We start from the raw sequence: 57,291 nt of genomic DNA, 5'->3' as shown, positions 1-57,291 counted from the left end.
GAGGCGGCCACCCTCACCACCGGCGCGCTGGTGGCGTACCTGCTCTACATCGACCTCTTCTTCGCCCCCGTCCAGCAGCTCTCCCAGGTCTTCGACGGCTACCAGCAGGCCACCGTCTCGTTGCGGCGGATCCAGGAGCTGCTGCGCGAGCCCACCACCACCCCGCGCCCCGCCGACCCCCGCCCGGTGTCCGCGCTGCGCGGCGAGATCGCCTTCGAGGACGTGCGCTTCCAGTACGGGACGGCCGAGGAGCGCGGCGAGAAGGGCGACGCGCTGGCCGGGATCACCCTGCGGATCCCCGCCGGGCAGACCGTCGCCTTCGTCGGCGAGACCGGCGCCGGGAAGTCCACGCTGGTCAAGATGGTGGCCCGGTTCTACGACCCGACCTCCGGCCGGGTCACCGCCGACGGCACGGACCTGCGGGAGCTGGACCTGACGGCGTACCGCCACCGCCTCGGCGTCGTCCCCCAGGAGTCGTACCTCTTCCCGGGGACGGTCCGCGACGCCATCGCCTACGGGCGGCCCGACGCGAGCGACGCGGAGGTCGAGGCCGCCGCCCGCGCGGTCGGCGCGCACGACATGATCGCCACGCTCGACGGCGGCTACCTGCACGCCGTCACCGAGCGGGGCCGCAACCTCTCCGCCGGCCAGCGCCAGCTGATCGCCCTGGCCCGGGCCGAACTGGTCGACCCGGACGTGCTGCTGCTCGACGAGGCGACGGCCGCCCTGGACCTGGCCACCGAGGCGCAGGTCAACCGGGCGACGGACCGGCTCGCGGGCAAGCGCACCACCCTGGTGGTGGCGCACCGCCTGACGACCGCCGCCCGGGCGGACCGGGTCGTGGTCATGGACCGCGGCCGGGTCGTGGAGGACGGCAGCCACGCCGAGCTGCTGGCGCGCGGCGGGCGCTACGCCGGCCTGTGGCGCACCTTCGTCGGCGAGGACGAGCGCGCGGCGGCCTGACGACCGGCGCGGCGGCCGGTCGCGGGGGCGCCCCGGGGGATCAGAGCTCGCCGAAGAGCAGGTTCCCCGGGGCGTCCTCGTCGTCACCGGTGTAGTACTCGCGCACCGCGTCCAGGAGCTCGTCCACCGACAGGAAGCCGTCGTGGTTCCTGTCGATCCGCGCGAAGAGGGCCTCGGCCGCCGCAGGCTCCAGCCGGGTGTCGAAGGCGGTCTGCGCCGTGTGGAACTCCTCCAGGCTGATGCGGCCGTCGCCGTTGGTGTCGACGACGGTGAGCAGGGCCTGCGCCATCGGCCGGAAGGAGCGGTCGTAGGCCGCGCCGCCGTCCTTGTAGAGGCGGGTCATGCCCAGGGAGTACTCCTCGGGCGTGACCTTGCCGTCCCGGTCCAGGTCCAGCTCGGTGAACAGCTCGTGCCAGAAGCCGACGAGCCCGTCGATGGCCGCGAGGGCCTTCGGGGAGTCCTTCGGCTCGCCGAGGGCCGCCAGGAGGCGGGCGCCGAGCGCGATGATGTCGTGCTCGTCGATGACACCGCTGTTGTCGGCGTCCAAGTGCGCGAAGGCGCGCTCCAGCTTGCGGTCGAGCAGGTCGTTCGTCATGGCGGATGCCTTTCCCGGCGATGGGTGGAGCGGCTACGTTGTGGGGTCGTTCGATCGCCTAGCGTAATGTCACCGTTGATCGCGAACTCCCGTTGTGCGGCTGGGAAGTTGCCGATGCACTCGTACGAGCTATGGCCGACCGCCGGGTCCGGCGCGCGGCCCCGCCGTGCAACCTTCCGGGGGCTCCGGGCGTCGTACGTCCGTGCGTGTTACGTACGACCGATCGGGGGGTCAGCATGGGGCGGTACGGCGGGATCAGGGGGAGGCGGGGGCGGGGCCGGGGGCGGACCGTGCGCCTCGCCGTGCTCGCGGCGGTGATCTGGCCGGCCGTCGGACTCGTCGGCCAAGGGCCCCTCGGGCCGCCCGCCGCCCAGGCGGCGACCGGCGGCTGCGCCGGACGGCTCGTCAAGGTGCTGCCGTTCTCCACCGGTGAGGTGCGGGTCTACAAGACGCGCACCCAGGTCTGCGCGACGGCGGTGGCCGAGCGGCCCGGGGAGCGGCGCCCGATGTCGGTGAGCGTCCAGCCGCGTGGCGGAATCGCCGTGGGCGATGCGGGGCAATTCACCCGCTACGCGGGCCCCGTCACCGTCGGCGCGATCAACCGGTGTGTGTATGTAAGGGGCGGCGTGGCGTCCGGATCCGTGGAGTCCGGCTGGATCCTGTGCTGACGGCGCGTCCCAACTGGGTCTGGTCAGCCATGTGTTGACCCGGCTAGGTTCACGTGCGACCGCAGTGAACTGAAGGGGAGGGTGAATGCGCAAGACGCTTGGCCGGCTGCTGCCGCTCACGGTGGTGATCGCCACCATGGGCACAGTCGGCTTCACGGCTCAGACGGCCACCGCCGCGGAGCCGGGCGCGGCTTCGGCCACCACCGGGCAGACCGCCGCCGCGGACATCAAGGACCGCGTCCTCGCCATACCGGGCATGAGCCTGATCGAGGAGAAGCCGTACCCCGGCTACCGGTTCTTCGTATTGAACTACGAGCAGCCGATCGACCACCGGCAGCCGTGGAAGGGCACCTTCAAGCAGCGCATCACCCTGCTGCACAAGGACGTCTCGCGGCCCACCGTGTTCTTCACCTCGGGCTACAACGTCAACACCAGCCCGCGCCGCTCGGAGCCGACGACCATCATCGACGGCAACCAGGTGTCCATGGAGTATCGATTCTTCAACCCGTCGCGCCCCGACCCGGCCGACTGGTCCAAGCTGGACATCTGGCAGGCCGCCAGCGACCAGCACCGCATCCACACCGCCCTGAAGAAGATCTACTCCAAGAACTGGATCTCCACCGGCGCCAGCAAGGGCGGCATGACGGCGACCTACTACGAGCGCTTCTACCCCAACGACATGGACGGCGTCGTCGCGTACGTCGCCCCCAACGACGTCGTCAACAAGGAGGACTCGGCCTACGACCGGTTCTTCGCCAAGGTCGGCACCAAGGAGTGCCGCGACCGGCTGAACGCCGTGCAGCGCGAGGCGCTCGTGCGCCGCGAGCCGCTTGAGGCCAAGTACGCCGCCGCGGCCGCCGAGAACGGCTGGACGTTCAACACCGTCGGCAACCTCGACAAGGCCTACGAGGCCGTCGTCCTGGACTACGTCTGGGCGTTCTGGCAGTACAGCCTGCTGTCCGACTGCGCCGCAATCCCGGACGCCAAGACCGCCACCGACCAGCAGATCTGGGACACGGTCGACGGGATCTCCGGCTTCTCGGCCTACTCCGACCAGGGCCTGGAGACGTACACCCCGTACTACTACCAGGCGGGCACGCAGCTCGGTTCGCCCGACATCAAGCAGCCCCACCTGGCGGGCCTGAGCCGCTACGGCTACCAGCCGCCGCGCAACTTCGTGCCCCGCGACATCCCGATGACCTTCCGGCCGGCGGCCATGGCGGACGTCGACACCTGGGTGCGCAACAACGCCGAGCGGATGCTCTTCGTCTACGGGCAGAACGACCCGTGGGGCGCGGAGCCGTTCCGCCTCGGTTACACGACGCGCGACAGCTACGTGATGACCGCGCCGGGCGCCAACCACGGGGCGAACGTCTCCAAGCTCCAGGAGGGCGAGAAGACCCTCGCCACCGCGCGGATCCTCCAGTGGGCCGGCGTCGCGCCCGCGCTCAACCCGCTCGGCACGCCGAAGGCGCAGCCGCTGGCCGCACCGGACGCGCAGCTCGACCAGCGCGACCTGGAGCGCGAGCCGCAGCTGCGGCCGTAGCGCCCGGGGCGACGGCGCCGCCGGCCTGCCCGGTCGGCGGCGCCGTGCGCCAGGGTCTGTCGTCGAACTCCTGTCGTCGCCCGGCGGGCAGGCGGGAGTTTGACGACAGGCCCTACGGGGTCGGCGCCCCGTACGAGAGCCCGTGGCCCAGCGGGTAGCGGCCCGGCACCGGTACGGGCAGGCGGCCCGTAGGCCGCCGCGCCCCGGTGAGGACCCGGGCCGCCGCCCGCATCTCCACGTCCGTCCAGGTGTACGTGGCCAGTTCCGCCGCGCACGCCGGGAGCCGGGCCGGGTCGTAGGGGTTGCGGACGGCCACCAGCACCACCGGCACGCCCGTCGCGACCAGGTCCGCCACCAGCGTCCGCTGCGGGCTGTCGCCCTCGGGCACGTTGTACGTGCACACGAGCACCGCCGCGTGCCCCGGCGCCGCCGCGACCGCCCGGGCCGGCGGGAGGGCCGTCGCCCGGCAGCCCAGGGCGGTGAGCTCGCGGGCCAGGACCGTCGTGGGGGGACCGGTGGTACCCGACGGGGAGGCCGGATCCGTGCCGGTGACCAGCAGCCGGGGCGCCTTCGTCGCGTCCAGCGGGAGCAGGGCGCGCGGGTTGGCCAGCAGGGTGGTGCCGGCTGCGGCGATCTCGTCGGCGGCGCTCAGGTGCCCGGCCGCGCCGACCTGCGAGGCGACCTCCTCCGGCGAGGTGTAGGGGTCGTCGAACAGACCCCGCCGGGCCTTCAGTTCGAGGATGCGCAGGACCGATGCGGCGATCCGCTCCCGCGTCAGCTCGCCCGACTCCACCGCCGCGAGCACCGACCGCCGGGCGAGTGCGAGGTCCGGGGCGTTCAGGAGTTGGTCGCAGCCCGCCTTGACGGCCAGGACCGGGATCCGGTCGTCCCCGTACTTCTCGCGCACCCCGGCCATGTCGAGGGCGTCGGTGACCACCACGCCCCGGAAACCCAGGCGTTCGCGCAGGATGCCGGTGACGATCGGCCGGGAGAGGGTCGCGGGATCCCCCGAGGGGTCGAGCGCGGGGAAGACGATGTGCGCCGTCATCACGGCGTCCACGCCCGCCTCCACCGCCGCGCGGAAGGGCGGCTCGTCCAGCTCCTCCCACTGCTCCCGGGTGTGTCGCATCACCGGCAGGCCGACGTGGCTGTCGGTCTCGGTGTCGCCGTGGCCCGGGAAGTGCTTCGCCGTCGCCGCCACGCCCGCCGCCTGGTAGCCCCGCACCTGGGCGGCGGCCAGCTCCGCGACCGCGCGCGGGTCCGAGCCGAAGGACCGTACGCCGATCACCGGATTGGCCGGATTCACGTTGACGTCGGCCACCGGGGCGTAGTCCTGCCGCACGCCGAGCGCCGCGAGCTCGATCCCCGCGACGCGGGCCGCCCGGCGGGCGTCGGCGACGGAACCGCCCGCGCCCAGCGCCATCGCCCCCGGCAGCAGGGTCGCGGGGCGCCCGATCCGGGCCACCGCACCGTGCTCCTGGTCCACGGAGAGCAACAGCGGGACGCCGGCGCCCGAATCGGCAGCCGCCCGCTGGAGACCGTCCGACAGGGCGGCGATCTGCTCCGGGGCGCGGGTGTTGTGGGCCCAGGTGAAGTAGACGACCCCGCCGAGGTGGTGACGGGCGACCACCTCGGCCGCCGTGCGCACCCCGAAGTGCTTCCGGTTCAGCTCGGCGTCCTCGGGATCGGGATCGGTCGCGGAATGCCCGTAGACCCGGGACACGAACAGCTGCCCCACCTGCTCGTCCAGGCTCATCGAGGCGACCAGTCGCCGCAGCCGCGCCCGGTCCGGGTACCCGCCCGGCGGCCGGTCGGCGGAGCGGGGGTCGTCCGGGGCCGCGCCCCGGCGCGGATCCACGGAGGCGGAGGCGGCGGCGCCGGCGGCGGTCACGGCGGCCGCTGCGGCGGCGGCGAGGAGGGCCCGGCGGGAGGCGTGGTAGGGCACCCGCCGGACCCTACTGCGGGGCGGGGCCCGCCGGGTGGGGGACACTCGGATCCTGCTCCGGACGGGGGCCGGTATCGGCCACGGCCGGCCAGTGCTCCCGCAGGGCCCGGACCGTCTCCGTGATGGCGGGGCGGCGGGCCGCGCCCGTCCGCCACAGGGCGTACAACCGCCGTACGGGGCCCGGCTCCAGGCGGACGGCCACCGCTCCCGGCGGCAGCGCGCCCGTCCCCAGCCGGGGCACGACCGCGACCCCGAGTCCGGCCGCGACCAGCGCGACGAGGGTGTGGTTCTCCTCGGCCATGTGCGCGATGTCCGGCTCGAACCCGGCCGTGCGCAGGGTCCGCACCAACCAGTCGTGGCAGACCCGGCCGGGCGGCTGGCACACCCAGCGCTGGCCCCCCAGGTCCGAGCGCCGCACCGCGCGCCGGGCGGCGAAGGGGTGCCCGGCCGGGACCACCAGGTCGCACCGGTCGTCCCCGATCAACGCCTGCTCCATGCCCTCGGGGGCGGGCAGCGGCGCGATGTCCCAGTCGTGGGCCACAGCCAGGTCGGTGACGCCCCGGGCCACCAGGTCCACCGACAGGTGGGGGTCGACCTCCGTCAGCCGTACGTCGAGCGCGGGGTGCCGGCGGGCCAGGTCGGCCAGCACCGCCGGCAGCAGCCCCCGGGCGGCCGAGGCGAAGGCGGCCACCGTGAGCCGCCCCTCGGGCTGCCCGCGCCGCTCCTCCAGGGTGGTCTCGGCCCGCTCGACGATCGCCAGCAGCTCCCGCGCGGTGTCGGCGAGCCCCCGGGCCTCGTCGGTCAGCGCGACCCCGCGCCCGCGCCGTTCCAGCAGCGTCGTACGGGTCTCCCGCTCCAGTTTGGCGATCTGCTGCGAGACCCCGGAGGGGGTGTAACCGAGGGCGGCCGCCGCGCCCGCGATGGAGCCGTGGACGGAGACGGCGTACAGGGCGCGCAGCCGGGACAGGTCGAGCATGCGCCCATCGTAGGCCGGGGTCCGCCGACGGGATCCGTAAGCATCTCTTCATCCATCCCGGAAGAGATCCGCGCTGGTGCTACATGGTCGAGGCGTCGATGCTCGGAGCATGCGTCCCGTACACACCGCGCTCGCCGTGCTCGTCGCCGCCGTCTGGGGTTTCAACTTCGTCGTCATCGAGATCGGTCTCGACCACTTCCCGCCGCTGCTGCTGTCCGCCCTGCGCTTCCTCGTCGCCGCCCTGCCCGCCGTGTTCTTCGTCGGCCGCCCCAAGGTGGCCTGGAAGTGGATCCTGGGGGTCGGCGCCGCCCTCGGCATCGCCAAGTTCGGGCTGCTGTTCACCGGCATGGCCGCCGGGATGCCGGCCGGCCTGTCCTCCCTGGTCCTCCAGGTCCAGGCCGTCTTCACCGCCGTCCTCGCCGCCCTGCTGCTGCGCGAACGGCCGGGCCGGGTCCGGCTGCTGGGCATGGCCGTGGCGCTGGCCGGGATCGCGGTGGCCGCCGTCGACCGGGGCCTCTCCGGGCCCGTCACCGGCTTCGTGCTGGTGGTCGCGGCCGCCGCCTGCTGGGGCGTGTCCAACGTCCTGACCCGCAAGGCCGCCCCGCCCGACGCCCTGAACTTCATGGTGTGGGTGTGCACGGTCCCGGTCCTGCCCCTCTTCGGGCTGTCCCTGCTGCTGGAGGGGCCCGAACGGGACCTCGCCGCGCTGCGCGCCCTGGACTGGTCCGGGGTCGCCGTCATCGCCTACGTCGCCTGGGTGTCCACCGTCTTCGGCTTCGGCGCCTGGGGGTACCTGCTGCGCCGCTACCCGGCCTCCGCGGTGGCCCCGTTCTCGCTGCTGGTGCCGGTCTTCGGGATGTCCTCGGCCGCGCTCGTGCTCGGCGAGGGGGTGAGCGGGGCGCGGTGGGTGGCGGCCGTGCTGCTCGTGGGCGGGGTGGCGCTGACCTCGTGGGCCCCGGCCCGAACCGCCGCCGCCGGTGCGCCCGCGGGATCCGGCGCCTCCGACGTGTCCGGTGCCCCGGTCGCCCCCGGGGTCAGGCCGGGGAGTCCGGCTGGAGCGGGAGCCGCCAGTCCTGGCCCGTCAGGCTCACCCCGTACGAGCGGTGCGGGCGCTGCGCGATCAGCGTGAACCCGGCTCGCAGGTAGAGGGCACGGGCCTCGACGAGGACGTCGTTGGTCCACAGCACCAGATCGCGGTAGCCCACCGAGCGGGCGAAGGCGATCACGGTGTCGACCAGCAGCGTGCCGACGCCGCGGCCCCGGCCGGCCGGGTCGACGAGCAGGAGCCGCAGCCGGGCGGTCCCGGGGGTGCCGTCCTCGCGCACGCACATCACGGACCCGACGGGCCTGCCGTCGAGTTCGGCGATCCACACCCGCTCCACGTGGGGGTCGTGGTCCTGGGCCCAGTCCCCGACGATCCGGGCCACCAGCCCCTCGAAGTCGGCGTTCCACCCGTACTCGGAGGCGTACAGCGCCCCGTGGCGCTGCACGATCCACCCCAGGTCACCGGGGAGGGGGTCCCGCAGCCGCACGTCCTCAGCCATGGGGTCACTGTAGGGGGCCCGCCGGCCGGGCGGGCCCCCGAACGGGCTACTTCCCGCCGCCGCCGAGGATCTGGCCGAGCAGGTCGCCGAGGCCGCCGGCGCCCGTACCGCCGGCGCCCGGTGCCGCGCCCGGCCCGCCGGTGGCGCCGCTCGCGGTGGGGGAGCCGCCCGCGGCGCCCTTGCCGGCGGAGGCGCGCTTGGCGAGGACGGCCAGCACTACCGGGATGACCATCTCGATGACGCGGGCGACGGTCGGGGCGGGGATGCCCGTCTTCTTCGACACGGCGTTGGCGACGGGCCTGCTCACCTTGGCGAGCACCCCGGCCATCATGCCGCTGCCGAGCATGCCGCCCAGGCCGCCCAGGGTGGCCACGCCCTGGAGCGGGGCGTCGGTCGCCGCCACCTCCGCGAAGGCCTGGCGCACCTCCGCGCCGTCGTCGTCGTCCGCGTCGGCCTTCTGCCGGAGGTCGCCCGTCATGGCCCCGACGGTCTCGGTGACCGCCTCGCGGGCGCCGCCCGCGTCGGTGCCGAGGAGACCGGCGATCTCGTTCAGCCTGTCGTCGCCGAGTTCGCCCAGGACCTCGTCCTCGAAGGAAGATTCGCTCATGCCGGAAACGCTACTTGTGCGGCGATTTCGCGGCATCTCGTGCCACGCCGGGAGGGCCGTTGGGTAATGGGAAAGTAAAGTTCCGGATGTGCGTGCAACCCTCCGGGCGGGTGGCGGGTCAAAGGTTGCGTCGGGACTTCCGGGAGGGGATCCGGGGGGATCGGGAAGTCCGACAGTGGGAGGGGTAACCGTGAGGGGGCCCGGCCGTGAGGCCGGGCCCCCTTCGGTTCGTCCGGGCCCGGCCCGGTCGGCGGGCCGCCGATCCCGGTGGTCCGTGCCGGTCGTCGGTGCCGGTCGTCCGTCCCGGTTGTCCACAGACCCGGTGCCGTGTCGGCGGCGGACGGTAGCTTCGTGCCATGACAACCAGCGGGGCGGTGCAACCGGCAGTGGTCGAAGGGGTGCTGGAGCGCATCACCTACGCCAACGAGGAGAGCGGGTACACGGTCGCCCGCGTCGACACCGGCCGGGGCGCGGGCGACCTGCTGACCGTGGTCGGCGCCCTGCTCGGCGCCCAGCCCGGCGAATCCCTGCGCATGGAGGGCCGCTGGGGCTCCCACCCCCAGTACGGCAGGCAGTTCAGCGTGGACAACTACTCCACCCTGCTGCCCGCCACCATCCAGGGTATCCGCCGCTACCTCGGCTCCGGCCTCATCAAGGGCATCGGCCCCCGGATCGCCGACCGGATCGTCGAGCACTTCGGCCTCGACACCCTCGACGTCATCGAGACCGAACCGAAGCGGCTGATCGAGGTGCCGGGGCTCGGACCCAAGCGCTCGAAGCTGATCGGCGCCGCCTGGATCGAACAGAAGGCCATCAAGGAGGTCATGGTCTTCCTCCAGGGCGTCGGCGTCTCCACCTCCATCGCCGTGCGCATCTACAAGAAGTACGGCGACGCCTCCATCTCCGTCGTCAGGAACCAGCCCTACCGCCTCGCGGCCGACGTCTGGGGCATCGGATTCCTCACGGCCGACCGCATCGCCCAGTCCGTCGGGATCCCGCACGACAGCCCCGAGCGGGTCAAGGCCGGCCTCCAGTACGCCCTGTCCCAATCCACCGACCAGGGCCACTGCTTCCTGCCCGAGGAGCGGCTCATCGCCGACGGGGTCAAGCTCCTGGCGGTGGACACCGGGCTCGTCATCGACTGCCTCGCCGAACTCGCCGCCGACCCGGAGGGCGTCGTCCGGGAATCGGTGCCCGACCCCCAGGGCGGCCCGGACCCGCTCACCGCCGTGTACCTGGTGCCCTTCCACCGGGCGGAGTTGTCCCTGGTCGGGCAGGTCCGCCGGCTCCTGAACACGGAGGAGGACCGGATGCCCGGCTTCCGGGACGTCGACTGGGACAAGGCCCTCGGCTGGCTGGCCGGACGTACGGGGGCCACGCTCGCGCCCGAGCAGCGCGAGGCCGTCCGCCTCGCCCTCACCCGGCGGGTGGCCGTCCTCACGGGCGGGCCCGGCTGCGGCAAGTCCTTCACCGTCCGCTCCATCGTGGAGCTGGCCCGCGCCAAGCGGGCCAAGGTGGTGCTCGCCGCCCCCACCGGCCGCGCGGCGAAGCGCCTGTCCGAGCTGACCGGCGCCGAGGCCTCCACCGTGCACCGCCTGTTGGAGCTCAAGCCCGGCGGGGACGCGGCGTACGACCGAGACCGGCCCCTCGACGCGGACCTGGTGGTGGTCGACGAGGCGTCGATGCTGGACCTGCTGCTGGCGAACAAGCTGGTCAAGGCCGTGGCCCCCGGGGCGCACCTGCTGCTCGTCGGCGATGTGGACCAGCTGCCGTCGGTGGGCGCCGGGGAGGTGCTGCGGGACCTGCTGGCCGAGGGCGGTCCGGTGCCGGCCGTCCGGCTGACCCGGATCTTCCGCCAGGCGCAGCAGTCGGGCGTGGTCACCAACGCGCACCGCATCAACACCGGGCTGACACCCCTGACGGACGGCCTGCCGGACTTCTTCCTCTTCCCCGAGGAGGACACCGAGGCGGCCGGGGCGCTCGCCGTGGACGTGGCCGCCCGTCGGATTCCGGCCAGATTCGGCCTCGACCCGCGCCGCGACATCCAGGTGCTCGCCCCCATGCACGGGGGCCACGCCGGCGCGGGGAACCTCAACGGGCTGCTGCAACAGGCCATCACCCCCGCCCGGCCGAACCTGCCGGAGAAGCGGTTCGGCGGCCGGGTCTTCCGGGTGGGCGACAAGGTCACCCAGATCCGGAACAACTACGAGAAGGGGGCGAGCGGGGTCTTCAACGGCACCGTCGGCGTCGTCACCGGGCTCGACCTGGAGGAACAGCGGCTGACGGTGCGTACGGAGGAGGACGAGGACATCGCCTACGAGTTCTCCGAGCTCGACGAGCTGGCCCACGCGTACGCCGTCACCATCCACCGTTCCCAGGGGAGTGAATATCCGGCCGTCGTGATCCCGGTCACGACCAGCGCTTGGAGGATGCTCCAACGAAACCTGCTCTACACGGCCGTGACCAGGGCGAAGAAATTGGTCGTGCTGGTCGGATCGAGAAAAGCGCTCGGTCAGGCAGTGCGTACCGTTTCCGCAGGCAGGAGGTACACGGCGGTCGCCCCGAGGTTGTCCGGTCGCATACCGGTGGGAAACATCACCTAGATGATCGATCATTTGGGGTTCCCGCCACCGTGCGGAGGGGGCAGGATGAGCAGGTTGACGGCACTCAGTGCCGTCAAAAAGACCAAAGGCCGACCCCGAGTGCACTCTCCTGCGCCAAATGGGGGAAGGTAGAGGCAGTCAGGGCACCTCGAAGAAGAGGCACTACGTCGGTGAGGGATGACGTGAGCGACAACTCTGTAGTACTCCGGTACGCGGACGGTGAATACACCTACCCGGTGGTCGAAAGCACCGTCGGTGACCAGGGCTTCGACATCTCGAAGCTTCGGGCCCAGACCGGGCTCGTCACCTTGGACAGCGGCTACGGCAACACCGCCGCGTACAAGTCCGCGATTACCTACCTCGACGGCGAGCAGGGCATCCTGCGCTACCGCGGTTACCCGATCGAGCAGCTGGCGGAGCGCTCGACCTTCATCGAGGTCGCCTACCTGCTGATCAACGGTGAGCTGCCGACCGTCGACCAGCTCGCGTCCTTCCGCAACGAGATCACCCAGCACACGCTGCTGCACGAGGACGTCAAGCGGTTCTACGACGGCTTCCCGCGCGACGCGCACCCGATGGCCATGCTGTCCTCCGTGGTCAGCGCGCTGTCGACCTTCTACCAGGACAGCCACAACCCGTTCGACGAGAAGCAGCGCCACCTCTCGACGATCCGCCTGCTGGCCAAGCTCCCGACGATCGCGGCGTACGCGTACAAGAAGTCCGTCGGTCACCCGGTGGTCTACCCGCGCAACGACCTCGGCTACGTCGAGAACTTCCTGCGCATGACCTTCTCGGTGCCGGCGCAGGAGTACGACCTGGACCCGGTCGTGGTCTCGGCCCTCGACAAGCTGCTGATCCTGCACGCGGACCACGAGCAGAACTGTTCGACCTCCACCGTGCGTCTGGTCGGCTCCTCGCAGGCGAACATGTTCGCCTCGATCTCCGCCGGCATCTCGGCCCTGTGGGGCCCGCTGCACGGTGGCGCCAACCAGTCCGTCCTGGAGATGCTGGAAGGCATCAAGAACGACGGCGGCGACGTCGACGCCTTCATCCGCAAGGTGAAGAACAAGGAAGACGGCGTCCGCCTCATGGGCTTCGGGCACCGCGTCTACAAGAGCTTCGACCCCCGGGCGAAGATCATCAAGGCGGCGGCCCACGACGTCCTCTCGGCGCTCGGCAAGAGCGACGAGCTGCTGGACATCGCGCTCAAGCTGGAGGAGCACGCGCTGGCCGACGAGTACTTCGTCGAGCGCAACCTCTACCCGAACGTGGACTTCTACACCGGTCTGATCTACCGGGCCATGGGCTTCCCGACCGAGATGTTCACCGTGCTCTTCGCGCTCGGCCGCCTTCCCGGCTGGATCGCCCAGTGGCACGAGATGATCAAGGAGCCCGGCTCCCGCATCGGCCGTCCGCGCCAGATCTACACCGGCGAGGTCCTGCGCGACTTCGTCCCCGTCGAGGCCCGCTGACCGCTCGCCTCGCGGCCGGTCGCCCCGTACGGAAAAGCGCCCCGCCGTCGATCCCCCCACGGGTCGACGGTCGGGGCGCTTCCCTTTCCCCGGCGCCGGATTCCCCCCACGGGACCCGAGCCGGGGCGTCGGTGTGCTGCCGGGACCCGTTCGGATCGGGAGGGCCGCTCAAGGCTTCCCGAGGTCACGTGTCCCGGCCGGCGGATGCCGGGGACGTCCCCCAAGACCTCCCGAAACATCCACGGGACGTTTCTGGCATCGCCCTATTAGATCCATGACGACCCCGGATGGTTACGTAGTCATCACTGTGATCTGCGTCTCCAGTGAAGAACGTGTGGAGGATCCGGGGAGGCGCGCCACTATCGGAACGAGCGCAACCGCAGGCTGTTCGTCACCACGAAGACCGACGAGAAGGCCATCGCGGCGCCCGCGATCATGGGGTTGAGCAGGCCCGCCGCGGCCAGCGGCAGGGCCGCCAGGTTGTATCCGAAGGCCCAGAACAGGTTGCCCTTGATGGTGGCCAGGGTGCGCCGGGAGAGCCGGATCGCGTCGGCCGCGACCCGCAGGTCACCCCGTACGAGGGTCAGGTCGCCGGCCTCGATGGCCGCGTCGGTGCCGGTGCCCATGGCCAGGCCCAGGTCGGCCTGGGCCAGCGCGGCGGCGTCGTTGACCCCGTCGCCGACCATGGCGACGGTGCGGCCCTCGGCCTGGAGTCGGCGGACCACGTCCACCTTGTCCTCGGGGAGGACCTCGGCGATGACCTCGTCGATGCCCACCTCGCGGGCCACCGTCTCGGCCACGGCCCGGTTGTCACCCGTCAGCAGTACCGGCGTCAGGCCGAGTTCGCGCAGCCGTGCGACGGCCTCGGCGCTGGTCTCCTTGACGGCGTCGGCCACCGTCAGCACCCCGCGGGCCCGTCCGTCCCAGGCGACGAGCACGGCCGTGGCCCCGGCGGCCTCGGCGGCGGCCTTGGCCTCGACGAGCGCGGCGGGCAGGGCGATCTCCCAGTCGGCCAGCAGCCGTTCGCGGCCCACCAGGACCGCGTGTCCCTCGACCACGCCCTGGACTCCGAGTCCGGCGAGGTTCTCGAACGACTCGGGGACGGGCAGTTCCCCGGCGGCCTCGGTCGCCCCGGTCGCGACGGCCCGGGCGATGGGGTGCTCGGAGGCGTGCTCCAGGGCGCCGGCCAGGCGCAGCAGTTCCCTCTCGTCCACGCCCTCGGCGGTGTGCGCGCCCGACAGGGTCATCCGGCCGGTGGTGACGGTGCCGGTCTTGTCCAGGACGACGGTGTCCACGCGGCGGGTGGACTCCAGCACCTCGGGCCCCTTGATCAGGATGCCGAGCTGCGCGCCCCGGCCGGTGCCGACCATCAGCGCGGTCGGCGTGGCCAGGCCCAGGGCGCAGGGGCAGGCGATGATCAGGACGGCCACGGCGGCGGTGAAGGCGGCGGTGGGGTCCTCGGTGACGAGCAGCCAGGTGACCCAGGTGCCGAGCGCGAGCAGCAGCACGATCGGGACGAAGATCCCGGAGATCCGGTCGGCGAGGCGCTGGACCTCGGCCTTGCCGTTCTGCGCGTCCTCGACCATCCGGGCCATGCGGGCGAGTTGCGTGTCGGCGCCGACCCGGCCGGCCTCGACGACCAGGCGTCCGGAGGTGTTGACGGTGGCGCCGGTGACGGGGTCCCCGACGGAGACCTCGACCGGGACGGACTCGCCGGTCAGCATGGAGGCGTCCACGGCGGAGCCGCCCTCGACGACGGTGCCGTCGGTGGCGATCTTCTCCCCGGGGCGGACGACGAACCGGTCGCCGACGGCGAGCGCGGAGACGGGGATCCGCACCTCCTTGCCGTCGCGCAGGACGGCGACGTCCTTGGCGCCCAGTTCCAGCAGGGCCTTCAGGGCCGCCCCGGCCTTCCGCTTCGAGCGGGCCTCCAGGTAGCGGCCGAGCAGGATGAAGGTGACGACGCCCGCCGCGACCTCCAGGTAGATGGCGGAGGAGCCGTCCGTGCGGCTGATGGTGAGGTCGAAGCCGTGGCGCATGCCGGGCATGCCCGCGTGGCCGAAGAACAGGGCCCACAGGGACCAGGCGAAGGCGGCCAGCGTGCCCACGGAGACCAGCGTGTCCATGGTCGCGGCGCCGTGTCGGGCGTTGGTCCAGGCGGCCTTGTGGAAGGGGAGGGCGCCCCAGACCACGACGGGGGCCGCCAGCGTCAGCGAGAGCCACTGCCAGTTGTCGAACTGGAGGGCGGGGACCATCGCGAGCAGGACGACGGGCAGGGACAGGGCGGCGGACACCAGCAGGCGCTCCCGCGCCGCCGCGAGCACGGGATCGCGCCCGGCCTCGGGCCCGGCGCCGGACGTGTCCGGGTCCGCCGGGGCGGCGGCCTCCGGCCGCGGGGGCGGCGGCTCCTCGGCGGTGTAGCCGGTCTTCACGACGGTCGCGATCAGGTCGGCCACCCGGACGTCGCCGCCGTAGGAGACCTGGGCCTTCTCGGTGGCGTAGTTCACCGTCGCGGTGACCCCGTCCATCCGGTTGAGCTTCTTCTCGATGCGGGCCGCGCAGGAGGCGCAGGTCATCCCGCCGATCGAGAGTTCGACCGCCGCTATGGGTCCGTCGTGCACGGTGCTTGTGCTGGTCATGTTCCGGCTCCAGGGGGAGGGCCGGGTCGTACGGGAACCGGTATCAGCCGGCCGGTACGACCCGGCGGGGTGCTGCGGAGAGGAGGGGCTGCTCAGACCTGGCCGACCAGCTCGTACCCGGCCTCGTCCACGGCGGCGCGGACGTCGGCCTCGGTGAGCGGCGCGGCCGAGACCACGGTGACCTCGCCGGTGGCGGCGACGGCCTTGACCGAGGCCACGCCGGGCAGGGCGGTCAGCTCGGCGGTCACGGCGCCTTCGCAGTGCCCACAGGTCATCCCCGTCACCTTGTACACGGCGGTGGTCTGGGTGTCCGTCTCGGCGGTCATGTCGTTCTCCTTCATCGGGGGTTCCTCTTCTCCGCAGACTATACCCCTAGGGGGTATCTATGCGAGCTTCCGCGCCGACATTTCGCGTCCGCCCCACTGGACTGGCCGTTATGTCGGAAGTGTAAGTAAATGGCGCGTATGGATCACCCGGTCACCCTCGTCCTGATCATGACCGCCGCCGTCCTCGCCCCGCTGCTCGCCTACGGGGCCTCGCGCTGGATCTCGGTGCCGCTGGTGATCTTCGAGATCCTGCTGGGCATCCTGATCGGCCCCGACGTGCTCGGATGGGCGCACTCCTCCGAGGTCGTCGACGTCCTCAGCCAACTCGGCCTCGCCATGCTGATCTTCCTGGCCGGCTACGAGATCCGCTTCGACCGGGTCGGGGGCGACACCCTCAAGCGCGCCGCGTGGTCCTGGCTGATCGCCCTCGTCCTCGGCCTCACCGTCGGCGTGTTGCTCGCCCACGGCGGCGGCTTCGAGAAGGGCGTGTACGTCGGCACCGCCCTCACCAGCACCGCGCTGGGCACGATCCTGCCCGTGCTGCGCGACTCCGGAGACCTCAAGAGCCGCTTCGGCACGGTGATGATGGCCGTCGGCTCCGTCGGCGAGTTCGGCCCGATCATCGCCATGGCGCTGCTGCTCAGCGGCCGGGCGCCGGCCCGCTCGGCCGCGCTGCTGGTGGCCTTCGGCCTGATCACGGCGGGGGCGGTGTACTGGGCCATGCGGCCCAAGCCGCCCTGGTTCGCCCGGGTCATCGCCAAGACCCTGCACAGCAGCGCCCAGTTCGCCGTACGGCTCGTGGTGCTCATGCTGGTGGCGATGCTCGGCCTCGCCCAGGCGATGGGCCTGGACGTGCTGCTCGGGGCCTTCGCGGCCGGCCTGATCACCCGACTGGTGCTCAACGGGGCGGCGCCCGAGAGCAGCGAGCTGGTGCTCTCGAAGGTGGAGGCCATGGGCTTCGGCTTCCTCGTCCCGCTGTTCTTCGTGGTCACCGGGATCGAGTTCGACCTCGACGCCCTGCTGGCGGGAGGCCGGGTGCTGCTGTTGCTGCCGGTCTTCCTGCTGCTGTTCCTGCTGGTGAGGGGCCTGCCCATCTGGCTCCTCGCCCCGCGCGACCTGGCGCGGGGCGAGCGGGGCGCGCTGACGCTCTGCGGTGCGACGGCGCTGCCGCTGGTCGTGGCCATCACCACGCTCGGGGTGGACGCCGGGACGGTGGAGCCGGGGGAGGCGGCGGCGCTGGTCGGCGCGGGCATGATCTCGGTGCTGGTGTTCCCGCTGGTGGCCCTGCGGCTGCTGGGGCGCACCCGGGCGGACGCGGCCGGGTCGGTGGAGGCCGAGTCCTGGTGAGGGGGCCCATCGGGCGGTGCCCCCGGCGGGGCGGGTGCCGCGGGGGGTGCCGGTGGTGCCGGTGGTGTCGGTGGTGGGGGTCGGGGCGGGGCCGCAGGGGCCCCGCCGTCGGCGTACGCGTCACTCCTCGCGGCGGCCCCGGTTGCCGGGGCGGCGGGCCACCCAGGTCCGGATCGTGTCGGCGTACCAGTACGGCTTGCCGCCCTCCACGTGGTCCGGAGCGGGCAGCAGCCCGTGCTTGCGGTAGGAGCGCACCGTGTCCGGCTGCACCCGGATGTGGGCGGCGATCTCCTTGTACGACCACAGCTGTCGGTCGCTCATCCACGACACCTCCTGGTCCACGCCGCCGGGCCGGCCGGGAGGCCGTCGGGGGGAGCCGGCGCATGGACACTGACGATCACTCGGGTTGTGCCCGGAGAACGACGCTCGGTGACAGTGGGGGAGGGGCTGTCGACCGCCTGTGACGGAAAGCCCGCGTAACGCGGACATGCGTGACACGAGGGCGACTCCTGTGACGGATGCGGCACAGGAGTCCACCAGGGCGCCAGGCCACGAAGCGGCCGGGTGGCGGGGGTGGTGGGGGTGGCCGGGCGGCCGGGCCACCCCCTCGGTCAGCCCCCGTACAACTCCGGCCGCGCCACCGCCCGCACCTCGGTCCGTACGCCGTCGCGCGCCGCCGCCAGGCCCGCCCGCGACACGGCCGCCGCCGCGTAGCCGTCCCAGGCGTCCGGCCCCGCCACCCCGCCGCGGGCCGCCGCGGCCACCCACCGCCGCAGCTGACGGTCGTAGGCGTCCGCGAACCGCGTCGTGAAGTCCTGGGTGATCTCCCCGTAGCGCCGCCCGGCGGAGCGCACCTCCACGCCCCCGCCGCCGTCCCCGATCCGCGCGGTGCCCGACTCGCCGACCGCCTCGCACGTCACCTCGTAGCCGAACCCGCAGTTCACGAAGATCTCCACGTCCACGATCACCCCGCCGGCGGTCTCCAGCAGCACCAGACGCGGATCGCCCAACCCCTCGGGCGCCACCGCGGAGGACCGCGGCGCCAGCACGGTCACCGCAGTGATCTCCTCGCCCAGCAGCCACCGGGCGGCGTCCACCTCGTGCACCACGGAATCGCTGATCAACATGTCGCCGGTGAAGAACGCCGGCGAGGAGGCGTTGCGGTGCCGGCAGTGCAGGAACAGGGGGCGACCGAGGGCGCCCGCGTCGAGCACCGCCTTCAGCCGCTCGTACTCCGCGTCGAACCGCCGCATGAAACCGACCTGCACCAGCCGTCGACCCAGCCGGCGCTCCGCCTCCAGGATCCGCAGCGCCCCCTCCGGATCCGGGGTCAGCGGCTTCTCGCACAACACCGGCAGCTCCCGGCGCAGGGCGTGCGCGATCGCCTCCTCGTGCGCGGGGCCGGGTGAGGCGATCAGTACGGCGTCCACCCCGGGCGCCGCTATCGCCGCCGCCGGGTCCGTGAAGGCGCCCGCGCCGTCCAGACCCGCCGCGACCTCCTTGACGCGGTCCCCGTCCGGATCGGCCACGGCCACCACCCGAGCGCCCCCGACGGTGTCGCCGATCCGCCGCACGTGGTCGGCTCCCATCTTCCCGGTACCGATGACGGCGATGCCGAGCAGGCTCATCTCTCGCTCCTCGTCCTGGGGTTCACAGGGTCGTCCTCACGGGGTCGTCCTCACGTGGTCGTCCTCACCGGGCGCCGCACGAACGGAGCCAGGCGCGGGTGCGCCGCGCGACGGGCAGCGGCCGGTCGGGCGGACACGGGTACATGTCCTGCTCCACGATGGCGAACAGATCCACCCCGAGCCGCTGCGCCGCCGCCAGCACCGGCTCCAGCGCGGGCACCCCCGTCGGCGGCTCGCACATCACCCCGCGCGCCACGGCCGGACCGAAGGGGATCCCCTCGGCCACCACCTCCGCCAGGATCCGCGGGTCCACCTGCTTGAGGTGCAGGTAGCCGATCCGTTCCCCGAACGTCTCGATGGCCTCGACGCTGTCACCGCCGCAGTACGCGTAGTGGCCGGTGTCCAGGCACAGGGACACCAGCTCCGGATCGGTGGCGTCCAGGAGGCGCGCCACGTTGCGCGGGGTGTCGACGTGGGTGTCGGCGTGCGGGTGCACGACGATCCGCAACCCGAACCGCTCCCGCACCTCGCGCCCCAACCGCTCCGTCTGGGAGGCCAGATCGCGCCACTGCCCGGGCGTCAGCTCACGGTCCTCCAGCACCTCGCCCGTCTTGTCGTCCCGCCAGAAGGACGGGATGACCACCAACCGGTCCGCGCCCATGGCCCGCGTCAGCCCGGCGATCCGCGACACGTGCTCCCAGGTCTGCTCCCAGACGGCGGGCCCGTGATGGAGTCCGGTGAAGACGGTGCCGGCGGAAACCCGCAGCCCGCGCCGGGCCGTCTCGTCGGCGAGTCGGACGGGATCGGTGGGCAGGTAGCCGTAGGGACCGAGCTCGATCCACTCGTACCCGGCCTCGGCGACCTCGTCGAGGAAGCGCTCCCAGGGCGTCTGCGACGGATCCTCCGGGAACCACACGCCCCAGGAATCCGGAGCCGAACCGACACGGATACGGGTCAACGCGGGCGGGGAGGAGCTCATGGGGGCCACCTTAGGGTGCGAGGTTCGAGGGGACGGGGAGGACGAGTGGGAGGAGAACCGGCTGTGACCACCGCGGACGGGCCCGCGTACGGCGGGGACGACCCGTACGACCTGATCACGATGGGGCGGATCGGGGTGGATCTCTACCCGCTGAAGACGGGCGTACCGCTCGCGGAAGCGGACACCTTCGGCAAGTTCCTCGGCGGATCGCCGACGAACGTGGCCGTGGCCGCGGCCCGACTGGGACGGCGTACGGCCGTCATCACCCGCACCGGAGCCGACCCGTTCGGCGCCTACCTGCGGGCCGAGCTGCGCGCCTTCGGCGTCGACGACCGGTGGGCGGGGGAGGTGGCGGGCCTGCCGACCCCCCTCACCTTCTGCGAGGTCTTCCCGCCCGACCACTTCCCGCTGTACTTCTACCGGCGACCCAAGGCGCCCGACCTGGAGATCCGGTCCGACGAGATCGACCTGGAGGCGGTGCGGGCCGCGCGGGTCTTCTGGATGACGGGCACCGGCCTGAGCGTCGAGCCGAGCCGCAGCGCGACCCTGGCCGCGCTCGAGGCCCGCTCGACCTCGGCTCGCGGCGCGATCACCGTCTTCGACCTCGACTGGCGCCCGATGCTGTGGGACTCCGGACAGGAGCCGCGACCCTGGTACGAGCGGGCGTTGGCGCTGGCCGGCGTGGCCGTCGGGAACGTCGAGGAGTGCGCCGTCGCCACCGGCGAGAGCGAGCCGTACGCCGCCGCGCGGGCCCTGCTCGCGGCCGGCGTGGAGCTGGCCGTCGTCAAGCGCGGACCGCTCGGCGTCTTGGCCGCGCACCAGGACGGGACGACGGTGGAGGTACCGCCCGTGCCGGTCACGGTCGTCAACGGCCTCGGCGCGGGCGACGCCTTCGGGGGCGCGCTGTGCCACGGGCTGCTCGCGGGCTGGGACCTGGAACGGACGCTGCGCCACGCCAACGCGGCCGGGGCCATCGTGGCCTCGCGGCTGGCGTGTTCGACGGCGATGCCGTTCGCGGACGAGGTGGAGGAGGTGTTGGCCGGTGCCGGTGGTGTCTGAGACGGGCATGGAGTTCACCCGGCTGCGGGTGGTGGAGCTCGCGGCGGGGGAGACGTACGCCTTCGCGTGCGGGGAGGCGGAGTGGATCGTGCTCCCGCTCGCGGGGGGCTGTCGGGTCCGCTGCGCGTCGGAGCGGGGGGACCCGCCGGGGTCCCGTGCGGAGGCGGACGCGGAGCTCGACGCGGGGTTCGACGCGGGGTTCGACGTCGAGTTCGAACTGCGCGGGCGGGCCTCGGTGTTCGCGGGTCCCGGGGACTTCGCGTACCTGCCCCGTGACGCCCGGGCCGAGATCGCCTCCGCCGCCGGCGGCCGCTTCGCCCTGGCCGGCGCCCGCTGCGCGAACCGGCTGCCCGCCCGCTACGGGCCCGCCGCCGGGGTCCCCGTCGAGCTGCGCGGCGCCGGCACCTGCTCGCGCCAGGTCCACAACTTCGCCGCCGCCGACGCCTTCCCCTGCGACCGGCTCATCGCCGTCGAGGTGATCACCCCCGGCGGCAACTGGTCCTCGTACCCGCCCCACAAGCACGACGAGCACCGCCCCGGCGAGGAATCCCGGCTGGAGGAGATCTACTTCTACGAGATCGCCCCGCACGAGGGCGTTCCCGGCCTCGGCTACCAGCGCGTCAGCCCCTCCCCGACCGGCCGCACCGACCTCCTCGCCGAGGTCCGCAGTGGCGACACCGTCCTCATCCCCGACGGCTGGCACGGACCTTCCATCGCCGCCCCCGGCCACGACATGTACTACCTCAACGTGATGGCCGGGCCGCCGGGGACACCGCGCGAGTGGCTGATCCGCGACCACCCCGACCACGGCTGGATCCGCGACAGCTGGACCGGGCAGGCGGTCGACCCCAGGCTCCCCTTCCCGTCCGGGGTCCCGCACACCGGGACGGAGGACGCGTGAGGCTCACCGTCGCCCAGGCCCTCGTACGGTTCCTGGCCGCCCAGTACACCGAGCGCGACGGCCGGCGCACCCGGCTGATCGCCGCCACCTGGGGCATCTTCGGCCACGGCAACGTCGCCGGCATCGGACAGGCCCTCCTGGAGAGCGGCCCCGAGGCCATGCCCTTCCTCCAGGGACGCAACGAGCAGGCCATGGTGCACGCCGCCGTCGGTTACGCCCGCCAGCGGGGGCGCCTGTCCACGCACGCCGTGACCACCTCCATCGGCCCGGGCGCCACCAACCTCGTCACCGGCGCCGCCCTCGCCACCGTCAACCGCCTCCCCGTCCTCCTGCTGCCCGGCGACACCTTCGCGAGCCGCCCCGCCGACCCCGTGCTCCAGCAGCTCGAAGTCCCCCACGGCGGTGACGTGTCCGTCAACGACACCCTGCGGCCCGTCTCCCGCTTCTTCGACCGGATCACCCGCCCCGAGGCCCTGGTCCCCGCGGCGCTCCAGGCGATGCGGGTCCTCACCGACCCCGTGGCCACCGGGGCCGTCACCCTCGCGCTGCCCCAGGACGTCCAGGTCCAGGCGTACGACTGGCCGGCGGAGTTCTTCGCCGACCGGGTGTGGACGGTACGCCGCCCCCGCCCCGACCGCGCCGAACTGGCCGCCGCCGCCGAGGCGGTACGCGCCGCCCGCCGCCCGCTGATCATCGCCGGCGGCGGGATCCGGCACAGCGCCGCGCAACCGGCCCTCACGGCCTTCGCCGAGGCCACCGGCATCCCGGTGGCCACCACGCAGGCGGGTAAGGGCGTCCTTCCGTACGACCACCCCGCAGAGGTGGGCGGCGTCGGCCACACCGGCACCGCCACCGCCGACGCGCTCGCCCGCGGCGCCGACCTGATCATCGCCGCCGGGACCCGGCTCACCGATTTCACCACCGCCTCCGCGACCCTGTTCCAGAACCCGGCCGTCCGCTTCGTCGGCCTCAACCTGGATCCCCACGACGCCCACAAGCTCGCCGCCCGCCCGCTGGTCGGCGACGCCCGCGAGACCCTGACCGAGCTGCGCGAGGCCGTGGCCGGACACCGGGTGGAGCCCGCGTACGAGGCCGCGTACGCCGCAGGGAAGGCCGACTGGGAGGCGCGCGTCGACCGGGCGTGCGCCGTCCCCGCCGTCGACGAGGACCGACCGCCCACCCAGGCCCAGGTCATCGGCCTGCTCGACGCCCTCGTCGACGGCTCCGACATCCTCGTGAACGCGGCCGGCTCCCTCCCCGGCGACCTGCACAAACTCTGGCGGGCCCGCTCCGTCGACCAGTACCACCTGGAGTACGGCTACTCCTGCATGGGCTACGAGATCCCCGCCGCCATCGGCGTGGCCCTGGCCGCCCCCGACCGGCCCGTGTGGGCGCTGGTCGGCGACGGGACGTACCTGATGAACCCGACCGAGATCGTCACCGCCGTCCAGGAGGGCGTCCCGATCCGCCTCGTCATCCTCGACAACCACGGCTACGCCTCCATCGGAGGCCTGTCGGGCGCGGTGGGCGCCGAGGGCTTCGGCACGGCGTACCGCTTCCGGGGGGCCGACGGCGCGTACACGGGCGCCCCCCTTCCGGTGGACCTCGCGGCCAACGCCGCCTCCCTCGGGATGACCGTCCTGCGCACCCACACCATCGGTGACCTGCGAAAAGCCCTCGCCCAGGCGCGGGAGGCGGACCGTCCCACATGTGTCTACGCGCAGACCCGAACACCCGACACTGTGTCGGGCCCACCCCCGGCACAGGCGTGGTGGGATGTTCCTGTGGCCGAGACCGCGACCCGTGCGTCGGCGGCCCGAGCCCGTGACGAGTACGACCGGCAAGCCGCGCAGCGACGTCGCCATCTGTGAAGGAGCAGCACAATGAAGACCGTCAACCACTGGATCGGTGGCAAGACCGTCGAGGGCGCGTCGGGCAACTACGGCCCGGTCACCGACCCGGCGACCGGTGAGGTCACCACGCAGGTGGCGCTCGCCTCGGTCGAGGAGGTCGACGCGGCGGTACGGGTCGCCAAGGAGGCCTTCCTGTCCTGGGGCCAGTCCTCGCTGGCCGCCCGCACCAAGGTGCTCTTCGCCTACCGCGCGCTGCTGGACGCCAACCGCGACGCCATCGCCGAGCTGATCGTCGCCGAGCACGGCAAGGTCCACTCGGACGCGCTCGGCGAGGTCGCGCGCGGCCTGGAGATCGTCGAGCTGGCCTGCGGCATCACCACGCAGCTCAAGGGCGAGCTGTCCACGTCGGTCTCCAACCGCGTGGACGTCTCCGCCATCCGCCAGCCGCTCGGCGTGGTCGCGGGCATCACCCCGTTCAACTTCCCGGCGATGGTCCCGATGTGGATGTTCCCGCTGGCCGTGGCCTGCGGCAACACCTTCATCCTCAAGCCGAGCGAGAAGGACCCCTCGGCCGCCAACAAGCTGGCCGAGCTGATGACCGAGGCCGGTCTGCCGGCCGGCGTGCTGAACGTCGTCCACGGTGACAAGGTCGCCGTCGACGCCCTCCTCGCCCACCCCGACATCGCCGCCGTCTCCTTCGTCGGCTCCACCCCGATCGCCCGCCACATCCACACCACCGCCTCCGCGAACGGCAAGCGTGTCCAGGCCCTCGGCGGCGCCAAGAACCACATGCTGGTGCTCCCCGACGCCGACCTCGACGCCGCCGCCGACGCGGCCGTCTCCGCCGCCTACGGCTCGGCCGGCGAGCGCTGCATGGCGATCTCCGCCGTCGTGGCCGTCGGCTCCATCGCCGACGAACTCGTCGAGAAGATCCGCGAGCGCGCCGAGAAGATCAAGATCGGCCCCGGCAACGACCCGACCTCCGAGATGGGCCCGCTGATCACCGCCGCCCACCGCGACAAGGTCGCCTCCTACGTCAAGGGCGCCGCCGCCCAGGGCGCGGACGTGGTCCTGGACGGCACCGGCTACACCGTCGAGGGCAACGAGAACGGCCACTGGATCGGCCTGTCCCTCCTGGACAACGTCAAGACCGACTCCGACGCCTACCGCGACGAGATCTTCGGCCCGGTGCTGTGCGTGCTGCGCACCGAGACCTACGAGGAGGGCGTCGCCCTCATCAACGCCTCGCCGTTCGGCAACGGCACCGCGATCTTCACCCGTGACGGCGGTGCGGCCCGCCGCTTCCAGCTGGAGATCCAGGCGGGCATGGTCGGCGTCAACGTGCCGATTCCGGTGCCGGTGGGCTACCACTCCTTCGGCGGCTGGAAGGACTCCCTCTTCGGGGACCACCACATCTACGGCAACGACGGCGTCCACTTCTACACCCGGGGCAAGGTCGTCACCACCCGCTGGCCCGACCCGGCCGACGCCCCGGCCGGCGTGGACCTCGGCTTCCCGCGCAACCACTGACCGTCTGCGGCCGCCCGCGGCCGCCGTCCGCGAACCCCCGGCCCACCCTCACCGGCCGGGGGTTTTCGCGTGCGGGGCGGTGCGCGGGGCGTGCGGGGCGCGTGCGTCCGGTGGGTCAGGGCGTCCGGTGGGTCAGGGCGACCGGTGGGTCAGGGCGTACGGGCCGCGCCCGGGGCCGACGGCTCCCGTTCCCGTTCCCGTTCCCGGTGGCCTTCCCCCTCGCGATCGCGCCTGCGGCGGCGCAGCGCGCGCAGGGCCAGTCCCGCGCCCGCGAGGACGAGGAGCGTGCCCAGAGCGGCCCACGGCACCGCCAGGAAGTCGGCGGAGGAGGTCGACGTCAGGTCGGGAAGGTCGGCGACGCTCGCGGTGACGTCGACGGTGACCCAGTCGAACTGGGGCCCGTCCGACCACGGTTCGGTCAGCTCGACGCGTTGCCCGGGCAGCAGCACGAGCTTCGTGTCGCGCGCCGGGCGCTCCCACACCCGCCGCCCGAAGAGGCCCTCGGCGGACAGGGCCACCCGGGGTTCGATGACCACGTTGCCCCGGTTGACCAGGGCGTACGTGACGGTGGTCCGCGCGCCCTTCGTCCACGGCACCAGCGGAGCGCCCCGGGTGACGCGTACGTCCTCCACGCTCAGCCCCGGGGTGAGCGGACCCGGCACCCGGAAGTAGAGGCGGGCGCCCACCGAGCGCTTCACCCCGACCTGGACCTTGCCGTCCTGCCGGATGCCCTCGACGGCCGTGTTCAGCGCGACGATCCCGCCGACGTGGTCGCCCGGGGTCGCGTCCGCCGGCACCCGCACGGTGAAGGGGATGTCCTTGCGGCCCTTGGGCGGGACGGTCACCGTCGTCGCGGTCTCGGGCGCCAGGGTGACCCAGGCGCCGAGGTCCTTGGGCTTCGTCTCGACCGGCCGCAGCGCGAAGGCGCCGCCCGAGGGCGTGTTCGTCGCGTCGGTGGCGAACACCTGGAACGCCAGTTCCCGGTCGGAGGAGTTCAGGATCGTCACGCTGTCGTCGACGGTCGTCCCGGCGGCCCCCTGGTGGAAGAAGTAGGCGCGGTCGGTCATCGCCGCGCCGGCCGGGGGAGTGGGGAAGACCCCCCAGGTGCCGTTGTCGGCGGCCGCGGCGGGGCCGCCGGTGAGGAGCGGCGGGAACACGAGCGCGAGCAGGGCGGCGAGCGCGAGCAGGGGAGCGCGGACGGCGGTCGGCAGGGCGCGGAGCGGGGTGCGGAAGCGCATGGGCGGGGTTCTCCGGCGTTCTCCGGGACTCTCCGGGGCGGTGCGGCGGACGGGAGCGGGAAGGTGGCGCGACGCCGGGGCGCCGCGCCACCCGGGACCGGGACCGGGACCTGGACCGGGACCGGGAATCTCGATCCGGTGCGATCCGGTGCGATCCGGTGCGATCCGGTCAGGCGATCGAGAAGGTCACCACCGACTGGTAGGTGTCGGCGAACATGAACGGGGGCAGCTGGATCATCGCCGCGCCGCCCACGGCGAACTCGCCGCCGGTCAGCTCCTCACCCCCGGCCGCCTGGGAGGCGACCTTCATCGGGGTGTCCGTGATCGCGCCCGGGGTGCCCGCGGAGCAGGTGCTCGGGCTGTCGGGGTTGGTGACGGTGCAGGTCGGCTGGATGCCGAGCTGCGCCTTGGCCATCGAGTGACCGGTGGCGGCGTTCAGGAACGGCGTACGGGTCGCCGTCACGTCCCAGCCGAGGCTGCCGCCGCGGAAGTCCTGGACGGTGGCGGCGTTGAACGCGCCGAACACCGACTGGGCCTTGCCGTTGATGGTCACCGAGCCGAAGCTGACGGCCGGCTGACCGTCCTTCGGGCCGAGGGCCAGCGGGCCGGGCAGCACCTCGATGTCCACCGGGTTCTTCACGCCCGCCTGTTCCTCGACGAACACGAAGGGCTTGGCCGGCGGCACCGAGCCGTCGATCTTGATCGAGTCGGCCTTCTTGGTGATGGTGAGGTTGCAGGTGGCGGCCCCGGAGGCGTCCGCCGTGCCGGTGCCGACGTCACCGGTCGCGGTGCCCGCGAGGGCGGCGGAGCAGGTGACGGGTCCGGCCGGGAAGTTGGCTCCGGTGACGGCGACGGCGGTGCCCGCCTTGCCGCTGTTGGGCGTGAGCCGGGTGGTGATCGGGTCCTTCGGGAGGGCCTCGACGGCGACGGAGCCGATGGAGGCGCTGGGCCGCGGGTCCGGCGTGCAGGTGGTCGTGTAGATCGTCCCGCCGAGGTCGGCGTCCGTGATCACCTGATCGATGGTGATCTGGACGGTGGTGCCCTCGGTGCCGTCGGGGATCGTGATCGTGCCGCTGAACGGGGGCGGGTCGGCCTTCTTGCCCGCCTCCTGATGGCTCTCCACGGGAGGACTGGTGACCGTCTGGGCGGCGCCGCCGACCAGCAGCTTCGCCTTGATGGTGTTGACCGTGTCGATGGTGAACATCGGGACGACGGGGGTCTCGCCCGGGTCGATGGTGATCGGCACGGTCTGCCCGGCCTTGGCGGTGTCCGGCACCGTGACCGTGAAGTTCTGGGTGCCGTTGGCGCCCGGCTGGGGCGCGGGGGCCACGCACTTCACGGGGACGGGAGTGGTCTTGGTCGCGGCCTGCGCCGTCCCCGTCAGGGCCACGACGCCGCCCGTCAACGCCAGGGAGAGGGCGCCCGCCCCGGCCAGAACTCTTCGTCGGAACGTAGTACTCACTGGGTCGCGACTCCTTCGTCAGACGAACCCCTCCCCCCACCCGCTGTGCGGGGAGGCCGAGCCGGTGCGGATGGCCGTCATTGACGCGTCGCCGTGATGAGAAGTCAATGGCTTGCTTTCGTCGGAAGCGCACACACATTGATGTCCCATCAGAACCGGTCTGATGGGACATCGGATACCGACTGGTCGGTGGGGGTGGGGGTGCTGATCAGGGCGTGGACGCGGGCGCGGGCGCCGGGGCGGGGGTCGCGGCCGCCGGCGTCGGGGTCGGCGCCGGGGTTGTCGCCGGTTGTGGCGCGGGTTCCGTCACCGGTTCCGGCGCCGGTACCGGTTGCGGTGCCGGGGTTGCCTTCGGGAGGTGCAGGAGCCGGTTCGCCGTGCCCGCCGGGAGGCCGGTGATCCGGTCCGCGACGGCGGAGTCGAGCAGCACCCGGGCCACCTGGTCCGGCGTACGGGCCGCACCGCCGGCCAGCAGGAGCGCGGCGGCCCCCGCCACGTGCGGCGCGGCCATCGAGGTCCCGCTGGCCCGTGCCAGGGCGGTGGCGGAACCCTTCCACGCCGAGGTGACCGACACGCCCGGAGCCGAAAGGTCCACGCAGCGGCCGTGGTTGGAGAACGCCGGACTGTGGTCGGCGGCGTCGGTCGCGCCCACCGTCAGGGCCTGCGGCACGTTCGACGGGGAGCCGACGCAGGCGTCCCTGCCCTCGTTCCCCGCGGCCACGGTGAAGGTGATCCCCGAGGCGACGGCGCGCACGACCGCCGCGTCCATCGACCGGCTGCGGCTGCCGCCCATGCTCATGTTCGCGACGACGGGACCGCCGCCGCCGGGCCGGCGGGCGTTGCGGGCCACGTCCTTCACCATCCAGTCGATGCCCTTCAGGATGGCCGAAAGGCTCCCGTCGCCCCGACAGTCCGCGACCTTCACCCCGACGAGGGACACGCCCTTCGCGACCCCGTACGTCGCCCCGCCCGCTGTCGCCGCGACGTGCGTCCCGTGACCGTTGCAGTCCGCCGACCCCTCCATGAACACCGCGTTGTGGCCGGCGCGGGCACGACCGCCGAACTCCCGGTGGGCGGCGTTGATCCCGGTGTCGATGACGTAGACGGTGACGCCCTCGCCCTTCGAGGCGTACGCGTACGAGCCGTCGAGCGGCAGCTCGCGCTGGTCGAGCCGGTCGAGGGCCCAGGGCGCGGGCCGCTGGTCCGTCGTCGTGCCGGCCACCGGCCCGCCCGGGGCGTCGACGTCGCCGTCGGAGATCCGGTAGCGCCCGTCCGGTTCCACCGAGGCCACCCGGGGGTCGGCGGCGAGGGCTGCGGCCCGGTCCGCGGTGGTGCGTACGGCGAAGCCCTGGAGGGCGGTGTCGTAGACCGGACCGACCCGGTCACCGGCCTCCGCCGCCTCGGCGGCGAGGGCGCGGGTCGGGGCGCGCGGGGTGGTGTCCTTCAGGACGACGACGTAGGAGGCGGTGTCGGTGTCGGTGTCGGCGGCGGTCTCGGCCCGGCCGGTGTGCGGGGGCGCGACGGCGGTCGCCGCGAGGAGGGCGGCGGCCGGGAGCAGCGCGGTCAGTGCGGTCATGCGGCCGATGCTGGGTCAGGCCGTACGGGGGCGCGCGGAGGGTGCGCCGAGTGGCCCCACGACACGCCGCCGAAGGGGGCGCGCCGGGGCCCGGCCCGGTTACGGCGCGAGGCTCCAGCCCCGCATCGTGAAGACGCCCTCGTCGTGCGCGCCCGCCGCCCCGTAGGTGGCCAGAGCGGCTTCGTTGTCGGTGTCGACGCCGACCCACATGCCGTAACAGCCGCGCGCCCGGGCCTCGTCGGCCAGGGCGAGGGTCAGCGCGCGCCCGATGCCGCGCCGCCGGTACGCCTCGTCGACGGACAGCTCGTAGAGGCACATCTCGGTGCCCTTGTCGGGGTGGGTCATCTCGACGCCGGAGACCATGCCGGCGGGCTCGCCGTCCACGTAGGCGATGAGCATCAGATGGCCGGGGGAGTCGAGGAAGCGCGCGGACCACTCCGGTCGCGCGGGCCCGTCGAACAGTGCTTCCGCGGCCTGGAGTTCGGCGGGGGTGCGGGCGGGGCGGATGTCCATGACGGCGAGCGTAGGGCCTGTCGTCGAACTCCCGCCTGCCCCGCGGCGTCTGGCACGCGCTCTCGCCGCACCGGGCGAAAGACCGAGTACGTCCAGTACACGGGCTTCAGCGCCCGGCACGCCGCGAGCACGCACCAGACGCCGCGGGGCCGCCCTCCGGGCGACGACGGGAGTTCGACGACAGGCCCTTGGCCCATGCCGCCGCCGGTGCGAGGCCCTTCGTTCAGCCGGTCAGGAGGGCGAGGGCGGCGGCGTAGCCCCGGGGGGCGGGGAGGTCGTGCAGGAGCCGGCCCGGTGCGGAGGCCGGTTCGGCGGCCGAGCCGACGTACGGCTCGACCACTCCGCGGGCCAGCCCCGTGCCCGTGGCCTTGAGGCAGGCCTCCTTACGGGCCCACACCCGCGCCAGTGCCGCGGGCCGGTCCGCCGGCGCGAGCGCGGTCAGCTCGGCCGTCTCCGCCGGATGCAGGGTGGGCAGGACGTCGACCACCGCCTCCGCGCTCGGCAGCCCCTCCACGTCGACCCCCACCGGAACCCCGGCGAACGCCAGGTACGCCACGTCCTCGCTGTGCGAGAGCGAGAAGTGCGGCGCACCGTCGGCCACAGCGGGCCGCCCGTGCGGAGCGCCGCAGCACGGGCAGTCCTCCCGGACCAGCTCCACCTCACGGGGCGCCCGCCCCAGGTAGCCGCCCAGCAGTACGCGCAGCGCCAGGTGGGAGGCGAGGTACGTACGCCGGTCGCCCGCCCGGACGAGCCTTCCGGCCCGCTCCCGCTCCGACGGGTCCAGCAACGCCTCGGCCTCGTCCACCCGATGACCGCCGACCCTGCGCAGGGTGGTGTCCAGCGTCCACACGGTCACGGCGCCACCCGTCGGGCGGGGGCCGACCCGCGGTGCGTCGGCGTCGAGTTCGCGCATGTCAGCGATCATCCGATGAGGGTAGACGAGGCCGGCCGCACCCCGCATACCCTCCCATCGGAGGCGCTCCACACCGCCTCGACCACACCGCACCGAGGGGGACCATCAACCGTGCACAGTGCCGTCGTGACACCGACAGGCGACCGGATCCGCTGGGTCGAACTACCCGGGTCGGAACCGACCCGCGTCTACCTCCACGGGCTCGGCGCCACCGCGCCCGCCTACTTCGCCGCCTGCGCCGTCCACCCGCTGCTCGCCGGCCGCCGCTCCCTCCTCGTCGACCTGCTCGGCCACGGACACAGCGACCGCCCCGAGGACTTCACCTACACCCTGGAGGCCCACGCCGACGCCGTGGCGCGGGCGTTGACCACCGCCCGCGTCGAGGGGGCGGAGGTGATCGCGCACAGCATGGGCGGATCGGTGGCCATCGTGCTGGCCGCCCGCCACCCCCGCCTGGTGTCGCGCCTGGTGCTCGTCGACGCCAACCTGGACCCGATCCCGCCGACCCCCGGTGCCGTCGGCAGCAGCGGTCTCGCCGCCTACACCGAGGAGGAGTTCCTGGCCGGGGGCTGGGCCGAGGTGCGCGACCGGGTCGGCGACCACTGGTGGTCGACGATGCGGTTGGCCGGCCGCACCGCGCTGTACCGCAGCGCCGTGCACCTCGCCGCGGGGACGAAGCCCACCCTGCGGGAGATGCTGCTGGAGCTGCAGGTCCCGCGCGGCTACCTGTACCCGCGGGCCGACGGGCCGCTCGAAGGGGCCGAGGCGCTGGAGGCGGCCGGCGTCGTGGTCGTCGCCGTCCCGGACTGCGGGCACAACGTCATGCTCGACAACCCGGAGGGCTTCGCCCGCGCCGCGGCGGACGTCCTCTTCCCCGCTCAGCGTGTCGACGCCCCGGCGACGGCAGGTATTCGGGCTCCCGGGGACGGGGTGCCGTCGGTCCAGGCGTAGACCTTCCTGCCGCGCACGGCGACCTGGTACTGGTAGACGTCCCGGCACTCGGGCCGCTCCTCGGACCGGGTGTCGCCCGGCCACCAACGCGCGGCCAGGTGTCGGCCGCCGGTCTTGCGCGGCGTGCCGGCCGCGCACTGCGGGCCGTCGAGCGGGGTCTTGCCGAGGGTGAACCGGATCAGCCGGGCGCCGTCATGGGTGCGGACCCGTATGCGGACGTCGGTGGCGTCCCTCGGTATCCAACGGGGCAGCGAGAACGTCCGGTCGCCGCGCGCGGAGGCGTCGGCGGCGGAGGCGAAGCGGGTGCCCTTCTCCTTCAGGACCCGGTCGGTGAGCAGGTCGGTGACCGGGTTCGGCGGCAGGTTGGGCAGGGCGAAGGCGGCGGTGATCAGGGCTCCGAGGGCGGCTGCGGCGATGACGAGCGGACGGCGGTTCATGGCTCCAAGTCTTCGCCTCCGGGGCTTCGCGCGCGTCCCTCCCGGGTATCGAGCTCGGCTCTACCGGAAGTCGCACACGGAGTCATACCTGAGAGGGGTGCCGACCTCCGCGCCCCCTCCGGAAGGGGGGACCGGGCCGGGAGCACCCCGCCCCGGTCCCGGACCGGATCCGTTCGCGTGTCCCGCGCCGAGGCGGGGTCGGCGCCCCGCGCCGGAACCCGTGCTCCGACCCGCGACGCGCACGGCGGCGGCGCCGTTATAGGCGCGGTACCGCCCGGGGATATGGCGTGCTCCGAGGGTGAGACCCGACGCCGCACCGGGAGTTGGCCGGGCGGCCCACCCGCCCGCCGTACCGTCCCGGAGGAAATGCCATGCGTCGCCGTCTCGCACCCCTGCTCGCCTCTGCGGCCGCCGCCGGCCTGCTGGCCCTCGCCACCCCCGCGTCGGCGGCCCCGGCCGACAAGCCGCAGGTCCTGAGCGGCTGGACGCAGACCAGCGCGTCCAGCTACAACGCCTGGGTCGCGGCGCGCGGCAACCAGGGAGCCTGGTCCGCGTACGGCTTCGACTGGTCGACGGACTACTGCAGCTCGTCCCCGGACAACCCCTTCGGGTTCCCCTTCCAGACGGCCTGTGCCCGCCACGACTTCGGCTACCGCAACTACAAGCAGGCAGGCACCTTCCCGGCCAACAAGTCCCGCCTGGACGATTCGTTCTACTCGGACCTGAAGCGGGTCTGCTCGCAGTACTCGGGCGTCAAGAAGACCTCCTGCGACAGCACCGCGTGGACGTACTACCAGGCGGTCAAGGCCTTCGGCCTCTCCCCGCAGGACACCCGCACCGCCTGATCGCCCGCACCGTTCCAGGCGTCCCCACCGCCCGACCCCCCCGAACCGCCCGAACCACCCCGATCGTCCCGGTGACCCCGACCGTTTCCGATCGCCACCGACCGCCGTCCCGCCCGCACCCCCGTCGGGCGGGACGGCCCCGGCGACACGACACGACACGACACGCCGTGGTGCGCCAGGAGGGACGGGCGGGTCGGCCGAACGGACGCAGTGCCCCGGAGCATGCCCGGAGCGTCCCGGGAAGGGCCCCGGAACGTCCCGGAGGGATCCCCGTGGGAGGCCTCCGCGGACGGGAGGTGAAGGAGAGAGAGTGCCCCCGGCAGGACTCGAACCTGCGGCCAAGCGCTTAGAAGGCGCCTGCTCTATCCACTGAGCTACGGGGGCCGGAAGGTGACCGTGGTGGCCTGGAGCCCCTTGGTGGGGGTGGGACTGCGGTCCGTGCCGGGTCAAGGATAGGGCTCCGGTTGCCTTGTCCCGGTTGCTTCACTCGCGTGCCACGATGTGGAGGTTCGGTGAAGCGGTCCCGATAATCGCAGGCAGGTGCGATTCTCGCACCGCTTTTGCGCCGCGCGGCCCTGGGTGTTGTGCACTCGTTATGCCTGCGCCCCACTCGTCCGCCGTGTCCAGGATGTCCTGACGGAGTCGCGGTCGGCGCGCAGAGGGCGTATAAGCTTCAAAAATGGTCCCAAATTGGGCATTCTTCGCATGTGGTGACCTTGGATGTTCGGCCTCAGCTGCTCGATGCCCTGTCCGCCCTGCGCGACCGGGTCGCGTCCGTGCGTCTGCCGCTGCCCCTGCCCGGCGCCCCGCGCGCCCGTCAGACCAGAGCCGAGCTGCTCGCGCAGCTCGACGACTACCTGGTCCCCCGGCTCAAGGCGCCCGAGGCGCCGATGCTCGCCGTGGTCGGCGGCTCCACCGGAGCCGGCAAGTCCACCCTGGTCAACTCCCTGGTGGGTCGACAGGTCAGCGAGGCCGGAGTGCTGCGCCCCACGACGCGCACGCCCGTGCTCGTCTGCCATCCGGATGATCATCACTGGTTCGCCGGGATGCGCATCCTGCCCGACCTGATGCGCGTATGGGCACCCCACGGCGACGACGAACTGCTCCCCCCGCCCAAGAGGAACGCCCCGCGTGGACCCGAGCGCCACGCCGCCACCCGTGAACTGAGGATCGAGACCGTCTCGACCCTCCCGCGCGGTCTGGCCATCCTCGACGCCCCCGACATCGACTCCCTCGTGGTCGAGAACCGGACACTCGCCGCCGAACTCATCTGCGCCGCCGACGTCTGGGTCATGGTCACCACCGCCTCGCGCTACGCCGATGCCGTCCCCTGGCACCTCCTGCGCACCGCGAAGCAGTACCGGGCCACCCTGGTCACCGTCCTCGACCGCGTCCCGCACCAGGTCCTCGCCGAGGTCTCGCGGCAGTACGGGGCCTTGCTCACCCGGGCCGGGCTGGGCGACGTCCCCCGCTTCACCGTGCCGGAACTGCCCGAATCGGCGGGCGGCGGCGGGCTGCTGCCCGCCAGCGCCGTCGCCCCGCTCCTGGCCTGGCTCGGCCACCACGTCCAGGACCCCGCCGCCCGCCAGTACGCCGTCGGCCGTACCGCCCTCGGCGCGCTGGACTCCCTGCGCCGCCGGATGCCCGAACTCGCCTCCGCCGTCGCCGCCCAGTACGCCGCCTCCGTACGGCTGACCTCCGCCGTCGAGGACGCGTACCGCACGGAGGGCAAGCGGGTCCGCAACCGCCTCGACCGGGGCGCCGTCCTCGCCGGCGACGCCCTGACCCGCTGGCGCGGCTACCCCCTCGACACCAGCGCCGACGAACTCCTCGACTCCCTGGCCGAATCCCTCGCCGCGCTGCTCCAGTGCGCCGTCGCCGCCGCCGACGAACGCATCGCCGCGGCCTGGCGCCGGGAGCCCGCCGCCGCGGCCGTGACCCTGCCCGCCCCCGACCGGGAGGCGGCGGAACGTATCGGCATGGCCGTACGGCGCTGGCGGCGCGTGCTGGAGGAACTCGCCGAGGAGGAGGTCGCCCGGCTCGACCGGCAGCCCGCGCCCGACCCCGACGGGGTCGCCGCCCTCCTCGTGGCCGCCCTCCTCGGGGGCAAGCGGGCCCGCCCCGCCGGGGAGAAACTCGCCGAGCGGATCGGCGTACAGGCCGCCGTACGCCTGCGCGACCGCGGCGGAGAACTCGTCAGCGAACACCTCGACCAGGTGTTGCGCGCCGAACGGGACCGCCGCCTCGCCCCGCTCGAAGCGCTCGAAGTGACACCGGAACCACAGGCCGAACTGATCGCCGCGTTGTCCGTACTGCAGAAGGAGAGGTGACGCGGTGACCGCGCTGACCGACCGCGACCGCACCGACGACCGCTGGGACGACGGACTGATCGCACGCTCACGCCGCCGCGTCGGCCGCAGGGGAGCCCGACGCGGATCCGCGGCCGGGATCGGCTCCGGCGGCCGGAGCGCGATCGACGGCCTCCACGAGGACGACCTCGACGACGCCTCGGACGACGGGTACGCCGACGGCGCCGACGGCCGGGACGACGGCGAGGGCCGTGCCCGCGACGGCCTCGACGGTCTCGACGACCGTGACGACGACCTCGGCGCGGGCGACGAGGCGCTCGTCCGGGCGGTCTCCGGCGCCGGAAGCGACGGGGGCAAGGCCGTCGCGCCCCCGCTCAGCCCCGAGGCGCAGGCCCTGCGGATCCGCCTCGACGCCCTGCGCCAGCTCGTCGGACTCTCCCGGACCCGCCTCGACGGCAAGACGCTCGCCGAGGCCGGCCGGGTGCTGGACGAAGCGGCCGCCCGCCGGGGCCTGTCCCCGCAGCACACGGTGGTCGCCATCGCCGGAGCCACCGGAAGCGGCAAGTCCACGCTGTTCAACTCACTCGCCGGGGTGCAGATCTCCGAGACCGGACTGCGCCGCCCCACCACCGCCGCGCCGATCGCGTGCAGTTGGTCCGACGGAGCCGCCGGACTCCTCGACCGCCTGGAGATCCCCGGCCGGCTGCGCCGTCGCCCCCGCGAGACCTCCGAGGCCGAGGCGCTGCGCGGGATGGTCCTCGTCGACCTGCCCGACCTTGACTCCGCGCTGGGCACCCACCGCGACCACGTCGACCGGGTCCTGGCCCTCGTCGACGCCGTGGTGTGGGTCGTCGACCCGGAGAAGTACGCCGACGCCGTCCTGCACGAGCGCTACCTGCGGCCCCTGGCCGGGCACGCCGAGGTGACCTTCGTCGTCCTCAACCAGGTGGACCGGCTCCCCGGCGAAGCGGCCGACCTGGTCCTGGACGACCTGCGCCGACTGCTCGACGACGACGGAATCGCACTCGGCGAGCACGGCGAACCGGGCGCCACCGTCCTCGGCCTCTCCGCCCTCACCGGCGAGGGCGTCGGGGAACTTCGCGAACTGCTCGGACAGTTCACCCAGGAGAAGGGGGCCGCCACCCGGCGGATCTCCGCGGACGTGGACAAGGCCGCCCTGCGCCTGCGCCCGCTCTACGTCGCCGACGGGCACGCGGGCCCCGAGATCGGCGAGGCCGCGCGCGCCGAGTTCGAGGACCGCCTCGCCGAGGCGGTCGGGGCGTACGCGGCCGGACTCGCCGCCGAGCGCGCCTGGCGGCGCAACGCCGGCAAGGCGTGCGGCACGCCCTGGCTGCGGCTGTGGCGCTGGTACGAGAGCCGGCGCGCCCCGCGCACCCTGGCGGGCCTGGCCGCCCTCGCGGCGATCGGGCGCGCCCCGGTGGCCGCTGAGGCGCCGGTGGAGGAGGAGGTCACGGCCCGGCAGCGGGTCGAACAGGCCGTCCGCCTCGTCGCCGACGAGGCGGCCGTCGGCCTGCCCGAACCCTGGGCGCAGGCCGTACGGGAGACCGCGGTGCGCGGCGCCGAACGACTTCCCGAGGCGCTGGACGACCTCGCGGTCACCCTCGGGGCGGCCGTCGCCGTGCCCACCGCCCGGCCGCCGCGGCCCACGTGGTGGCCGGCGGCGGTGCTGGCGCAGGCCGCCATGACCCTGGTGCAGATCTTCGGCGGGCTGTGGCTGGTCGGCCAGATCGTCGGGGTCCTGGAGCCGAGGCTGTTGCCGCCGGTGCTGTTCATGGTGTCCGGGATCATCGGCGGCCCGCTCGTGGAGTGGGCGTGCTCGCTCGCGGCCCGGGGGCCCGCGCGACGCTACGGGCAGGACGCGGAGCGCAGGCTGCGCCAGGCGGCGGCGGGCTGCGGGCGGGCCCGCGTGCTGGAGCCGGTCGCGGCGGAGCTGTTGCGCTACCGGGAGGTGCGCGAGCAGTACGCGGCGGTGTCCGCAGGGGGGACGAAGTTGTCCACAACCCGCCAGTAGTCCACAGGCCCGAGCGGGGATCCGGCGCCCGGGCCAGCATGGTTCCACCGCGAGCGGAGGGTCCGCCGGGGCAAGGGACTTGAGGGGGCGACCGGGATGAACGACACCCTGGTGACGTTGGTGGGGCACGTGGCGACGCGGATCGACTTCAAGGACGCCTCTCCCGGCGTCACCGCCACCAGCCCCTCGGCGCGATTCCGCTTCGCGGTCACGCCGAGGTACTTCGACCGGCGGACGGACACCTGGACGGACGCCCCCACCAGCTTCTACACCGTGTGGGCGCGCCGTGCGCTGGCGCTCAACCTGGCCAGTTCCGTGGCGGTCGGCGAACCCCTCGTGGTCCACGGCCGGTTGAGGGTGCGGGAGGATCCGCCCGACGGCGAAGGGGTGCGCTGGTTCTCGGCCGACATCGACGCGATCGCCGTCGGGCACGACCTGAACCGCGGAACCGCGGCGTTCCGGCGGATGGTCAAGGCGGACACCTCACTGATGAGCCCTCAGAACGCGGCGGTGGTCTGAGTGTTCGATGAAGCTAGGATTCCCCGGTACTCACGGGCACCTGGGCCTTCGGCCCGAAGGGGAAGACTGTGTCGATTGCTGTTCCCGCACCCTCCGCGTCCTCTACCTCCTCCGCTCCCACGCCGCCCACGGGCGGATCGGCCTCCGCGCCCGATGTCGGGCCCCTGGCCGGCCCGGTGGTTCCGTTTCCCGCTCCGGACGGTGTTCGACCGACTACCGCGGACCGGATCTTCGTGCCCGGTGCCGCCGCGCCGGCGGCCGTCGGGGACGGGGGGCCCGGCGGCGCGCGGCCTTCCGTACGGCGCCCGCTGGCGGTGGCCCTCCTCGCCGCCGCGCTCGCCGCGGCACCGGGCGCCCGCGCCTTCGCCGACTCCGGCCCGACGGCCGGTCGTGCGGAGGGTGCGAGCGCCGTGCTCGACGGCCTGAAGACGTATGGGCAGGCCGTCCTGCGGACGGGGGACGGATCGGTCCGGCAGATCCCGGCCGGTCTGTACGAGATGCGGGTGGACGGCGGCGGCATGCTCCAGACGTACGGGGTCGGGGTGGCGGGATACGCGCAGCCCCAGGCCCGGTACACGGAGAGCGGCTGGGGAGGCAGCCCGCTCGCGGGCAACGCCGAGGCCGGCCGCATCCGCTGGGTCCTGGAGCACTCCTACCCGCAGCTCAACGATCTGGCGGGCCTCGCGAAGGCGGCCGGGGCGGCCTCCCTGACGGCGGAGAGCGCGGCCGCCGGTACGCAGGTGGCGATCTGGAGGCTGGCCGACGGCGCCCAGGTGGAGGCCACCGACCCGGCGGCGGAGCTGCTGGCGGACTACCTCCAGCGGACGGCGGGCCGCCTGCCGGAGCCGCCTGCCTCGCTCGGGCTGGACCCGGGCCGGGTGTCCGGGTCGGTCTCGGGGCCGGTCGGTACCCGCTTGGGGCCGGTCACGGTACGGACGGGCGCGCAGAGCGTGAGCGTCACCCCGGACGCGGCGGCCGTGGCGATGGGCGTGCGCGTGGTGGACGCCGAGGGGCGTCCGCTGGAGGCCGTCGGGAACGGTACCCGGCTCTACTTCGAGGTGCCGCCGGGCACCCCGGACGGGACGGCCTCGGTCACCGTGCACGGCTCCACGAAGGTGCCGGTGGGGCGGGTCTTCACCAGCGGGATCCCGGCCGAGGCGCAGATCGTGGCCGGCTCCAGCGAGTCCGCGTCGACCGCCACCGCGACGGCGCGCTGGCCGCAGCCGCCCACCGAGGCGACCACGGCGACGACCGGGACGGCGGCAACGGCGGGAACGGCCGGGACGGCGGGGAACGCCGCCACCCCGGCCGGAGCGGCCGAGGCCGCGGTGGATCCCGTGGTGTCCTCGCCGGAGGAGGGCACGGACGACGAGCGGCTCGCCACGAGCGGCAGCTCGGCCGCCACCCCCGTGATCGCCGCGCTGGCCGTGGGGCTGGTGGTGCTCGGAGGCATGGTGGTCCTGCTGCTGCGCAAGCGCCCCCTGGAGGGGGAGGAAGGCGAGGAGTTCGGGGAGGGCGGGGAGGGCAGGGCCAGGGAGGCGTAGGCCGGACCCTCCGGCGCGGCCCCCCGGCCCCGGCCCGGGGCCGGGCCGGCCCGTTCGGATCTTGCCTGATTCCGGGTCCCCACCCCCGGGTAGGGGCACAGAATGGCTGATCAGGAGTTGACCTGGCGAGGCGTGGTCGCGGGATGGGACCGCGCGCTGTTCGACGCGGTGGCCCGCAGGCACTGGCCGGGGGCCGACCGGGTGCTTCCCCGGCTGGGGCGCGCCGCGAACCACGGGGTGCTGTGGGGCGGGATCGGGGCCGGGATCGCGGTGCTCGGCACGGCCCGCGCCCGCAAGGCCGCCCTGCGCGGGGCGGCCTCGCTGGCCCTGGCCTCCGCGACGATCAACACCGTCGGGAAGTGGTCCGTGCGCCGGCCCCGGCCAGTCCTGGACGGGGTGCCGGTGGTGCGGCAGCCGGTCGTGCCGCCCCGCACCACCTCCTTCCCCTCCGGACACTCCGCCTCGGCCTTCGCCTTCACCGCCGGGCTCGCGCTGGAGTCCCCGGGGTGGGGGGCCGTGGTGGCGCCGGTGGCCGCGTCGGTGGCGTTCTCCCGCGTCTACACCGGGGTGCACTACCCCTCCGACGTGGTGGCGGGCGCGGCGCTCGGGGTCGCGGCGGGCTTCGTCGTGCGCCGCCTCGCGCGCGACGCGCAGGAGGCGCGGGTCGTGCCGGGCGACGAGCGCAAGGACGCCGGGGCGCCCGCCCTGCCGGACGGCGACGGGCTGACGGTGGTGGTGAACACCGGGTCGGGGACGGCCGCCGAGGCGGGCCTCGACCTCGTACGGCGGCGGCTGCCGAAGGCCGAGCTCGTCGAGTGCGCGGGCCAGGACCTGGAGGAGGCGCTCTCCTCCGCCGCCGACCGGGCCGCGGTGCTCGGGGTGTGCGGCGGCGACGGCACGATCAACGCCGCGGCGACGGCCGCCCTGCGGGCCGGGGTGCCGTTGGCCGTGTTCCCCGGGGGCACGCTGAACCACTTCGCGCTCGACCTCGGCCTCGCGGGAGTGGAGGACACCTGCCGCGCCGTCGCCGCCGGCCAGGCGGTCCGCGTCTCGGTGGGCCGCTTCACCCCGACCCCGCCCCGCGCCCACCCCTCCGACCCCGCCTCCACCCCGGCGCCCGCGGCCGGCGGGGGCTACTTCCTGAACAACTTCAGCATCGGGGCCTACCCCGAACTGCTGCGGCACCGGCTGCGGTGGGCGCCGCGGATCGGGGGCGGGCCGGCCGCGGTACTGGCGGCCTGGCGGGTGCTGCGCGCCGAGCGGCCCGTCCCCCTGACCCTGGCGGGCCGGCCCCGCAGCGCGTGGCTGCTCTTCGCCGGCAACGGCACCTACCACGGCTCCGGCCCCACCCCCAGGCGCCGCGACAACCTCGGCGAGGGCCTGCTCGACCTGCGGGTCGTCCACGGCGGAGGCCGCCCCGGCCCGCGCCTGCTGGCCGCCGCCTTCACCGGCCCGCTCAGCCGCTCCCCGGTCCACGTGGCCACCCGGCTGCGCAGCCTGCGCGTCGCGGACATCCCGGACGGCACCCCGCTCGCCTACGACGGCGAGTACGCCCACGCCCCCTCGGCGCTCGTCCTCGACACCCTCCCGGACGCCCTCACCGTCTACCGCCCCCACTGACCGCGCGACCGGCCCGGGGCCTGACCGGCCCGGGGCCCGACCGCCCCGGGGCGCGGGCCCGGATCAGGGTCCGGGCGCCGGCGCGTTTCCCCCGGGGGATGGACGTACGGCAGTATGGGGTGTATCTGCCCACCATCGATCTGCCGGACGGTTTCTCTTGGCTGAGTACATCTACACCATGCGCAAGACGCGCAAGGCGCACGGTGACAAGGTGATCCTCGACGACGTCTTCCTGAACTTCCTCCCGGGGGCGAAGATCGGCGTCGTCGGCCCGAACGGCGCCGGCAAGTCCACCGTCCTCAAGATCATGGCGGGCATCGAGCAGCCGTCCAACGGCGACGCCTTCCTTTCCCCGGGCTACTCCGTCGGCATCCTCATGCAGGAGCCGAAGCTCGACGAGTCCAAGACGGTCCTGGAGAACGTCGAGGACGGCGTCGGCCCGATCAAGCAGAAGCTCAACCGGTTCAACGCGATCGCCGAGGAAATGGCGACGAACTACACCGACGAGCTGATGGAGGAGATGGGCAAGCTCCAGGACGACCTGGACCACGCCAACGCGTGGGACCTCGACGCCCAGCTGGAGCAGGCCATGGACGCCCTGGGCTGCCCGCCCGGCGACTGGCCGGTCACCAACCTCTCCGGTGGTGAGAAGCGTCGCGTGGCCCTCTGCAAGCTGCTGCTGGAGGCCCCCGACCTGCTGCTCCTCGACGAGCCCACCAACCACCTCGACGCCGAGTCCGTGAACTGGCTGGAGCAGCACCTGGCCCAGTACAAGGGCGCCGTCGTGGCGGTCACCCACGACCGCTACTTCCTCGACAACGTCGCCGAGTGGATCCTCGAACTCGACCGCGGCCGCGCGCACCCCTACGAGGGCAACTACTCCACCTACCTGGAGAAGAAGGCCGAGCGCCTCAAGGTCGAGGGCAAGAAGGACGAGAAGCGCGCCAAGCGCCTCAAGGAAGAGCTGGAGTGGGTCCGCTCCAACGCCAAGGGCCGTCAGGCCAAGTCCAAGGCCCGCCTCGCCCGCTACGAGGAGATGGCGGCCGAGGCCGACAAGATGCGGAAGCTGGACTTCGAGGAGATCCAGATCCCGCCGGGCCCGCGTCTGGGTTCGATCGTGGTCGAGGTCAACAACCTCTCCAAGGCGTTCGGTGACAAGGTCCTCATCGACGACCTGTCCTTCACGCTGCCGCGCAACGGCATCGTGGGCATCATCGGCCCCAACGGCGCCGGCAAGACCACGCTCTTCAAGATGATCCAGGGCCTGGAGACGCCGGACTCCGGCGAGATCAAGGTCGGCGAGACCGTCAAGATCTCCTACGTCGACCAGGGCCGCGCCAACATCGACCCCAAGAAGTCCCTCTGGGCGGTCGTGTCGGACGAGCTGGACTACATCAACGTCGGCAACGTCGAGATGCCGTCCCGCGCGTACGTCAGCGCCTTCGGCTTCAAGGGCCCGGACCAGCAGAAGCCGGCCGGCGTGCTCTCCGGCGGTGAGCGCAACCGCCTGAACCTCGCGCTCACCCTCAAGCAGGGCGGCAACCTGCTGCTCCTCGACGAGCCCACCAACGACCTCGACGTCGAGACCCTGGGCTCCCTGGAGAACGCGCTGCTGGAGTTCCCCGGCGCGGCCGTGGTCGTCTCCCACGACCGTTGGTTCCTGGACCGAGTGGCCACGCACATCCTGGCCTACGAGGGCGACTCGAAGTGGTTCTGGTTCGAGGGCAACTTCGAGTCCTACGAGAAGAACAAGATCGAGCGGCTCGGCCCGGACGCGACCCGTCCGCACCGCGCCACCTACAAGAAGCTCACCCGAGGCTAGGTCGAAGACCATGGCCAGACACCACTACAGGTGCCCGCTGCGCTGGGCGGACATGGATGCCTTCGGGCACGTCAACAACGTGGTCTTCCTCCGCTACCTGGAAGAGGCCCGCATCGACTTCATGTTCCGCCTGGCGCCGGGGGAGGGCAGCGACTCCTTCACGGGCGGCTCCGTCGTGGCCCGCCACGAGATCGACTACAAGCTGCCCCTCGTGCACCGGCACGAGCCGGTGCTCATCGAGTCCTGGGTGACCCGGATAGGCGCCGCGTCGCTGACGATCCGCTACGAGGTCAAGGACGAGGCGACCGAGGAGACGCCCGAGACGGTCTACGTCCGGGCCGAGACCGTGGTCGTCCCGTACAACCTCGCCGAGGGGCGGCCCCGCCGCATCACGGCCGAGGAGCGGCTCTTCCTGGAGGAGTACCTCGACGAGCCGGTGAAGGACCGCGTCGCGGCCAAGGGCGCGGAAGGGCCCCTCGCGGCATGAACGACACGTTGTGCCTGTCCGATCCCGGGGAGGCGGCGGACCTCGCCGCCTTCCTGGGCCGGCTGGTGCACTACGACCGGGCCGCCGCCGTACGCCTCCAGGCGCGGACCGGCGGCGGCGCGCTCGCCGTCTTCGGCCGGCCGCCGTCCTTCGACGTCCTGGCGATCCGTACGGCGCGGCTGTCCGCACCGCTCACGACGCCGCTGGACGTGACGGTGTCCGCCGGGGAGCTGCTGGAGGCGGTCGACGAGGCCGCCGCCACCGTCCGCGTGCCCGCCGCGGTCACCGGCCCGCCCTGGGCCGGGGTACTGCCGCCGCGCGGCGGCTGGCGACCGGTGGCGGGCCTGCCCGCTCCGGAGGCGGTACGGGCGGCCGTGGCCGCGTCCGTCGCCGAGTTCCGGGCCCGTGACGAGGCCCTGCCCCCGCAGCACCGCACCCGTTCGGAGCGGGACCGCATCGGCCGCGAGATCTGGTCGCGGACCCTGGGCGACACGGAGCTGCCGCTGCGCGCGGTGCACGCCGCGCAGTCCCTGGGCTTCCTGCGACCCGTACGCTCCCCCGTGCCGGCCGCCTCGACCGGCTCCGGCGGGGCCGGCGTCCCCGCGACCGCACCGGCCCCCGTGGCCCTGTTCGCCTCGGCCGGCTGGCTGCGGCTGAGCACCCCGTACGGGTCGGTCGCCACCCGGAGCCCCGGCCGCACCGGCGGGCTCGGCGCCCTCCAGGTCCGGCCGGTCTGAGCCCCCCGGCGCGGCTCCGCGTCAGGCGCTGTTGATCATCGAGGCGGCGGCGTAGGTCAGGTACCTCCACAGCTGCGCCTCGTGCTCCGGCGCGAGGCCCAGCTCGTCGACCGCGACCCGCATGTGCGCCAGCCAGGCGTCGTGCGCGGCGGCGTCCACCCGGAACGGCGCGTGCCGCATGCGCAGGCGCGGGTGGCCGCGGTGGTCGCCGTACGTCGTCGGGCCGCCCCAGTACTGCATCAGGAACAGCGCGAAGCGTTCCTCGGCGGGCCCGAGGTCCTCCTCCGGGTACATCGGACGCAGCAACGGGTCCCCCGCGACGCCCTGGTAGAAGCGGTGGACCAGACGGCGGAACGTCTCCTCGCCGCCCACCTGCTCGTAGAAGGTCGTCTCCTGGACGCTGCTCTGCGGATCGTCATTCACCCGACCATCGTCTCAGACGCCCGGACGGAGGACCCCGGTCCTAGGACCGGGACCGTCGCCGCGCGGTCGCACGCACGCGCCGCCCGCAGCACAGTGGAGACATGGGTACGGGCGGCACGGGACGGGACCTGCGCGGGGCCGCGCACGCCGCCCAGGTGCGGGAACTGACCGCCGCCGGGGCGCTGGCGGACCCGGCCTGGCGGGCGGCGTTCACCGCGGTGCCCCGCCACCTGTTCGTGCCGTACTTCTGGACCGGTCGTGGGGCCGGGCACGAGCGGCTCTGGGGCGAGGACCCCGACCCCGAACAGCGGGCCCGCTGGCTGCGCGGGGTGTACGCGGACGCGCCCCTCGCGACGCGACTGCGCGACGGCGAGCTGGTCTCGTCCAGCAGTCAGCCGTCCCTGATGGCGCGGATGCTGGAGGCGCTGGAGGTGCGGGACGGCGACGACGTGCTGGAGGTCGGCGCCGGGACCGGCTACAACGCGGCCCTGCTCTGCCACCGGCTCGGCGAGGAGCACGTCACCACCGTCGACCTGGACGAGGAGATCACCGAGTCCGCGCGGGCCCATCTGGCGCTCCTCGGCTACCGGCCCGCGGTGGTCACCGGGGACGGGGCGCGGGGCTGTCCCTCGCGCGCCCCCTTCGACCGGATCCTGGTGACCTGCACGCTGCCGCTGATCCCGCACGCCTGGCTCGGCCAGTGCCGGCCGGGGGCCCGGATCCTGGCCCCGCTGTCGACCGGGCTGATCGCGCTCACCGTCCGAGACCCCGACTTCGCGGAGGGCCGCTTCCTCCACACGTCCGCCTACTTCGTCCCCCTGCGCGGGGCCACGGCCTCCCCGCACCCCGTCGGGACGACGGGACCGCTGCACGGGGTCCCGTACGAGCTCGTGGAGAACGAGCGCTTCCAGTTCCTGCTGATCCTCACCGCGGGCGTACTGCACCCGCGCGAGGCGTTGGACCTGTGGCGGGGCGAGGGCAGGCCGGCGCGGGAGCGGTTCGGCGTCACGGTCACGGCCGACGGCCAGTGGTCCTGGCTCGACGATCCCCAGGGGCCCTACGTGTGGCCCCTGGGGGAGGAACTGCTCTGAACCGTCCCCGCGGATCCTCTAGGCCGTCTCTTCCGGATCTTGCCTGGCCCGCGCCGCCCGGCACCGCGCCTCGCCGCGTTGTCGAGGCACCCGAGTACGTCCAGTAATCGGGAGCCTCTCCGCCTTGCGAGGCACGGCACCGGACGACGCGGGCTTGACCGGCAAGATCCGAAAGAGACGACCTAGCCGCGGCGGATGGTGATCGTCGTCCAGGCGCCCACGTGGACCCGGTCGCCGTCGCCCAGCGGGACGGGGACGTACGGCTGGATCGGTTCCTCACCACCGTTGATGGTGGTGCCGTTGGTGGAGTTCTGGTCGACCACGGCCCAGCTGGTGTCCGGCTGTTGGACGAGCACCGCGTGCTGGTGGGAGACGCCCGGGTCCTCCGGCGGCACCGACAGGTCGATGTCCGGGGACTCGCCCGTGGAGGCGCGGCGGCGGCCGATGGTGATCTGGCCGCCTTCGAGCGGCAGGTGCAGTTCGGGGGAGTACGCGGGCAGGTTGAGACCGGCGGCCTCGGGGCCGCTGCGCCGCATCATCGCCGTGAAGTACGAGCGGTCCGGCCCGATGGTCGCCGACCAGGACCCGGTGCCCTGCGGGGCGGGGAAGCCCGGGTGCGACAGGCCCTGCGGCTGCGCCGGGGCCTGCGGCTGCCGGTACTCCGGGGGCGCCGGCGGCTGCGGCGCGTAGGACTGCTGCCCGTACTCCGCCTGGTGGTCCGCCTGGTACTCCTGCCGTACGGGGCCCGCCTGCGGGACCTGCGGCTCGACGGGCGGGACGGCGACGGGCGGCACTGCGACCGGCGGCGCGGTGACCGGCGGGGCCGCGGCCGGGGGCGGCAGCAGCCAGTCGTCCTCGCCCTGCAACGGCTCCGCCGGGCGGTTGACCCGCGACGGACGGGAGCCCTGGTAGTCGAAGTGGTCCTGGGAGTACACGGGCTGCGGCGGGGCCGGCGGGGCGGGCAGCGGGGCCGGCGGCGCGGGCGGTGGCGGCGGCACGGGGGAGCCCCCGCCCGTCGGCGTGGTCGCCGCACGGGTCAGGAAGTTGTACCGGCACTCCTCGCAGAAGGGCGCCATGGCCTCGCGCGGGGTCCGGCACTGCGGGCACAGCTCCGCCTGGGCGGTCGGCTCACCGGTGGTGGGAGGGTAGCCGTATCCGTAGGAGGGCGCCGCGGGGGCGCCCGTAGGGGCAGCCATGCGGTGACCGCAGACCTCGCACCAGTCGTCGGAGGCGGACTGGTGCCCGTTCGGGCAGGTCGGCATCGCGGCGCTTCCCCCTTCTCCCTGCGTCATCGCGGCAGGTCTTCTCAGGTCTTCTTCACTCGGACGGTCTGCGTCGAACGCGTTTCAAGGGTCATCTCGTCGGCATCGGCGACCTTCGCTTTGAGCCGCACAGTACCCGCCACGGCGTCCACGACATCCACCACCTTCGCCAGAAGTCTGGCAGTGTCGGCGTTCCCCGAAACGCTCGCGAGCTGAACGGCACGCCCGAGTTTGGCCGTGGCACCGTCGACATCGCCCATTTTGCGTGCTTCCAGGCCCTGTTGGATGGCCTGCGCGAGCTCCGCCTGCCCCGTGTAGTGGGCCACCTGCGGGTTGATGGCGGTGGACGAGGCCAGATCGTTCGTCCACACCGCCCGGACGAGCCCCTGGGCGAGCGCGCCGCCCTCGCCGGCCGGTCCGGGCAGGACGAGCGAGGCGCGCGCGGCCAGCATCTCCTGCCCGACGGTCGCGCCCGGCACCCGCACGCACACGTGGTACTCGCGGGACTCGTCGCCCCACGATCCGGTCGGGTAGTCACCGGCGCGCGGGCCCGCCCCGACGCGCCGGCCGGTGAGGTCGAGCACGGTGGGGGAGACCTGCTTGACGTACCGGACCTCCGCGCCGACCGGGGTCCACAGGCGCAGCGCCACGTCCGCGACCTCCTTGCCCATGACGTTCTCCATCATGCGCGTGAAGTCCTCGGCGAGGTGGGCCGGGTCGGCGACGATGTCGGCGGAGCCGAGCAGCGCGCCCGCGATCCCGGTGACCTCCTTCACCTCCCAGTCGGTGCCCACCCCGCGGGCGTCGCAGGTGAAGCGGCCCGCGCAGGCGTCGAGGGTGGCGCGCAGCACGGCCGGTTCCTCGTGCTCGTTGCGGCCGTCGGTGAGCAGGATGCCGTGCCGGATGCCGGCGGGGGAGGCGCGCAGCAGGCCGTCGGCCAGGCGCAGCCAGGTGCCGATGGCGGTGCCGCCGCCGGAGGAGAGGCCGCGCAGCGCCTCCTTGGCCCGTTCCCGGGTGGTGGGGTCGGCGACGGCCAGGCGGCCCTGGCCGGGGTAGACCTCCTTGGCCACGTGGGTGCCGGCGATCACCGCGAACGAGGTGCCGTCGCGCAGGGTGTCGATCGCGGCGGCCGTGGCCTCGCGGGCCCCGCGCATCTTGGCGGGCGGGTACTCCATGGACCCCGAACAGTCGACCATGATCACGACGGCCGCGTCCTGGCCGAGGGCGCGGCCCGCGGTGGCGCCGCCCGTGGAGGTGACCGTGACGATGGCGTGCACGTCCCGCCCGCCCTCGGGGAGGAACTCGTTCTGGTACACGTCCACGCTGAAACTCGGGGCGCTCGGCTTGGCGAAGTTCGCCATCGGTGGGACTCCTCCTCGGGGGCGGCGTCGGCGGCGTCGGCGGCGCGTGCGGCTCTGGTGGTGCGGTTCCGGGCGTGCGGTTCCGGGCGTACGGCCGGTGTTCACGGGCGGGGCGGGTGGGCGTGGGCCGGTGGCGCGCGACGGTGGGCGGGCCGGCCGTCGGCGCGCGGCGAGGGGCCGCTCAGACCCCGGGGTGCGGTTCCGCTTCGGGTTCCGCTCGGGCCGGCTCCCCGGGTTCCGTTTCGGTCCCGGCCCCCGCCGGTTCGGTGAAGGGGACGACCGCCACGGTGATGTTGTCGTGGCCGCCGCCGTCGAGTGCGTGACCCACCAGCACCTGTGCGCTGTGCAGGGGCCGTTCGGCGGCGTCCGGGGGCAGCACCCGGGCCATGTCCCGTGCGGACTCGGCGTAGTTCCACAGCCCGTCGGTGCAGACGACGACCACGCCGGGGTGGTCGGGGCGGAAGCTGGCCGTGTGCGGTTCGAGGTCGTAGGCGTCCGCCCCGAGCCAACCGGTGATGGCGTGGGCGCGTGCGTCGGCGTAGGCCTCGGCCTCGCCCATCAGGCCCGCCGCGACCATCTGCGCGGCCCAGGAGTCGTCCTCGGTGAGCCGGCGGGGCACGGCGGCGCGGTCGTCGGGCACCCAGTAGGCGCGGCTGTCGCCGACCCAGCCGATGGTCAACAGGCCACCGCCGACGACCGCTCCGACGAGCGTGCAGGCCGGGGCGTTCTGGGCGCCGGGGGTCGGCGGGGCCAGGGCGTTGACGGCCGCCGCGGCGGCCAGGATCGCCTCGTGCATGGCCTCCTGGGCGTGGGCGCCCCGGGGCAGGGCCTCCAGCAGGGCCTCGTTGGCGGCGCGGGCCGCCGCGGCCGAGGCCTCGTCGGGACGGCTCGCGGAGGAGACCCCGTCGCACACGATCGCGACGGTGGCGGCCGAACCGTCCGGCAGGGCGGTCGCGGAGACGGCGAACGAGTCCTCGTTGCGGTGGTGGCGCAGCCCCCGGTCGCTGACGGCGGCGACGCTGCCGAGCTCCTCCTCCAGGTGGTCGCGCTCGCGCGGCTGGGCGTGGCCGCAGTGCTCGCAGTAGCCGTCGGGGTCCACGTGCCCGGCGCGGCAGGCGACGCAGGTCGGCCCGCCTTCCGCCCGGTGGGCGGCGTACGGGTCCTCGTGCGCGGGCGCCGTCGGGGCCTCGCCGTACGGGGCCCCGGGCTCGTCGGTGCCCCACGGGAAGCTCTCGGGGCCGCCCTCGGGGGCGCCCCCGGTCGGGGGAGCCTCGGGCGGGGTGCCCGCGCCGCCGCCGGGCGGGTCGTGGCGTACGGGGGCGGCCTGGCCGTACGGGGCGGCGTACCCGCCCGGGGCGGCGGCGCCCTCCTCGCCGGCCTCCGCCCAGCCGGGGGCCGGCACGCCCGCCGGGATCGGTTCCCCGGGCGCGCCCGGGTGGTGCTCCCCGTACGCGCCGGGCGGCGGGACGGGGACCGGCGGCGGGGAGGCGGGCATCGGCGGCACGACGGGCGGCGCGGGCGGCATCCCGATCGGCGGCGCGGCGGGCGGCGGCGCGGCGACCGGGGATGCGGCGGGCGGCGGTACGGCGGCCGGGGGTGCCGTCGGGGGCGCGGGAGGCACGGGCGGCGGCGGGGCCGGGGCCGCCGGGCGCGGGGTCACCGGCAGGGTCGGCGCGGTGCCGTCCGGGGACGGGTGCGCGGCGGAGAGGTCGTACCCGCACACCCCGCAGAAACGGTCACCCTCCTCCAGGGGCTCCGCACAGCTGGGGCAGCCAGACGGCCGATGCATCGACATCACTCACACCCACGTCCGGGGACGGAAACGGTTTGCCCGCTCCACCAGTTCGATCCGCTCCTCGCCCCGCCGCGCCAGCCGGGCGAGGACGCGGTAGGAGCGCTCCAGGCCGAAGCGCAGCCCACGCTCGTCCAGTTGACAGCCGAGCAGCGAGGTCCGGCCGGGGTCGGCACCCCGGCTACCCGACAGTACCCAGTCCAGGGCCGAGCCCAGAACCTCCGTGGCCAGTCGCTCCTGGCGTTCCGGATCGAGTCCGAACCGCCGCAGTGCCTCCACCTGGTCGGACGCCGCCACGAGATCGGCCAGGAGCTCCTCCTGCGGGGACCGGTCGCGCAGGCGTGCCCGTACCGCCGCCACCCGTGCGGCGGTGTAGTGGATCGAGGCCTCCGGTACGGACTCCAGGGTCCGCACCGCCCCGGCCCGGTCGCCCGCGGCGAGCTGGACCCGGGCGAGCCCGAAGGCCGCGCTGACGAAATTCGGGTCGGTGATCCACACCAGGCGGTAGTACTCGGCGGCGTTGTCCAACTGGCCCAGGATCTCCGCGCACAGGCCGAGGGCCAGCTTGGGCGCGGGCTCGCCGGGGAAGGCGTCGTAGATGGCGTCGAAGGACAGGGCCGCCGTCCCGTCGTCCCCGGTGGCCAGCGAGGCGATGCCGCGGGCCCACACCACGCGCCAGTCGTCCGGGTACAGGGACTCCAACTCGCCCAGGGCCTGGGCGGCGACGGCCCTCTCGTCGAGTTCGAGCCGGGCGCGCAGCGCGCGCAGCCGCAGTTCGGCGGAGTCGGCCGGCGCCGAGCCGAGCGCGCCGATCAGGTCGGCGGGCGCGGAGGCGAGGAGCCCGGCCAGGAAACCGGCGTTGGGGTCGGTCGCGTCCACGAGCGGGACCGGCAGCGCGAGCGCGGTGTCCCGCGCGTCGAGTCGGGCGAGGCCCGCCGCCGGGCTCCCGGAGGCGATCCCGGCCGCGGCCCCCGTGAACGGGGACGAGGCCCCGGCGTACGCGGACCGCCCGGACGACGCGGCGGGGGTCGACGGGGCCGGTCGCTGGCCCGGGACCGCGGCCACGTGCGTGGCGGTGGTGCCGAGCGCGGCGACCCCGCCGACCGGTGCCCCGGCGGCCCCCGGCGGGCCCGCGTGGCCCGCCGCACCGGTCCCACCGGTCCCACCAGTTCCGCCGGCCCCGCCCGTCACGCCGACCTCCGAGACGGCGGACACCCCGGAGATCCCCGAGACCCCGGACACCGCCGGCGCCGGACGCGTCCGACCCCGGCCCCGGCCCCGGCGCAGGGCTCCGAGCGGCCCTCCCCGTTCGGGGACGGTCCGAGCACCCAACCGGGACACCTCCGCCCCCGCCGCGTCGGCGTACAGCCGGGTGTCCGGAACGCGCACCTCAGGTCCGAACAGCGTCGACAGCTGCGGTCGCGGCCGGCCCGTCTGGAGGGCGACGACCTCCCGCAGCACCCCCGTGAGCTGGTCGGCCATCTCCTGCGCCGAGGCGAACCGCCGCCCCGGATCCGGGTCCGTGGCCCGTACGAGCAGCCGGTAGAAGGACTCGTAGCGCTGGAAGACCTCGATGTGCTCCGGGTCGGGCAGCGAGTCCACGAACACGTTCGTGTAGCCCTGGAAGTCGAAGGTCAGCACCGCGAGGGTGCGCGCCACCGTGTACAGGTCGGAGGCCACCGACGGCCCGAGCTCGGCGACCTCGGGCGCCTGGTAGCCCACCGTCCCGTAGATGGCCGACTCCTCGTCGTCCATCCGCCGCACCGCGCCCATGTCGATCAGCTTGAGCTGGTCCTGCTGCTGGATCGCGTTGTCGACCTTGAAGTCGCAGTACAGGAGGTTGCGGCTGTGCAGGTGTCCGAGCGCCTCCAGGGCCTCGATGCCGTACGCGCAGGCCTGTTCCACGGGCAGCGGGTCGCGGCGCCCGTCGGGCCGGCGCCGCTCGTTCGCGATCTCCTTGAGGGACTTGCCGCCGACGTACTCCATGACGATGTAGCCGTCGAGCGAACCCGTCCGCTGGTCCAGGTGCTCCACGAAGTTGTAGATGCGCACGATGTTGGAGTGCTCGATCTCCGCGAGGAAGCGCCGCTCGGAGATCGCCGCCTCCATCGCGTCCTGGTCCCCGGTGTCGAGCAGGCCCTTGAGCACCACCCACCGGTTCGAGACGGCCCGGTCCACCGCCAGGTAGACCCAGCCGAGCCCCCCGTGCGCGAGGCAGCCCGCCACCTCGTACTGGCCGTGCACCACGTCGCCGGCGCGCAGCTTCGGCACGAAGGAGTACGGGTGCCCGCACTTGGTGCAGAAGCCCTCCGTACGGCCCGGCCGCTCGCCCCGCGCGCGCCCCACCGGGGACCCGCAGTCCGAGCGCGAGCAGAACCGCTTGCGCTCCGGCACCTCCGGGTTCTCCAGCACCGCCGCCGAGGGATCCGGACGCGGCACCTCGGGCACGTTGACCAGTCCGGCGCCCAGCCTGCTGCGCCCCGAGGCGCCGGCGGCCGAACCCGAGCTGCGCACCGACACCGAGCGGGTCGACGTGCTGCCCGGCAGCGAGCGCGACAGCCGGCCCGACACCGAGCGGCGGGAGGACGAGGAGCGGGAGGAGCGCGAGGAGCGGGCCGAGGCCGAGGAGCGGCCGGAGCCGTGCGAGCCCGCGGAGCCCCGCGAGTCACCGTGCCGGGCGGCGCTGGTCATGCCGGTGGGCGGGGACACCAGTTCCCCGGCGCCCGCCGCGACCGCGCCGATCGGGGCGAGGCCGCAGGTGTCGCAGTACACCTCGCCGCCGCCCATGTCCTCGTACGCCCCGGGGCAGCCGGGGCGAAGACACGCCGTTCCGATCAGGCTCATGCGTCCTCCTCTCCCGGCCCGTGGGGCCCTCGTGGTTCCTCGTCCGACGGCTGCTCCGGCCCCCCGTACGGGTCCGGTGCCGGTGCCGGTGCCGGTGCCGGTGCGGGAGCCGGGGCCAGGGCCTCGGCCGTCGCCCGCTGGTAGCGCAGCACCGCCTCCTCGGCGACCCGCAGGTCGCAGGGCGCGCTCCACAGCATCCGCCGGGCCGCGTCGTACCGCTCGATCAGCAGCGGATCCTCGGCCAGACCCAGCCGGGCCACCTTCGCCCGGTACGCGTCCAGCCGGCCGCGCAGCTCCGCGCGGACCGCGAGCGGCGCCGTCACCGCGGTCAACGAGGCGCGGGCCCGCTCCAGTTCCTCGGCGGCCCGGTCCTCCAGGGCGTCCAGCAACGGCGACAGCCGGTGCCACTGCGAACGCCGCCGGTACTCGGCCGCCGCCGCGAGCTGTTCCTGGAGCGCCGTCGGCGGGCCGCTGACCGCCGGCACCTCGGAGGCCGCGATCTTCGAGAGGACCTCACCGCGCGCCGTGCGCGCCTCCGCCAGGGTCCGATCGGCCCGCGAGAGCACGTCCCGCAGGGCGATCAGCCGCTGCTCGGCGTCCTGCCGCACGGTCAGCACCGCCTCGACCTCGCGGCGTACGTCCTCCAGCGCGAGGGCCGCCCGGTCGTAGCGGCCGGTGTCGGGCCGGCCCCCGCCGGGGGCGGAACTGCCGTTCGGGGAGACCCAGAAGGCCAGCGGGTCGGCGATGACCTCCTGCCGCAGCAGGGCCAGCTCGGCGGTGATCGCCTCCAGGTCGTCCCCCGAGGGGTGCTCGCCGGGCCGCACGCCCACCGAGTGCGCGAGCGAACGCGTCCGGTGCAGTTCGGCGGCGAGCAGGTCGATGCGCGCGGGCAGCGCCGACCAGACGGAGTCGGCCGCGACGACCACGTCCAGGGAGGCCGCGTACAGCTCGTTCATCCGGGCCACCAGCTCGGCCAGGGAGAACCGCTCGACCAGCGCGGCGCCCTCCGATCCGGCGCCCGCGATCACCACTCCGGGGCCGCGCAGCCGCTCGGTCAGTTCGGACAGGTCCTTGACCCCGGGCCAGCGGCTGCGCTCGCGGATCTCGCGGGCGGCGGCCAAGGCCCCGCTGTAGGCGTCGAAGTAGGTCCACAGCCGGGTGATCGCCGCGTCGGTGGAGGTCCACCGCTCCTTGGTGACCCCGCTCAGCGCGGCGCCCTCCAGCAGCCGCCGTCCCGCGTGGTCCTGGAGCGCGAGCAGGGAGGTCTCGACGGCCTCGTGCTCCGCGCCGAGACGCGCGAGGGCGCGGTCGACGTCGTCCCGGTCCATCAGGGCCGCTCCCGTCGGGGGACGATCCACGTGGGGTTCCACATCCGTCACCGGCCTCACCCGTCCCGGTACTTGGGCGCCGGCGGCTTGGCGCCCTTGGGCAGCACGTTCTCGAAGTGGTCCTTGTAGGCCTTCTCCCACGGGCCGTTCTCACCGCCCGCGCGGTAGTTCTCCAGCACCTTGTTGACCCGGCGGACCAGGTCACCGGCCTCCTTGTTCATCGCCACGCCGTAGAACTCGCGGGTGAAGGGGGCGCCGACGAGCTTCAGCGAAGGGTCCTGCGCCGCCTGGCCGGCGGCGAGGGCGTTGTCCGTGATGATCCCGTCGACCTGGCCGAGCTGGAGCCGCACCAGGCAGTCCAGCTGGTTCGGGACGGAGACCGGCACGGCGCCGTACGAACGCGTCTTCAGGGCCGCCTCGGCCGTGGAACCGGTGGCCGTGCACACGCGCCGGCCGTTCAGCGACGCGTCGTACCCGGTGATCGCCGAACCGGAGGGGGCGAGGACCTGCTGCCCGGCCTCGAAGTAGGCGGTGGAGAAGGCCACGTCCTCCAGGCGCTTGCAGTTGATGGTCATCGTCCGCACGACGATGTCGACGCGGCCCTCCTGGAGGGCCGGGATCCGCTGGTTGGTGGGGATCGCCCGGTAGATGACCTTGTCCTCACTGCCGAGGATGTCCTTGGCGATGGCCTTGACGAGGTCGATGTCGAAACCGGCGAGGGAGCCGTCCGCCTTGCGGTAGCCCCACTTGAAGCTGTTCTGGTCGACGCCCGCGACGAGTTTGCCGGCGCTGCGGATGCGCTGGATCGTCGGCCCGTCCAGGTCGGAGGGGCGCAGGCTCGCCTCGGGGTCCGGGCAGGTGTCGGCCGGGGCGGCCGGAGCCGCCGGCGCCGCCGCCATGGAGGCGGGCTCGCGGACCACACCGGGCCGGTCCGGGTCGGGGGAGGACAGGGCGAGCGGGAGCAGCACGGCGGCGGCCGTCACCGCGCAGGCGGCGGCCATGGCGCTGACCCCTCCCCAGCCGCGCAACCGGCCGCCGGAGCGGCGCACGCGGGCCGCGCGAGGCTCGCGGGACGCCCCGCCGGCCCCGCCCGCCTCCGTGAACCCGGCCCCGGGAGCCGTCGCCCCGGAAGCCGTCGCTCCGGGGTCCGTCGCCCCGGGGTCCGGCGCCGCTCCGGCCGCCGGCCCCTCGCCCCGATCCGTCCCCGCCCGTCGTATCCGCATCGACCTCACCTGTACTCCGAAAGCCTGCGGCCGATGCCGAGGACGGCCGCCGCCGCGCCGAGGACGGCCAGCGCTGCCGCGCCGACGAACAGCCCGCCCAGCGCGTCCCGCCCGCCCCGGGCGGCCTCGGTGAACTCCCGCTGCTCATGGGCGACGGCCTGCTCCAGCGAGGCGTCCACCCGGTCGAAGGAGGCCCCGCTGCTGTTCCTGTCCCCGATGACCTGGGGCAGCGCCTCCTCGTACCCGCCCTTCATGTCCGCCTCCCGGGCCGCCGTGTGCCGCTGCTTCCACTGGGCCACGCCGTCCACGGCCTTCGAGACGGGCTCGCGGCCGGCGCCGTCGTCGGCCAGCCGCAGGGCCAGGGCCAGACCCTGGTCGAGCTGCTTCATGTTCTTCTCGTAGTCCACGTCGTACTTGTCGGACTTCTTGTCCTCGGCCAGTACGGCGCCCCGCGCGATCAGCGTCAGGTTCTCGTTGGCCCGGGCCTGGAGCGAGGCGATCCGGGCGTCGTTGAGCACCTTCAGCGACTCCTGGCCGTCCGAGCGGGCCTCGCCGAGGCCCGCGCGGGCGAAGGACTGCCCCACCGTCAGCCACAGCAGCGCCACCACGGAGGCGGCCGTCGCGGCGAGCAGCCCGTGGTTGAAGACCCTGTTCGTGCGCCGGTAGTTGCGCCGCTGCGCCCACACCAGGGCGGCGAGGGCGAGCAGGCCCGCGCCCGTCGAGGCCGCCGGCCAGGACCGGGCGTCGTCGTAGTCCTCGTAGAGCCGGCCGGTCTCCGCCTCGTACAGCCGCTGGGCGGCGGGCAACAGGACGGTGCTCATCTGCTCGTTCGCGTAACGCAGGTAGGCGCCGCCCAACGGCAGTCCCTGCCGGTTCGTGGCGCGGGCCTGTTCGATGAGGCCGGTGTAGCGGGGCAGTTGCTCGCCCAGGAGCGCTATCTCCTTGCGGGACTGGTCGCCCGCTCCGGTGTTGGCCGCCGCGCTTATCAGCAGCCGGGAGGCGTTGGCGATGTCCTTCTCGTAGCGCAGGCGGACCTCGCGGGGCTCCTGGGCGCCCGCGAGGAAGCCGCTGGAGGAGGCCGTGTCGGCGTCCGCCAGGGAACGGTAGATGCTCGCCGCGTCGGCGCTCAGCGGCTGGCTGCGGCCCACCACGTCGTCCGCCGCCGTGGTCCGGCCGGAGACCTCCCACACCGCGACGACCCCGAACAACAGGACCAGCGCGGCCAGTACCGCCCCGATGATCCGCAGCCGGCCCGGCTCGGTCGTCGCGGCGGCGCGCAGCCGCTCCACCCCCTCCGCCCAGGCCGTACCCCGGCCGGGCGGTTGCGGGCCCGGCGCGGGCCCCGCCGGCACCCCGGAGGAACCGCTCCCGGGCGCGGACGCGCGTGTCGTGATGGCCACCGTGACCTCCCCCTCGGTCCCCTGCTGTTCGGGAGCAGTATGGCCGTACCGGCGGTCGGCCACAGCACCCGGTGCCGGATCCCGGGCGAACCGCCACCCGAACCGTCACCGCCGCCGCCCCCGTACCTCCCCCGAGACCACCCCCGTCACCCCTACACCGTCAATACGCGGGGCCACCCGTCATGGTTCCGCACCCGCCCCCCGTCGGCCCGGGTTCACCCGAAATGGGCACGGAGTTTCGCCTCGGCCGCGTGCGCCGCCCCCGTCACGCCCCCCGCCCTGCCCCCCGGGGCGTCCGCCGCGTCCAGGGCGTCCAGCCCCAGCAACCCCGCCCCCAGCACGGGCGGGGCCGTCACCACCGACACCCGGGCGCGGGGGGCG

At 74.0% G+C, this 57,291-nt stretch carries 46 protein-coding genes, 1 tRNA gene and 1 pseudogene (2 of these 48 only partly in view); 22 read left to right on the top strand and 26 right to left on the bottom strand.

Annotation, left to right across the window (positions count from 1 at the left end; genetic code table 11):
• On the top strand, window positions 1-963 hold the 3' end of the coding sequence (locus AB0D01_RS08875) for an ABC transporter ATP-binding protein (RefSeq protein WP_363054388.1). Its footprint begins 2,823 nt before the window's first position; the window shows 963 of its 3,786 coding nt (coding positions 2,824-3,786); its start codon lies beyond the left edge, outside the window; its stop codon occupies window positions 961-963.
• Between the two features lie 40 nt (window positions 964-1,003).
• On the opposite strand, the gene AB0D01_RS08870 is transcribed toward AB0D01_RS08875, so the two are convergent.
• Window positions 1,004-1,558 (bottom strand): EF-hand domain-containing protein, encoded by a 555-nt coding sequence (locus AB0D01_RS08870; RefSeq protein ID WP_363054387.1) that lies wholly within the window; start codon window positions 1,556-1,558, stop codon window positions 1,004-1,006.
• A 290-nt stretch (window positions 1,559-1,848) separates the two neighbouring features.
• On the opposite strand from AB0D01_RS08870, the gene AB0D01_RS08865 reads away from it, so the two are divergent.
• The gene (locus AB0D01_RS08865) at window positions 1,849-2,226 is read left to right on the top strand and encodes a hypothetical protein (protein WP_363054386.1); all 378 of its coding nucleotides are present in this window, start codon (window positions 1,849-1,851) and stop codon (window positions 2,224-2,226) included.
• A gap of 85 nt (window positions 2,227-2,311) precedes the next feature.
• The gene (locus AB0D01_RS08860; RefSeq protein WP_363054385.1) at window positions 2,312-3,772 is read left to right on the top strand and encodes an aminopeptidase; all 1,461 of its coding nucleotides are present in this window, start codon (window positions 2,312-2,314) and stop codon (window positions 3,770-3,772) included.
• 112 nt (window positions 3,773-3,884) lie between these two features.
• On the opposite strand, the gene AB0D01_RS08855 is transcribed toward AB0D01_RS08860, so the two are convergent.
• Together AB0D01_RS08855 and AB0D01_RS08850 are read right to left on the bottom strand one after the other, a co-directional pair.
• Window positions 3,885-5,717, bottom strand: a complete 1,833-nt coding sequence (locus AB0D01_RS08855; protein WP_363054384.1) for a glycoside hydrolase family 3 N-terminal domain-containing protein — start codon at window positions 5,715-5,717, stop codon at window positions 3,885-3,887.
• Window positions 5,718-5,727: 10 nt separating this feature from the next.
• Window positions 5,728-6,693, bottom strand: a complete 966-nt coding sequence (locus AB0D01_RS08850; RefSeq protein ID WP_363054383.1) for a LysR substrate-binding domain-containing protein — start codon at window positions 6,691-6,693, stop codon at window positions 5,728-5,730.
• Window positions 6,694-6,802: 109 nt separating this feature from the next.
• Here AB0D01_RS08850 and AB0D01_RS08845 point away from each other — a divergent pair, with 109 nt between their 5' ends.
• On the top strand, window positions 6,803-7,822 hold the full coding sequence (locus tag AB0D01_RS08845; protein ID WP_363054382.1) for an EamA family transporter: 1,020 nt from the start codon (window positions 6,803-6,805) through the stop codon (window positions 7,820-7,822).
• Here the strand turns inward: AB0D01_RS08845 and AB0D01_RS08840 are convergent.
• Together AB0D01_RS08840 and AB0D01_RS08835 are read right to left on the bottom strand one after the other, a co-directional pair.
• Window positions 7,728-8,231, bottom strand: a pseudogene (locus tag AB0D01_RS08840) (GNAT family N-acetyltransferase); the annotation flags it as partial. The gene AB0D01_RS08845 and the pseudogene AB0D01_RS08840 overlap by 95 nt on opposite strands.
• 52 nt (window positions 8,232-8,283) lie before the next feature.
• Window positions 8,284-8,844, bottom strand: coding sequence for a DUF937 domain-containing protein (locus tag AB0D01_RS08835; protein WP_363054381.1), 561 nt, complete (start codon window positions 8,842-8,844; stop codon window positions 8,284-8,286).
• 356 nt (window positions 8,845-9,200) lie between these two features.
• On the opposite strand from AB0D01_RS08835, the gene AB0D01_RS08830 reads away from it, so the two are divergent.
• Both AB0D01_RS08830 and AB0D01_RS08825 read left to right on the top strand, forming a co-directional pair.
• A complete protein-coding gene (locus AB0D01_RS08830) occupies window positions 9,201-11,447 on the top strand; it encodes an ATP-dependent RecD-like DNA helicase (protein WP_363054380.1) in 2,247 nt (748 codons plus the stop codon).
• 182 nt (window positions 11,448-11,629) lie between these two features.
• Window positions 11,630-12,919, top strand: coding sequence for a citrate synthase (locus AB0D01_RS08825; protein ID WP_048479416.1), 1,290 nt, complete (start codon window positions 11,630-11,632; stop codon window positions 12,917-12,919).
• Between the two features lie 359 nt (window positions 12,920-13,278).
• Here the strand turns inward: AB0D01_RS08825 and AB0D01_RS08820 are convergent, their stop codons facing one another.
• Entirely contained in the window at window positions 13,279-15,558 is a 2,280-nt protein-coding gene (locus AB0D01_RS08820) for a heavy metal translocating P-type ATPase (protein WP_363054379.1), read from the bottom strand.
• A gap of 92 nt (window positions 15,559-15,650) precedes the next feature.
• Window positions 15,651-15,884, bottom strand: a complete 234-nt coding sequence (locus AB0D01_RS08815) for a heavy-metal-associated domain-containing protein (protein WP_363054536.1) — start codon at window positions 15,882-15,884, stop codon at window positions 15,651-15,653.
• 138 nt (window positions 15,885-16,022) lie between these two features.
• Here AB0D01_RS08815 and AB0D01_RS08810 point away from each other — a divergent pair, with 138 nt between their 5' ends.
• A complete protein-coding gene (locus AB0D01_RS08810; RefSeq protein WP_363054534.1) occupies window positions 16,023-17,231 on the top strand; it encodes a cation:proton antiporter in 1,209 nt (402 codons plus the stop codon).
• A gap of 120 nt (window positions 17,232-17,351) precedes the next feature.
• Here the strand turns inward: AB0D01_RS08810 and AB0D01_RS08805 are convergent, their stop codons facing one another.
• From AB0D01_RS08805 to AB0D01_RS08795, 3 genes are all read right to left on the bottom strand, one after another.
• Window positions 17,352-17,552, bottom strand: a complete 201-nt coding sequence (locus AB0D01_RS08805) for a MerR family transcriptional regulator (protein WP_344156417.1) — start codon at window positions 17,550-17,552, stop codon at window positions 17,352-17,354.
• A 290-nt stretch (window positions 17,553-17,842) separates the two neighbouring features.
• Window positions 17,843-18,859 (bottom strand): Gfo/Idh/MocA family oxidoreductase, encoded by a 1,017-nt coding sequence (locus tag AB0D01_RS08800; protein WP_363054378.1) that lies wholly within the window; start codon window positions 18,857-18,859, stop codon window positions 17,843-17,845.
• Window positions 18,860-18,923: 64 nt separating this feature from the next.
• The gene (locus tag AB0D01_RS08795) at window positions 18,924-19,838 is read right to left on the bottom strand and encodes a sugar phosphate isomerase/epimerase (RefSeq protein ID WP_363054377.1); all 915 of its coding nucleotides are present in this window, start codon (window positions 19,836-19,838) and stop codon (window positions 18,924-18,926) included.
• A 63-nt stretch (window positions 19,839-19,901) separates the two neighbouring features.
• On the opposite strand from AB0D01_RS08795, the gene iolC reads away from it, so the two are divergent.
• Genes iolC through AB0D01_RS08775 form a run of 4 tightly spaced genes read left to right on the top strand, consistent with a single transcriptional unit; the run spans window position 19,902 to window position 25,181 of the window.
• Window positions 19,902-20,897, top strand: a complete 996-nt coding sequence (gene iolC / locus AB0D01_RS08790) for a 5-dehydro-2-deoxygluconokinase (protein ID WP_363054376.1) — start codon at window positions 19,902-19,904, stop codon at window positions 20,895-20,897.
• A gap of 7 nt (window positions 20,898-20,904) precedes the next feature.
• Entirely contained in the window at window positions 20,905-21,798 is an 894-nt protein-coding gene (iolB, locus tag AB0D01_RS08785; protein ID WP_363054533.1) for a 5-deoxy-glucuronate isomerase, read from the top strand.
• A complete protein-coding gene (gene iolD, locus AB0D01_RS08780) occupies window positions 21,795-23,669 on the top strand; it encodes a 3D-(3,5/4)-trihydroxycyclohexane-1,2-dione acylhydrolase (decyclizing) (RefSeq protein ID WP_363054375.1) in 1,875 nt (624 codons plus the stop codon). Before iolB ends, iolD begins: the two co-directional genes overlap by 4 nt.
• 12 nt (window positions 23,670-23,681) lie before the next feature.
• Window positions 23,682-25,181 carry a CoA-acylating methylmalonate-semialdehyde dehydrogenase gene (locus tag AB0D01_RS08775; protein WP_363054374.1) on the top strand — a complete coding sequence of 500 codons (1,500 nt, stop codon included), beginning with the start codon at window positions 23,682-23,684 and terminating at the stop codon, window positions 25,179-25,181.
• A gap of 149 nt (window positions 25,182-25,330) precedes the next feature.
• On the opposite strand, the gene AB0D01_RS08770 is transcribed toward AB0D01_RS08775, so the two are convergent.
• The 5 genes from AB0D01_RS08770 to AB0D01_RS08750 form a co-directional block, all read right to left on the bottom strand.
• Window positions 25,331-26,419 carry a DUF916 domain-containing protein gene (locus tag AB0D01_RS08770; RefSeq protein ID WP_363054373.1) on the bottom strand — a complete coding sequence of 363 codons (1,089 nt, stop codon included), beginning with the start codon at window positions 26,417-26,419 and terminating at the stop codon, window positions 25,331-25,333.
• A 169-nt stretch (window positions 26,420-26,588) separates the two neighbouring features.
• Entirely contained in the window at window positions 26,589-27,881 is a 1,293-nt protein-coding gene (locus tag AB0D01_RS08765; RefSeq protein WP_363054372.1) for a hypothetical protein, read from the bottom strand.
• A 208-nt stretch (window positions 27,882-28,089) separates the two neighbouring features.
• Window positions 28,090-29,457 (bottom strand): S8 family peptidase, encoded by a 1,368-nt coding sequence (locus AB0D01_RS08760; protein ID WP_363054371.1) that lies wholly within the window; start codon window positions 29,455-29,457, stop codon window positions 28,090-28,092.
• A gap of 99 nt (window positions 29,458-29,556) precedes the next feature.
• Window positions 29,557-29,970, bottom strand: a complete 414-nt coding sequence (locus AB0D01_RS08755; protein ID WP_363054370.1) for a GNAT family N-acetyltransferase — start codon at window positions 29,968-29,970, stop codon at window positions 29,557-29,559.
• A gap of 223 nt (window positions 29,971-30,193) precedes the next feature.
• Window positions 30,194-30,895, bottom strand: coding sequence for a 4'-phosphopantetheinyl transferase superfamily protein (locus AB0D01_RS08750; RefSeq protein WP_363054369.1), 702 nt, complete (start codon window positions 30,893-30,895; stop codon window positions 30,194-30,196).
• Between the two features lie 99 nt (window positions 30,896-30,994).
• Here AB0D01_RS08750 and AB0D01_RS08745 point away from each other — a divergent pair, with 99 nt between their 5' ends.
• Entirely contained in the window at window positions 30,995-31,834 is an 840-nt protein-coding gene (locus AB0D01_RS08745) for an alpha/beta hydrolase (protein WP_363054368.1), read from the top strand.
• On the opposite strand, the gene AB0D01_RS08740 is transcribed toward AB0D01_RS08745, so the two are convergent.
• Window positions 31,762-32,271: a hypothetical protein gene (locus AB0D01_RS08740; protein ID WP_363054367.1), complete on the bottom strand. Its 510-nt coding sequence runs from the start codon at window positions 32,269-32,271 to the stop codon at window positions 31,762-31,764. The genes AB0D01_RS08745 and AB0D01_RS08740 overlap by 73 nt on opposite strands.
• 371 nt (window positions 32,272-32,642) lie before the next feature.
• Here AB0D01_RS08740 and AB0D01_RS08735 point away from each other — a divergent pair, with 371 nt between their 5' ends.
• A complete protein-coding gene (locus AB0D01_RS08735) occupies window positions 32,643-33,116 on the top strand; it encodes a phospholipase (protein ID WP_363054366.1) in 474 nt (157 codons plus the stop codon).
• Between the two features lie 311 nt (window positions 33,117-33,427).
• On the opposite strand, the gene AB0D01_RS08730 is transcribed toward AB0D01_RS08735, so the two are convergent.
• A tRNA-Arg gene (locus tag AB0D01_RS08730) sits at window positions 33,428-33,500 on the bottom strand.
• 332 nt (window positions 33,501-33,832) lie between these two features.
• Between AB0D01_RS08730 and AB0D01_RS08725 the strand changes: the two genes are divergently transcribed.
• From AB0D01_RS08725 to AB0D01_RS08690, 8 genes are all read left to right on the top strand, one after another.
• On the top strand, window positions 33,833-35,446 hold the full coding sequence (locus AB0D01_RS08725; protein WP_363054365.1) for a dynamin family protein: 1,614 nt from the start codon (window positions 33,833-33,835) through the stop codon (window positions 35,444-35,446).
• 4 nt (window positions 35,447-35,450) lie between these two features.
• Complete coding sequence (locus AB0D01_RS08720) at window positions 35,451-37,457, top strand: GTPase (RefSeq protein WP_363054364.1); 2,007 nt, start codon at window positions 35,451-35,453, stop codon at window positions 37,455-37,457.
• 96 nt (window positions 37,458-37,553) lie between these two features.
• Window positions 37,554-37,976, top strand: coding sequence for a single-stranded DNA-binding protein (locus AB0D01_RS08715; RefSeq protein WP_363054363.1), 423 nt, complete (start codon window positions 37,554-37,556; stop codon window positions 37,974-37,976).
• Between the two features lie 233 nt (window positions 37,977-38,209).
• Window positions 38,210-39,520, top strand: coding sequence for a TQXA domain-containing protein (locus AB0D01_RS08710; RefSeq protein ID WP_363054362.1), 1,311 nt, complete (start codon window positions 38,210-38,212; stop codon window positions 39,518-39,520).
• 102 nt (window positions 39,521-39,622) lie between these two features.
• Window positions 39,623-41,140, top strand: coding sequence for a phosphatase PAP2 family protein (locus AB0D01_RS08705; protein ID WP_363054361.1), 1,518 nt, complete (start codon window positions 39,623-39,625; stop codon window positions 41,138-41,140).
• Window positions 41,141-41,297: 157 nt separating this feature from the next.
• Window positions 41,298-42,962, top strand: coding sequence for an energy-dependent translational throttle protein EttA (gene ettA, locus AB0D01_RS08700; RefSeq protein WP_363054360.1), 1,665 nt, complete (start codon window positions 41,298-41,300; stop codon window positions 42,960-42,962).
• Between the two features lie 10 nt (window positions 42,963-42,972).
• On the top strand, window positions 42,973-43,449 hold the full coding sequence (locus AB0D01_RS08695; RefSeq protein WP_363054359.1) for a thioesterase family protein: 477 nt from the start codon (window positions 42,973-42,975) through the stop codon (window positions 43,447-43,449).
• Window positions 43,446-44,186, top strand: a complete 741-nt coding sequence (locus tag AB0D01_RS08690; RefSeq protein WP_363054358.1) for a hypothetical protein — start codon at window positions 43,446-43,448, stop codon at window positions 44,184-44,186. Before AB0D01_RS08695 ends, AB0D01_RS08690 begins: the two co-directional genes overlap by 4 nt.
• A gap of 21 nt (window positions 44,187-44,207) precedes the next feature.
• Here the strand turns inward: AB0D01_RS08690 and AB0D01_RS08685 are convergent, their stop codons facing one another.
• Entirely contained in the window at window positions 44,208-44,609 is a 402-nt protein-coding gene (locus tag AB0D01_RS08685; RefSeq protein ID WP_363054357.1) for a globin, read from the bottom strand.
• Window positions 44,610-44,710: 101 nt separating this feature from the next.
• Here AB0D01_RS08685 and AB0D01_RS08680 point away from each other — a divergent pair, with 101 nt between their 5' ends.
• Window positions 44,711-45,700: a methyltransferase domain-containing protein gene (locus AB0D01_RS08680; RefSeq protein WP_363054356.1), complete on the top strand. Its 990-nt coding sequence runs from the start codon at window positions 44,711-44,713 to the stop codon at window positions 45,698-45,700.
• 182 nt (window positions 45,701-45,882) lie between these two features.
• Here AB0D01_RS08680 and AB0D01_RS08675 read toward each other — a convergent pair whose 3' ends face one another.
• The 8 genes from AB0D01_RS08675 to AB0D01_RS08640 form a co-directional block, all read right to left on the bottom strand.
• Window positions 45,883-46,962 (bottom strand): FHA domain-containing protein, encoded by a 1,080-nt coding sequence (locus tag AB0D01_RS08675; protein ID WP_363054532.1) that lies wholly within the window; start codon window positions 46,960-46,962, stop codon window positions 45,883-45,885.
• A gap of 44 nt (window positions 46,963-47,006) precedes the next feature.
• The gene (locus AB0D01_RS08670) at window positions 47,007-48,323 is read right to left on the bottom strand and encodes a VWA domain-containing protein (protein ID WP_363054354.1); all 1,317 of its coding nucleotides are present in this window, start codon (window positions 48,321-48,323) and stop codon (window positions 47,007-47,009) included.
• Window positions 48,324-48,504: 181 nt separating this feature from the next.
• Window positions 48,505-50,118 carry a protein phosphatase 2C domain-containing protein gene (locus AB0D01_RS08665; RefSeq protein ID WP_363054353.1) on the bottom strand — a complete coding sequence of 538 codons (1,614 nt, stop codon included), beginning with the start codon at window positions 50,116-50,118 and terminating at the stop codon, window positions 48,505-48,507.
• Between the two features lie 3 nt (window positions 50,119-50,121).
• A complete protein-coding gene (locus AB0D01_RS08660) occupies window positions 50,122-52,959 on the bottom strand; it encodes a tetratricopeptide repeat protein (protein ID WP_363054352.1) in 2,838 nt (945 codons plus the stop codon).
• Window positions 52,956-54,287 (bottom strand): hypothetical protein, encoded by a 1,332-nt coding sequence (locus tag AB0D01_RS08655; RefSeq protein ID WP_363054531.1) that lies wholly within the window; start codon window positions 54,285-54,287, stop codon window positions 52,956-52,958. The genes AB0D01_RS08660 and AB0D01_RS08655 overlap by 4 nt, the downstream gene beginning before the upstream one ends.
• A gap of 56 nt (window positions 54,288-54,343) precedes the next feature.
• Window positions 54,344-55,288, bottom strand: a complete 945-nt coding sequence (locus AB0D01_RS08650; RefSeq protein ID WP_363054530.1) for a glutamate ABC transporter substrate-binding protein — start codon at window positions 55,286-55,288, stop codon at window positions 54,344-54,346.
• Window positions 55,289-55,515: 227 nt separating this feature from the next.
• Window positions 55,516-56,910: a hypothetical protein gene (locus AB0D01_RS08645; RefSeq protein WP_363054350.1), complete on the bottom strand. Its 1,395-nt coding sequence runs from the start codon at window positions 56,908-56,910 to the stop codon at window positions 55,516-55,518.
• A 215-nt stretch (window positions 56,911-57,125) separates the two neighbouring features.
• A protein-coding gene (locus tag AB0D01_RS08640; RefSeq protein ID WP_363054349.1) for a BadF/BadG/BcrA/BcrD ATPase family protein crosses the window boundary here: on the bottom strand, window positions 57,126-57,291 show its end. 878 nt of this gene lie beyond the right edge of the window; the window shows 166 of its 1,044 coding nt (coding positions 879-1,044); its start codon lies off the right edge, out of view; its stop codon occupies window positions 57,126-57,128.

This window comes from Streptomyces sp. NPDC048606 (assembly GCF_040650855.1).
Classification (GTDB): Bacteria; Actinomycetota; Actinomycetes; order Streptomycetales; family Streptomycetaceae; genus Streptomyces.
This window is presented reverse-complemented; position numbering and strand designations above follow the sequence as displayed.

What these genes read in the sequence shown, in the direction of transcription:
- AB0D01_RS08870 (WP_363054387.1), bottom strand. Translation starts at nt 1,558, where the DNA reads ATGACGAACGACCTGCTCGACCGCAAGCTGGAGCGCGCCTTCGCGCAC.
- AB0D01_RS08860 (WP_363054385.1), top strand. Translation starts at nt 2,312, where the DNA reads ATGCGCAAGACGCTTGGCCGGCTGCTGCCGCTCACGGTGGTGATCGCC.
- AB0D01_RS08850 (WP_363054383.1), bottom strand. Translation starts at nt 6,693, where the DNA reads ATGCTCGACCTGTCCCGGCTGCGCGCCCTGTACGCCGTCTCCGTCCAC.
- AB0D01_RS08845 (WP_363054382.1), top strand. Translation starts at nt 6,803, where the DNA reads ATGCGTCCCGTACACACCGCGCTCGCCGTGCTCGTCGCCGCCGTCTGG.
- AB0D01_RS08835 (WP_363054381.1), bottom strand. Translation starts at nt 8,844, where the DNA reads ATGAGCGAATCTTCCTTCGAGGACGAGGTCCTGGGCGAACTCGGCGAC.
- AB0D01_RS08830 (WP_363054380.1), top strand. Translation starts at nt 9,201, where the DNA reads ATGACAACCAGCGGGGCGGTGCAACCGGCAGTGGTCGAAGGGGTGCTG.
- AB0D01_RS08820 (WP_363054379.1), bottom strand. Translation starts at nt 15,558, where the DNA reads ATGACCAGCACAAGCACCGTGCACGACGGACCCATAGCGGCGGTCGAA.
- AB0D01_RS08815 (WP_363054536.1), bottom strand. Translation starts at nt 15,884, where the DNA reads ATGACCGCCGAGACGGACACCCAGACCACCGCCGTGTACAAGGTGACG.
- AB0D01_RS08810 (WP_363054534.1), top strand. Translation starts at nt 16,023, where the DNA reads ATGGATCACCCGGTCACCCTCGTCCTGATCATGACCGCCGCCGTCCTC.
- AB0D01_RS08805 (WP_344156417.1), bottom strand. Translation starts at nt 17,552, where the DNA reads ATGAGCGACCGACAGCTGTGGTCGTACAAGGAGATCGCCGCCCACATC.
- AB0D01_RS08800 (WP_363054378.1), bottom strand. Translation starts at nt 18,859, where the DNA reads ATGAGCCTGCTCGGCATCGCCGTCATCGGTACCGGGAAGATGGGAGCC.
- AB0D01_RS08795 (WP_363054377.1), bottom strand. Translation starts at nt 19,838, where the DNA reads ATGAGCTCCTCCCCGCCCGCGTTGACCCGTATCCGTGTCGGTTCGGCT.
- iolB (WP_363054533.1), top strand. Translation starts at nt 20,905, where the DNA reads ATGGAGTTCACCCGGCTGCGGGTGGTGGAGCTCGCGGCGGGGGAGACG.
- AB0D01_RS08775 (WP_363054374.1), top strand. Translation starts at nt 23,682, where the DNA reads ATGAAGACCGTCAACCACTGGATCGGTGGCAAGACCGTCGAGGGCGCG.
- AB0D01_RS08770 (WP_363054373.1), bottom strand. Translation starts at nt 26,419, where the DNA reads ATGCGCTTCCGCACCCCGCTCCGCGCCCTGCCGACCGCCGTCCGCGCT.
- AB0D01_RS08760 (WP_363054371.1), bottom strand. Translation starts at nt 29,457, where the DNA reads ATGACCGCACTGACCGCGCTGCTCCCGGCCGCCGCCCTCCTCGCGGCG.
- AB0D01_RS08755 (WP_363054370.1), bottom strand. Translation starts at nt 29,970, where the DNA reads ATGGACATCCGCCCCGCCCGCACCCCCGCCGAACTCCAGGCCGCGGAA.
- AB0D01_RS08750 (WP_363054369.1), bottom strand. Translation starts at nt 30,895, where the DNA reads ATGATCGCTGACATGCGCGAACTCGACGCCGACGCACCGCGGGTCGGC.
- AB0D01_RS08740 (WP_363054367.1), bottom strand. Translation starts at nt 32,271, where the DNA reads ATGAACCGCCGTCCGCTCGTCATCGCCGCAGCCGCCCTCGGAGCCCTG.
- AB0D01_RS08735 (WP_363054366.1), top strand. Translation starts at nt 32,643, where the DNA reads ATGCGTCGCCGTCTCGCACCCCTGCTCGCCTCTGCGGCCGCCGCCGGC.
- AB0D01_RS08715 (WP_363054363.1), top strand. Translation starts at nt 37,554, where the DNA reads ATGAACGACACCCTGGTGACGTTGGTGGGGCACGTGGCGACGCGGATC.
- AB0D01_RS08705 (WP_363054361.1), top strand. Translation starts at nt 39,623, where the DNA reads ATGGCTGATCAGGAGTTGACCTGGCGAGGCGTGGTCGCGGGATGGGAC.
- AB0D01_RS08695 (WP_363054359.1), top strand. Translation starts at nt 42,973, where the DNA reads ATGGCCAGACACCACTACAGGTGCCCGCTGCGCTGGGCGGACATGGAT.
- AB0D01_RS08690 (WP_363054358.1), top strand. Translation starts at nt 43,446, where the DNA reads ATGAACGACACGTTGTGCCTGTCCGATCCCGGGGAGGCGGCGGACCTC.
- AB0D01_RS08680 (WP_363054356.1), top strand. Translation starts at nt 44,711, where the DNA reads ATGGGTACGGGCGGCACGGGACGGGACCTGCGCGGGGCCGCGCACGCC.
- AB0D01_RS08675 (WP_363054532.1), bottom strand. Translation starts at nt 46,962, where the DNA reads ATGCCGACCTGCCCGAACGGGCACCAGTCCGCCTCCGACGACTGGTGC.
- AB0D01_RS08670 (WP_363054354.1), bottom strand. Translation starts at nt 48,323, where the DNA reads ATGGCGAACTTCGCCAAGCCGAGCGCCCCGAGTTTCAGCGTGGACGTG.
- AB0D01_RS08665 (WP_363054353.1), bottom strand. Translation starts at nt 50,118, where the DNA reads ATGTCGATGCATCGGCCGTCTGGCTGCCCCAGCTGTGCGGAGCCCCTG.
- AB0D01_RS08660 (WP_363054352.1), bottom strand. Translation starts at nt 52,959, where the DNA reads ATGAGCCTGATCGGAACGGCGTGTCTTCGCCCCGGCTGCCCCGGGGCG.
- AB0D01_RS08655 (WP_363054531.1), bottom strand. Translation starts at nt 54,287, where the DNA reads ATGGACCGGGACGACGTCGACCGCGCCCTCGCGCGTCTCGGCGCGGAG.
- AB0D01_RS08650 (WP_363054530.1), bottom strand. Translation starts at nt 55,288, where the DNA reads ATGGCCGCCGCCTGCGCGGTGACGGCCGCCGCCGTGCTGCTCCCGCTC.